Source organism: Acinetobacter sp. YH12156 (assembly GCF_013418235.1).
Lineage (GTDB): Bacteria > Pseudomonadota > Gammaproteobacteria > Pseudomonadales > Moraxellaceae > Acinetobacter > Acinetobacter pseudolwoffii.
This window is the reverse complement of sequence record NZ_VPCL01000004.1, coordinates 1-57,671: the sequence shown is the minus strand read 5'-3', so window position 1 is coordinate 57,671 and position 57,671 is coordinate 1. Positions and strand designations below refer to the sequence as shown.

53 protein-coding genes, 1 rRNA gene and 3 pseudogenes (1 of these 57 running past the window's edge) are annotated in these 57,671 nt (G+C 44.5%); 11 read left to right on the top strand and 46 right to left on the bottom strand.

Annotated elements, in window-relative coordinates; all coding sequences use genetic code 11:
* From ligA to FTU87_RS05780, 5 genes are all read right to left on the bottom strand, one after another.
* Positions 1-1,202, bottom strand: partial view of an NAD-dependent DNA ligase LigA gene (ligA, locus tag FTU87_RS05800; protein ID WP_180096804.1) — the 5' portion only. The gene continues 838 nt to the left of window position 1, outside the view; 1,202 of the gene's 2,040 nt are visible here — the first part of the coding sequence; the start codon lies at positions 1,200-1,202; its stop codon lies off the left edge, out of view.
* 108 nt (positions 1,203-1,310) lie between these two features.
* Positions 1,311-2,303, bottom strand: a complete 993-nt coding sequence (locus tag FTU87_RS05795; protein WP_180096803.1) for a cell division protein ZipA C-terminal FtsZ-binding domain-containing protein — start codon at positions 2,301-2,303, stop codon at positions 1,311-1,313.
* 1 nt (position 2,304) lies between these two features.
* Positions 2,305-5,757: a chromosome segregation protein SMC gene (gene smc, locus FTU87_RS05790; protein ID WP_180096849.1), complete on the bottom strand. Its 3,453-nt coding sequence runs from the start codon at positions 5,755-5,757 to the stop codon at positions 2,305-2,307.
* Between the two features lie 11 nt (positions 5,758-5,768).
* On the bottom strand, positions 5,769-6,464 hold the full coding sequence (locus FTU87_RS05785) for a GntR family transcriptional regulator (RefSeq protein WP_005095938.1): 696 nt from the start codon (positions 6,462-6,464) through the stop codon (positions 5,769-5,771).
* 199 nt (positions 6,465-6,663) lie between these two features.
* Positions 6,664-7,467 (bottom strand): sulfite exporter TauE/SafE family protein, encoded by an 804-nt coding sequence (locus tag FTU87_RS05780; RefSeq protein ID WP_005172427.1) that lies wholly within the window; start codon positions 7,465-7,467, stop codon positions 6,664-6,666.
* Positions 7,468-7,494: 27 nt separating this feature from the next.
* Here FTU87_RS05780 and FTU87_RS05775 point away from each other — a divergent pair, with 27 nt between their 5' ends.
* Together FTU87_RS05775 and FTU87_RS05770 are read left to right on the top strand one after the other, a co-directional pair.
* Positions 7,495-8,250 carry a biotin--[acetyl-CoA-carboxylase] ligase gene (locus tag FTU87_RS05775; RefSeq protein WP_100355526.1) on the top strand — a complete coding sequence of 252 codons (756 nt, stop codon included), beginning with the start codon at positions 7,495-7,497 and terminating at the stop codon, positions 8,248-8,250.
* Positions 8,251-8,263: 13 nt separating this feature from the next.
* Complete coding sequence (locus FTU87_RS05770) at positions 8,264-9,007, top strand: type III pantothenate kinase (RefSeq protein WP_180096802.1); 744 nt, start codon at positions 8,264-8,266, stop codon at positions 9,005-9,007.
* Here FTU87_RS05770 and FTU87_RS05765 read toward each other — a convergent pair.
* The 3 genes from FTU87_RS05765 to ffh form a co-directional block, all read right to left on the bottom strand.
* Positions 8,958-9,563 (bottom strand): alpha/beta hydrolase, encoded by a 606-nt coding sequence (locus FTU87_RS05765; RefSeq protein WP_180096801.1) that lies wholly within the window; start codon positions 9,561-9,563, stop codon positions 8,958-8,960. The two genes, FTU87_RS05770 and FTU87_RS05765, sit on opposite strands and share 50 nt — an antisense overlap.
* A 137-nt stretch (positions 9,564-9,700) precedes the next feature.
* A complete protein-coding gene (locus FTU87_RS05760) occupies positions 9,701-10,273 on the bottom strand; it encodes an alpha/beta hydrolase (protein ID WP_005095930.1) in 573 nt (190 codons plus the stop codon).
* A gap of 150 nt (positions 10,274-10,423) precedes the next feature.
* Complete coding sequence (gene ffh, locus FTU87_RS05755) at positions 10,424-11,830, bottom strand: signal recognition particle protein (protein WP_180096800.1); 1,407 nt, start codon at positions 11,828-11,830, stop codon at positions 10,424-10,426.
* A 138-nt stretch (positions 11,831-11,968) separates the two neighbouring features.
* Here ffh and FTU87_RS05750 point away from each other — a divergent pair, with 138 nt between their 5' ends.
* On the top strand, positions 11,969-12,778 hold the full coding sequence (locus FTU87_RS05750; protein ID WP_159516612.1) for an inner membrane protein YpjD: 810 nt from the start codon (positions 11,969-11,971) through the stop codon (positions 12,776-12,778).
* Between the two features lie 60 nt (positions 12,779-12,838).
* Here FTU87_RS05750 and FTU87_RS15215 read toward each other — a convergent pair.
* Positions 12,839-13,105, bottom strand: a pseudogene (locus FTU87_RS15215) (class I SAM-dependent methyltransferase); the annotation flags it as partial.
* Here FTU87_RS15215 and FTU87_RS05740 point away from each other — a divergent pair.
* Positions 13,094-13,486: pseudogene (locus tag FTU87_RS05740) on the top strand (inner membrane protein YpjD); the annotation flags it as partial. The pseudogenes FTU87_RS15215 and FTU87_RS05740 overlap by 12 nt on opposite strands.
* 102 nt (positions 13,487-13,588) lie before the next feature.
* The gene (locus FTU87_RS05735) at positions 13,589-14,065 is read left to right on the top strand and encodes a hypothetical protein (RefSeq protein WP_100355532.1); all 477 of its coding nucleotides are present in this window, start codon (positions 13,589-13,591) and stop codon (positions 14,063-14,065) included.
* A 55-nt stretch (positions 14,066-14,120) separates the two neighbouring features.
* Here FTU87_RS05735 and FTU87_RS05730 read toward each other — a convergent pair whose 3' ends face one another.
* The 12 genes from FTU87_RS05730 to paaA form a co-directional block, all read right to left on the bottom strand.
* Positions 14,121-14,720 carry a DapH/DapD/GlmU-related protein gene (locus FTU87_RS05730; protein ID WP_180096799.1) on the bottom strand — a complete coding sequence of 200 codons (600 nt, stop codon included), beginning with the start codon at positions 14,718-14,720 and terminating at the stop codon, positions 14,121-14,123.
* Between the two features lie 31 nt (positions 14,721-14,751).
* Entirely contained in the window at positions 14,752-15,690 is a 939-nt protein-coding gene (gene paaX / locus FTU87_RS05725) for a phenylacetic acid degradation operon negative regulatory protein PaaX (protein ID WP_074384109.1), read from the bottom strand.
* A 63-nt stretch (positions 15,691-15,753) separates the two neighbouring features.
* The gene (gene paaK / locus FTU87_RS05720) at positions 15,754-17,046 is read right to left on the bottom strand and encodes a phenylacetate--CoA ligase PaaK (RefSeq protein ID WP_180096798.1); all 1,293 of its coding nucleotides are present in this window, start codon (positions 17,044-17,046) and stop codon (positions 15,754-15,756) included.
* A 60-nt stretch (positions 17,047-17,106) separates the two neighbouring features.
* Entirely contained in the window at positions 17,107-18,318 is a 1,212-nt protein-coding gene (gene pcaF / locus FTU87_RS05715) for a 3-oxoadipyl-CoA thiolase (RefSeq protein ID WP_180096797.1), read from the bottom strand.
* 11 nt (positions 18,319-18,329) lie between these two features.
* Positions 18,330-19,883 (bottom strand): 3-hydroxyacyl-CoA dehydrogenase, encoded by a 1,554-nt coding sequence (locus FTU87_RS05710; protein WP_180096796.1) that lies wholly within the window; start codon positions 19,881-19,883, stop codon positions 18,330-18,332.
* Between the two features lie 3 nt (positions 19,884-19,886).
* Complete coding sequence (gene paaG / locus FTU87_RS05705) at positions 19,887-20,678, bottom strand: 2-(1,2-epoxy-1,2-dihydrophenyl)acetyl-CoA isomerase PaaG (RefSeq protein WP_180096795.1); 792 nt, start codon at positions 20,676-20,678, stop codon at positions 19,887-19,889.
* Positions 20,678-21,448, bottom strand: coding sequence for an enoyl-CoA hydratase-related protein (locus FTU87_RS05700; RefSeq protein ID WP_180096794.1), 771 nt, complete (start codon positions 21,446-21,448; stop codon positions 20,678-20,680). Before FTU87_RS05700 ends, paaG begins: the two co-directional genes overlap by 1 nt.
* A gap of 38 nt (positions 21,449-21,486) precedes the next feature.
* Positions 21,487-22,545, bottom strand: a complete 1,059-nt coding sequence (paaE, locus tag FTU87_RS05695; RefSeq protein WP_180096793.1) for a 1,2-phenylacetyl-CoA epoxidase subunit PaaE — start codon at positions 22,543-22,545, stop codon at positions 21,487-21,489.
* Between the two features lie 75 nt (positions 22,546-22,620).
* The gene (paaD, locus tag FTU87_RS05690; RefSeq protein ID WP_180096792.1) at positions 22,621-23,121 is read right to left on the bottom strand and encodes a 1,2-phenylacetyl-CoA epoxidase subunit PaaD; all 501 of its coding nucleotides are present in this window, start codon (positions 23,119-23,121) and stop codon (positions 22,621-22,623) included.
* 28 nt (positions 23,122-23,149) lie between these two features.
* Complete coding sequence (gene paaC / locus FTU87_RS05685; RefSeq protein ID WP_005095902.1) at positions 23,150-23,905, bottom strand: 1,2-phenylacetyl-CoA epoxidase subunit PaaC; 756 nt, start codon at positions 23,903-23,905, stop codon at positions 23,150-23,152.
* A gap of 17 nt (positions 23,906-23,922) precedes the next feature.
* Positions 23,923-24,213 (bottom strand): 1,2-phenylacetyl-CoA epoxidase subunit PaaB, encoded by a 291-nt coding sequence (gene paaB, locus FTU87_RS05680; protein ID WP_005095899.1) that lies wholly within the window; start codon positions 24,211-24,213, stop codon positions 23,923-23,925.
* A 32-nt stretch (positions 24,214-24,245) separates the two neighbouring features.
* Complete coding sequence (paaA, locus tag FTU87_RS05675) at positions 24,246-25,190, bottom strand: 1,2-phenylacetyl-CoA epoxidase subunit PaaA (RefSeq protein ID WP_004646055.1); 945 nt, start codon at positions 25,188-25,190, stop codon at positions 24,246-24,248.
* A 261-nt stretch (positions 25,191-25,451) separates the two neighbouring features.
* On the opposite strand from paaA, the gene paaZ reads away from it, so the two are divergent.
* From paaZ to FTU87_RS05660, 3 genes are all read left to right on the top strand, one after another.
* Positions 25,452-27,563, top strand: coding sequence for a phenylacetic acid degradation bifunctional protein PaaZ (gene paaZ, locus FTU87_RS05670; protein ID WP_180096791.1), 2,112 nt, complete (start codon positions 25,452-25,454; stop codon positions 27,561-27,563).
* Positions 27,564-27,757: 194 nt separating this feature from the next.
* Positions 27,758-29,197 (top strand): MFS transporter, encoded by a 1,440-nt coding sequence (locus FTU87_RS05665; protein WP_074384098.1) that lies wholly within the window; start codon positions 27,758-27,760, stop codon positions 29,195-29,197.
* Between the two features lie 187 nt (positions 29,198-29,384).
* Positions 29,385-30,320, top strand: coding sequence for a tRNA-dihydrouridine synthase (locus FTU87_RS05660; RefSeq protein WP_180040329.1), 936 nt, complete (start codon positions 29,385-29,387; stop codon positions 30,318-30,320).
* 52 nt (positions 30,321-30,372) lie between these two features.
* Here the strand turns inward: FTU87_RS05660 and FTU87_RS05655 are convergent.
* From FTU87_RS05655 to rpe, 4 genes and pseudogenes are all read right to left on the bottom strand, one after another.
* Positions 30,373-31,034 (bottom strand): annotated as a pseudogene (locus tag FTU87_RS05655) (nuclease-related domain-containing protein).
* A gap of 33 nt (positions 31,035-31,067) precedes the next feature.
* Positions 31,068-31,550 (bottom strand): methylated-DNA--[protein]-cysteine S-methyltransferase, encoded by a 483-nt coding sequence (locus FTU87_RS05650; protein WP_100328961.1) that lies wholly within the window; start codon positions 31,548-31,550, stop codon positions 31,068-31,070.
* A gap of 74 nt (positions 31,551-31,624) precedes the next feature.
* Positions 31,625-31,942, bottom strand: coding sequence for a quaternary ammonium compound efflux SMR transporter SugE (sugE, locus tag FTU87_RS05645; RefSeq protein ID WP_005095886.1), 318 nt, complete (start codon positions 31,940-31,942; stop codon positions 31,625-31,627).
* Positions 31,943-32,571: 629 nt separating this feature from the next.
* Positions 32,572-33,258, bottom strand: coding sequence for a ribulose-phosphate 3-epimerase (gene rpe / locus FTU87_RS05640; RefSeq protein WP_005172476.1), 687 nt, complete (start codon positions 33,256-33,258; stop codon positions 32,572-32,574).
* A gap of 171 nt (positions 33,259-33,429) precedes the next feature.
* Here rpe and FTU87_RS05635 point away from each other — a divergent pair, with 171 nt between their 5' ends.
* On the top strand, positions 33,430-33,708 hold the full coding sequence (locus FTU87_RS05635) for a DUF2218 domain-containing protein (protein ID WP_100357371.1): 279 nt from the start codon (positions 33,430-33,432) through the stop codon (positions 33,706-33,708).
* A gap of 62 nt (positions 33,709-33,770) precedes the next feature.
* On the opposite strand, the gene fghA is transcribed toward FTU87_RS05635, so the two are convergent.
* The 7 genes from fghA to FTU87_RS05600 all read right to left on the bottom strand — a co-directional run bounded on the left by fghA (position 33,771) and on the right by FTU87_RS05600 (position 39,774).
* Positions 33,771-34,607, bottom strand: coding sequence for an S-formylglutathione hydrolase (gene fghA / locus FTU87_RS05630; protein ID WP_180096790.1), 837 nt, complete (start codon positions 34,605-34,607; stop codon positions 33,771-33,773).
* A gap of 44 nt (positions 34,608-34,651) precedes the next feature.
* Positions 34,652-36,034 (bottom strand): C13 family peptidase, encoded by a 1,383-nt coding sequence (locus tag FTU87_RS05625; protein WP_100355871.1) that lies wholly within the window; start codon positions 36,032-36,034, stop codon positions 34,652-34,654.
* Between the two features lie 121 nt (positions 36,035-36,155).
* Positions 36,156-36,977 (bottom strand): class I SAM-dependent methyltransferase, encoded by an 822-nt coding sequence (locus tag FTU87_RS05620; RefSeq protein WP_074384092.1) that lies wholly within the window; start codon positions 36,975-36,977, stop codon positions 36,156-36,158.
* On the bottom strand, positions 36,971-37,795 hold the full coding sequence (locus tag FTU87_RS05615; RefSeq protein ID WP_005095875.1) for an undecaprenyl-diphosphate phosphatase: 825 nt from the start codon (positions 37,793-37,795) through the stop codon (positions 36,971-36,973). The genes FTU87_RS05620 and FTU87_RS05615 overlap by 7 nt, the downstream gene beginning before the upstream one ends.
* Positions 37,796-37,811: 16 nt before the next feature.
* Entirely contained in the window at positions 37,812-38,477 is a 666-nt protein-coding gene (tsaB, locus tag FTU87_RS05610; protein ID WP_074384091.1) for a tRNA (adenosine(37)-N6)-threonylcarbamoyltransferase complex dimerization subunit type 1 TsaB, read from the bottom strand.
* Between the two features lie 136 nt (positions 38,478-38,613).
* Positions 38,614-39,141 (bottom strand): gamma carbonic anhydrase family protein, encoded by a 528-nt coding sequence (locus tag FTU87_RS05605; protein WP_373684765.1) that lies wholly within the window; start codon positions 39,139-39,141, stop codon positions 38,614-38,616.
* A gap of 24 nt (positions 39,142-39,165) precedes the next feature.
* A complete protein-coding gene (locus FTU87_RS05600; protein ID WP_005095870.1) occupies positions 39,166-39,774 on the bottom strand; it encodes a CoA pyrophosphatase in 609 nt (202 codons plus the stop codon).
* A 123-nt stretch (positions 39,775-39,897) separates the two neighbouring features.
* Here FTU87_RS05600 and FTU87_RS05595 point away from each other — a divergent pair, with 123 nt between their 5' ends.
* A complete protein-coding gene (locus tag FTU87_RS05595; protein WP_167381261.1) occupies positions 39,898-40,446 on the top strand; it encodes an NUDIX hydrolase in 549 nt (182 codons plus the stop codon).
* A 66-nt stretch (positions 40,447-40,512) separates the two neighbouring features.
* Here FTU87_RS05595 and FTU87_RS05590 read toward each other — a convergent pair whose 3' ends face one another.
* The 6 genes from FTU87_RS05590 to FTU87_RS05565 form a co-directional block, all read right to left on the bottom strand.
* On the bottom strand, positions 40,513-42,444 hold the full coding sequence (locus tag FTU87_RS05590) for a hypothetical protein (RefSeq protein ID WP_180096788.1): 1,932 nt from the start codon (positions 42,442-42,444) through the stop codon (positions 40,513-40,515).
* A gap of 21 nt (positions 42,445-42,465) precedes the next feature.
* The gene (filE, locus tag FTU87_RS05585) at positions 42,466-43,698 is read right to left on the bottom strand and encodes a putative pilus assembly protein FilE (protein ID WP_180096787.1); all 1,233 of its coding nucleotides are present in this window, start codon (positions 43,696-43,698) and stop codon (positions 42,466-42,468) included.
* Between the two features lie 7 nt (positions 43,699-43,705).
* Positions 43,706-45,370, bottom strand: a complete 1,665-nt coding sequence (locus FTU87_RS05580) for an OmpP1/FadL family transporter (protein ID WP_005095864.1) — start codon at positions 45,368-45,370, stop codon at positions 43,706-43,708.
* Between the two features lie 12 nt (positions 45,371-45,382).
* Positions 45,383-46,510 carry a hypothetical protein gene (locus FTU87_RS05575; RefSeq protein WP_180096786.1) on the bottom strand — a complete coding sequence of 376 codons (1,128 nt, stop codon included), beginning with the start codon at positions 46,508-46,510 and terminating at the stop codon, positions 45,383-45,385.
* Between the two features lie 35 nt (positions 46,511-46,545).
* Positions 46,546-47,379, bottom strand: coding sequence for a C39 family peptidase (locus tag FTU87_RS05570; RefSeq protein WP_180096785.1), 834 nt, complete (start codon positions 47,377-47,379; stop codon positions 46,546-46,548).
* A gap of 188 nt (positions 47,380-47,567) precedes the next feature.
* Entirely contained in the window at positions 47,568-48,512 is a 945-nt protein-coding gene (locus FTU87_RS05565; protein WP_180096784.1) for a DUF6160 family protein, read from the bottom strand.
* Positions 48,513-48,772: 260 nt separating this feature from the next.
* On the opposite strand from FTU87_RS05565, the gene FTU87_RS05560 reads away from it, so the two are divergent.
* On the top strand, positions 48,773-50,104 hold the full coding sequence (locus FTU87_RS05560; RefSeq protein WP_180096783.1) for an anthranilate synthase component I family protein: 1,332 nt from the start codon (positions 48,773-48,775) through the stop codon (positions 50,102-50,104).
* Positions 50,105-50,222: 118 nt separating this feature from the next.
* Here the strand turns inward: FTU87_RS05560 and hisC are convergent, their stop codons facing one another.
* The 8 genes from hisC to rrf form a co-directional block, all read right to left on the bottom strand.
* The gene (gene hisC, locus FTU87_RS05555) at positions 50,223-51,314 is read right to left on the bottom strand and encodes a histidinol-phosphate transaminase (protein ID WP_180096782.1); all 1,092 of its coding nucleotides are present in this window, start codon (positions 51,312-51,314) and stop codon (positions 50,223-50,225) included.
* A 151-nt stretch (positions 51,315-51,465) separates the two neighbouring features.
* Positions 51,466-52,767 carry a histidinol dehydrogenase gene (gene hisD / locus FTU87_RS05550; protein ID WP_081273097.1) on the bottom strand — a complete coding sequence of 434 codons (1,302 nt, stop codon included), beginning with the start codon at positions 52,765-52,767 and terminating at the stop codon, positions 51,466-51,468.
* Positions 52,768-52,953: 186 nt separating this feature from the next.
* Positions 52,954-53,655, bottom strand: a complete 702-nt coding sequence (hisG, locus tag FTU87_RS05545; RefSeq protein WP_180096781.1) for an ATP phosphoribosyltransferase — start codon at positions 53,653-53,655, stop codon at positions 52,954-52,956.
* Entirely contained in the window at positions 53,655-54,911 is a 1,257-nt protein-coding gene (gene murA, locus FTU87_RS05540; RefSeq protein WP_180096780.1) for a UDP-N-acetylglucosamine 1-carboxyvinyltransferase, read from the bottom strand. The genes hisG and murA overlap by 1 nt, the downstream gene beginning before the upstream one ends.
* Positions 54,912-54,918: 7 nt before the next feature.
* Positions 54,919-55,170 (bottom strand): BolA family iron metabolism protein IbaG, encoded by a 252-nt coding sequence (ibaG, locus tag FTU87_RS05535; protein ID WP_004730742.1) that lies wholly within the window; start codon positions 55,168-55,170, stop codon positions 54,919-54,921.
* A gap of 132 nt (positions 55,171-55,302) precedes the next feature.
* Positions 55,303-55,635 carry a ribosome hibernation-promoting factor, HPF/YfiA family gene (gene hpf / locus FTU87_RS05530; protein ID WP_100328970.1) on the bottom strand — a complete coding sequence of 111 codons (333 nt, stop codon included), beginning with the start codon at positions 55,633-55,635 and terminating at the stop codon, positions 55,303-55,305.
* Positions 55,636-55,819: 184 nt separating this feature from the next.
* Positions 55,820-57,271 (bottom strand): RNA polymerase factor sigma-54, encoded by a 1,452-nt coding sequence (locus tag FTU87_RS05525; protein ID WP_180096779.1) that lies wholly within the window; start codon positions 57,269-57,271, stop codon positions 55,820-55,822.
* A gap of 292 nt (positions 57,272-57,563) precedes the next feature.
* A 5S ribosomal RNA gene (gene rrf / locus FTU87_RS05520) occupies positions 57,564-57,671 on the bottom strand; the annotation flags it as partial.

Genomic DNA, 57,671 nt, shown 5'->3' with positions numbered 1-57,671 from the left:
ACCGGGCGGAATTCCGGCCAGACTTTTTCCACTTTAGGAATTACATCGCCACTTCGGTAAACACTGACGGTATCGCCAATCCGTACATCGAGACGGTGAATTTCACCAATATTATGCAAGGTCACATTAGAAACAGTCACGCCGCCGACCGCGACCGGATTCAAACGTGCTACCGGCGTCAGAGTTCCGGTACGACCCACCTGCCAGTTAATATTTTCAACCGTGGTCAAGGCTGCAACTGCCGGAAATTTATAGGCGGTGGCCCAACGCGGCTCCCGGCTCAGAAAACCGAGTTGCTGCTGCTGTTTCAGGTCATTGACTTTAATCACCATGCCATCGATTTCTACACTGAGACTGGCACGTTCCTCAATGATCTGTTCATAGACTTTTTGCACGTCCTGAATACTGTCACAAATAAAGTGGCGCTCACCTACAGCAAAACCAAACTGACTCAGCCATTCCAGACTGTCCGACATGCTGCGTTGACCATGATACGGTACACACTGCGCAACTCCATAAGCATAAAAAGCCAGTGGCCGTGATGCGGCAATATTCGGATCGAGCTGGCGCAAACTTCCTGCCGCGGCATTACGCGGATTGGCAAAGGTCTTTTCACCTTTTGCTGCATTGGCGGCATTCAGTTTTTCAAAGCCCGATTTCGGCATCAATACTTCGCCGCGTACTTCCAGCAAATCGGGAACAACGCCATTTACTGCTGATAACAGCTTCGGTAGGTTGCGAATGGTTCTGACATTCTGGGTAATATCTTCACCGGTTTCCCCGTCGCCGCGAGTCACACCACGGGTCAATACGCCATGCTCATACCACAGGGAAATAGCCAGACCGTCAAATTTCAGTTCTACATCATATTCGATTTTTTGATTCGGCAAACGCTCTTCAATACGGCGAGCAAAAGCAAAAAGATCGTCCTGATTAAAGACATTGCCCAAGGACAGCATCGGAACGGCGTGAGTAATGCTCACAAATTTTGCAAGTGCCTGCCCGCCGACTTTATCGGTTGGGCTATCCGGCTGGATCAGATCGGGATATTGTTGTTCTAAAGCTTTGAGCTGATGAAAGAGCTGATCATATTCACTGTCTTCAATGCTCGGTTGATCCATCACATAATAAGCATGATTATGCTTGGCAAGCAGTTGAATCAGTTGACGCATTTGCGCAATGACAGTGGCATCTTGGGTCATAATTTCACCATAAAAAAGGGCGGAAAATCCGCCCTGTAGAATATTCAGCTTTTGGCTATTATAAAAATTGCAGTCCACAGATTCAACTTGCAGATCGAACAAAACCGCTTAAACTTCTGTAGGTTGACCCGCGCGATAATCAATCGCCTGATGGCGCCAGAATTCACGTAATTGTGGTGTAAATTCCTGCTGGTTCTGATCGTAGACCAGACCATCCACTTCACGGGCAATCAGACGTGAAATACTGTCCATGGTATCAAAGGCATTTTGTACATCGCTATGCGGCAAAGCCAGGAAGAAGGCCAGACCTTTGACTTCCTGAGTCGAGAGAGTTTCCAGATCAAAACCTTCCATGCCGGTATCCGTCATTTGCAGTACCGAAAACAGCAGTTTTGAATCATCTTCACTATAGCGGTGGAAACAGGCCAGTTCGCCATAACGCAGACCATATTTCAACAAGACTTTCAGGGTTTTATCACCTGAAAGTACCCGGCCTTGCGGATAGATATGCAATGAAATAATCGTTTCAGCATTGGATAAGGCACTTTCTTCATCCACTATTTTCTGTTCATGCAGATGAGCATCCAGAATACTGCTTTCATCATTAAATTCAGAAATTTCCGCTTTTTCAATACTGCTGTTCAGACTGAATTCAACAGCGGTATCTTTATCTTCCGTCTGGTTATTTTCCGCTTCTACTTCGGCCGGCTTTTGCTCCACTGATGTTTCGGCTGCTTCTGTGCTTGCAGAACTTGCCACGACTTCAGCTTCGGTCACTGGACTCGGCTCGACCGCTGCAGCTGTCTCAAGCACTGCTGGCTCAGCCAAGATCGGTTCAGGCTTGCGAAATGCTGAGGGCTTTTCAGGGGCCGGTTCTTCTACACGCAGGCTTGGCTCTACACGCTGTGCCGGATCTGTGTTCTGCTTTGCCAGTTGCGATCGTACATGCCGAGGAATGACAGGGGTCTGGCTATCCGGATCGATATGCAGGTTGGCATCCAGTGACGGTACAGCCTCTACAGGTTTTTTGAACAGCATTCTGATGCCGAACAGCATGATGACAATTGCTATCACAATCCCGATAATGGTGGTGATTTCCATATTATACCTCCGCAGCTAAGCCGTATTCTTTTGCCTGTTCCAAATTTACTGTCACTAATTTTGAGGTTCCCGGTTCAGGCATGGTTACACCTAGAAGATCAGTCGCCATCATCATTGCAAGTTTGTTATGGGTAATATAAATAAATTGCACGTGTTCAGAAAGCTCTTTGACTAAATTACAAAAACGTCCCACATTGGCATCATCTAGCGGTGCATCGACTTCATCGAGTACACAAAAAGGTGCCGGATTTAAGCGAAAAATCGCGAATACCAGTGCCAATGCAGTTAAAGCCTTCTCCCCACCGGAGAGTAATGCCAAGGAGCTATTACGTTTACCCGGTGGTCGGGCCATCAGTTTTACACCCGATTGCCATCCATCTTCAAGACTTAAACTCGCCTCGCCCCCTTCAAATACTTTCGGGAACAGGTTTTGCAGTTCGGCATTGACTTGATCAAAAGTGTGCATAAACAGTTTGCGGGTTTCCTGATCAATACTTTTCATCGCAGCTTGTAGCTGTTCCACAGTATTTTCCAGATCCTGCATCTGGTGGCTCAGTTCCTCATAGCGTTTCGAGACTTCTTCATATTCTTCAGAAGCCGCCAGATTCACTGCACCAAGTTTATCAAACTGCGCCTGAGCTTTTTCCAGTTTCGCCTGATGGGTTTTGACATCAATAGTTAAACCGCTGATGACTTCATGATTCAGTTCTTTTAATTGTTCTGAATAATGCTGCAAATCAGATTTGGCTGCCTGCCAGGCCAGACGTTTGGCTTCCAGTGCTGTACGCAGTTTTTCATCCTGCTGCTGGAAACTGTGACGCTGTTCAGTTAATTGCTGCTGTTTGCTCTGCACCTGATTTAATTCGATCTGCCAGTCGGCCCAGGTTTTTTGCAGCTTTTCAGTGATCTGCGCCTGTTCATTAAACTGGCTCTGTAAAGCAGGCAATTCTAGCTGTACCGGATCGACAAATTTCTTGGCTTGCTCGATTTGTAGATTAATTTGTTGATACTGTTCTATTAAAAATACCTGATCTTTTTCCAGCAATTCAATCTGCTGCTGACTCTGTACGCTTTGACGGCGCAGCAGTTCCAGTTCCTGCTGCGCTTGCTGGCTAAGCTGCTGCGAGTCATCTAACTGAGTGCTCAATGCTTCCAGCTGGAATTGCAGGGTTTTATAATTTGGTAGCGCTTGTTCCAGCTTAATATTCAGAGCATGCAGATCAATTTCCAGATCGTCTTTCTGCATGGCATCTTCTTCTAGCTGCTCATCGAGTTGTTGCAGCTGATGCTGTAATTGCTGCTTATGTAATGCGAAAGCCTGAGCACTACTTTGAACTTTGGCAATATTGACATCGAGTTGTTGCAGTTGCTTTTGTGTGTGCTTGTACTGCTCACTGATCGTTTGAATCTGGGTTTTTAACTCCTTCATCCGAAGATTCAGTTCAGGCAGTTGCTCTTCAGCCTGACTAAGTTGGGTATTCAGTGCTGATAACTGAAGCTCGATTTCCTCCAGACGGATACGATGACTCAATGCGCCCTGAGCGGCTTGGCTCGATTCATCATAATCCAGCGCAATCACCCAATCAGGCCCAACCTGATAGCCATCCAGACTGAGTAGGGTCTGACCTTGCAAAAGCCCAGTTTGAAGTTTCAAGGCTTGCGCTAATGAATCTACAACTGCAACCTGCTGCCACAGTGAATACTGTGGAGATTCAATCCAGTCGGCCAGACACACCGTATTGGCAATCTGAATTTCATCTTGCACAGTATATGGCTTTAACTGACGCGCCCGATCTTCAAGAAAGTTTTCACCCTCTGCCAGAATCTGGGCAGACAGCCATTTTGCCAGAAACTTTTCGATCAACTTTGCATGGTCTTTGCCTGCATCGTTGAGCTTAAGTACATGCATTAGCTGTAGTGCATCGGCCTTGGCATGTGGATTGGCTTTGGTCAGCAATTGACTGAGGTTGTTCTGTTCTGAATGCAGCACCTGAATTTCAGATTTTAACTGCATCAAGCACTGCTGCTGTTCTGCCTGCTCGGTCTGAACTTGAGCCAATTGATCTTGCAATACAGTGCGTTGCGCTTCACATGTGAATAGCTGCTGTTCGATCTCAGTCTTGTCTTGTTGATATTGCTCTAGCTCATCTTGTTGCGCTTGATGCTGAATCTGTATGCTCTGTTGCTGTACGGTCTGTTTTTGCTGTTCAATCCGCTCAATATTCTTGGCCAGTTGTTCACTTTGAGCCAACATTTGTAATTTACGCTGCTGCTGCTGTTCGACCTGAGTTTTGATTTGGGCAAATTGTGCCGCGACTGTTGTATGTTGTGATTTGAGATCAGCCAGATTTTGGCTCTGCGCCTGATTCTGGCCATCTTGCTGCTGCAATTGTGCTTGCTGATCTTCAGCTTGTTGCTGCAAGGTATCGAGTTGCAGTTCAATCAATTGCAAACGCTCTTTGGTCTGAGCTTTTTGCTGTTCCAGCTTGACCAGACTGGTGGAATTTTGCTCGAGCAAAGACTGTTTTTGCTGCAAGGTCATTTCCAGTTCGGCCAGTTTTTTCTCGGCCTGTTGCCATTCACTTTGCAAAGGTGTCGATTGCTGAATCAGACGCTGAAACAGTTCACTGGTACGACCTAAATCATGTTCAACCGTAGTCAGCTCGGAACGCACCAGCTTAAAATTATCTCCGAGAGTATTCATCTCCACGGTATATTCTTCTTGCAAGCGCTGGCTTTGTTCACACTGGAAAGACAGGATTTCAATCTTGATGCTGCAAATCTGTGCTTCCAGTTGCTTATATTGAATCGCGCTTTCAGCCTGACGTTTCAGGGTTTTTAACTGAGATTTCAGTTCAGAGGCAATATCTTCCAGACGCGACAGGTTTTGCGTGGTGTGATCCAGATGCAGCATGGTTTCACGGCGCCGTGCCTGATAACGCGAAACCCCGGCAGCTTCTTCAATATAGACCCGCATTTCATCCGGTTTGGCATCGACCAGACGGTTAATCATGCCCTGTTCAATAATCGCGTAAGAACGTGGCCCCAGACCGGTGCCCAGAAAAATATCGGTAATGTCACGACGCCGGCATTTACTGCCATTCAAGAAATATTCAGACTTGCCATCGCGGTTGACCTGACGGCGGACTGCCAGTTCATTATAGGCATTATAAGCGCCGCCCAGTTTGCCATAGGTATTGTCAAAGCGCAGTTCCACACTGGCCATGCCCACCGGTTTACGCTTGGCAGTTCCGGTAAAAATCACGTCCTGCATGCTGCCACCACGCAGCTGGCGCGCACTGGACTCACCCATAACCCAGCGTATGGCATCAATGACGTTAGATTTACCACACCCGTTCGGTCCCACGACTGCAGTACGATTATCTTTAAAATGTAAAGTGGTACTGTCGGCAAAAGATTTAAAGCCTGAAAGTTTTAAACTGCTTAAACGCATAATGTCCTGATTTAACGTCGTGAGCGTCTGGCCCACGCGAGTTCAATTTGTTTCATCCGTGTCAGAGATTCCAACACAAGGTTGCGTAAGTGTCGACAAAAATCTTCCATAAATAAAGCGGCCTGATGGGTTTTTCGTATCAGAATTGCTTCAGTGACCAGTTTAAATAAGTCGAAAGATTCCTGTAACTCGCGTCTGGAAATATTCAGGGTCAGGAAATAGCTACGCCGCAAGCAAGGTAACAGTTCCTGATAGTAGCGCATCAGATAGGGATTTCCGACCATCTCATGTTGCTGGGCCATGCCCTGAAAGATCAGATCATAAAACTTTTCTGTATGTCCTTGGCGAGTTTCTGCTTCTAATTGTTCTAATAATAGCTGAATGCGCTCGGCTTCATGACTCCGCCAGGTTTCAGCCATACGATGCACCATCTGCCCCAGCAATAAAGAGGTAATATCAAATAAGGCCCGCACCTGCAAGGCTGACATTTCCGAGACAATGGCACCGCGACGCGGATAAATTTCAATCAGCTGGGTGCGTTCCAGCAACAGCAGGGCTTCACGAACCGACCCTCGACTGACATCCAGCTCCGAGGCAATCCTGAGTTCCTGTATACGTTCGCCTTCGACCAATTCGCCGCGAATAATCTGTTCGCTAATGTGTTTGGCAATCTGCTCAGACAAACTGTGTGCTTGTTCTAATGGCATACCGTTCCTGTCTTTATTTTTATGGATACTGGTTCAGCCCGTGATTTGGGCTATGTTGCTATTAGACAGAATTTTTTCAATAATTACTGTGACATTGTCAGACAATCTTGTGTCTCTACAGCCAACTCAAGTTCACAAAAAAGGAGAATAGTGAACTATTCTCCTTAGGTGATACATCAGTTCAACCTAAAAACTTAAATCAGGCCATAAAACCTTGATAAATAAAATACAGGCCGACGGTGGTCAGTAAAGCCGCAAAACATTTTTTCAGTACCGCAGGTGAAAGTAAATGTGCCACTTTTGCACCGAGTTTGGCGGTAAAAAAACTCATCATACTGATGCCAATAAAGGCATAAATATGGATATAGCCAATCGTATTTGGTACTGTGACCTGGGCCTGTTGACCAAACCAGATAAAGCCTAGTGCGCCTGCCACGGCAATCGGCAATCCACAAGCCGCAGAGGTCGCCACGGCTTTTTGCATCACGATGCCACAGCGATTCAAAAACGGGACTGTCAGACTACCGCCACCAATCCCAAAGATCGCCGATGCCACACCAATCCCACCGCCCGCAGCGAGTTGTACCGGGGTTGAAGGCAATTTTTTATTCGGATCGACCTGAACATTGGCGCCTTTAAACATTCTAAACGCCACCCAGACTGCAAAGAACCCGATCAACAGCTGCAAGCCTTGACCAGATAAATAGTCAGCAATCCCTGCGCCCAGGAAGGAACCAATAATCAAGCCGGGTGCCAGATTACGAAATACCGACCACAACACGGCACCTCTTTGATGATGCGCCATGACCGAACTGATTGAGGTGACAATAATGGTAGCCAGAGAAGTCCCCACCGCCATGTGCATAATCACGCTGGGATCGTACTGGAGCTGGGTAAAAACAATGTACAGAATCGGCACAATAATCAAACCACCACCAACCCCAAACAGGCCAGCGGTAAATCCTGCAATTGCACCAATCAATAAATATATGATTAACTCCATAACGATATTTACCACGTTTAGATTCAAATGGATGTAGAAACTCGTGAACTGCAACAACGATTAAGCGATGCAGGCCAGCTTCCGGAAGTATTGCTCATCAAACCGATTACCACATCGACCAATGACGATGTGCGGGAATTGGCAACCAAGGGGGTACAGCAGGTTCTGGTCTGTAGCCATGTGCAGACCCAAGGCCGTGGACAGCGCCAGCGTCAGTGGATTTCACCTGAAGGGAATATCTATTTAAGCACATTGCTGCATACACAAAAACCCATCGATGGCCGTTTGGCTCTGGAAATTGCGTTAAATATCCTGCAAATGCCCAGTCTACAAGGGCTGGACTTGCAAGTAAAATGGCCGAATGACCTGTATAGCGTCAAAGGCAAATGGGGCGGCATTCTGGTAGAACCGATTTCACCTACGCAAGTGGTGGTCGGGGTCGGGATCAACCTCAGCCCAATGTCTGCTGAGGTTCCCGAGCAGCAAGTGACCTCATTGAATGAGTTGGGCCTGCATCCGGGTTCACGCATTCAGCTGATTGCAGAACTGTATCTGGCGATTCAGCAAGCCGGACAATGGTTTAGTTATGGCAGCCAGAATCTGTCTGGTCGTTTCAATCGACATGCCGCTTTTATCCAAGAGAGGGTTGAATTTACCGATCTGCAAGGGCAATATTCAGGAAAATTTCTGGGTATTCAGGATGATGGCGCTGTTAAAATCGCAACTGAAACAGGTGTCCACATCTTTTACCAAGGTCAATTACGGCTCAAAAATAATCCTTGAACAGGCATAATCCATGAAGAAACTATGGCTAGATATTGGCAATACCCGACTCAAATACTGGATTACCGAACAAGATCAGATCATTGAACATGCAGCGGAATTACATTTACAATCCCCTGCCGATTTGTTACTTGGCCTGATCCAGCACTTTAAAACGCTGGATCTGGATCAGGTCGGATTGTCTTCGGTTCAGGACAAAACCAATAATGAGCGCATTCTTAGTATATTAGATGGTCTGCATATTCCAGTGATTTTTGCTCAGGTGCAGGCCCAATATGCTGGCCTGATTTGTGGCTATGATGAACCCACACAACTGGGGATTGACCGCTGGCTACAGGTACTTGCTGTCGCGACCCAGCCTCATGAGAATTATTGTGTGATTAGTTGTGGTACAGCGCTGACCATTGACCTGATTCAAGGACAACAACATTTAGGCGGTTTTATTCTGCCAAATTTATATTTACAACGTGATGCACTGATTCAGAATACCAAAGGTATTAAAATTCCGGATGCCGCATTTTCTGAGCTCAATCCCGGACGCAATACCATCGATGCAGTACATCATGGCATTCTGCTCGGTCTGCTCAGCACCATTGAAAAAGTGCTGCATGATTTTCCGGCACAGCTGGTACTAACCGGTGGAGATGCTCCACTGTTTGCCCAACATCTTGAGCCGTATCAGCCGAGGATTGAACCTGATCTTCTGCTTAAAGGTTTGCAGCATTTTGCGGCTCATTTGCCAGATACAGTTTCATGATTTCGAGCAATTGAGGAAATTCGGTAAATCCATCACATTTGTTAAAATGTCCGGCTTTTTTAATCTCAAAAATTTGAGCATTTAAGCTGTGGGCCAGGCGCAAGGAAACCGGTGCAGGTACAAAAGGATCATTACTGGAGATCAGTATGACCGCGCGTTTATAGCTATACGGCAGGTTGTTCAGATCCAGTCGTGTCGCCTGCAGCATTTTATTCAGTTCCGACCAGGCCACCAGCGGTGTATCGAAAGCTGAAACCAGAATAACCCCGCCGATCTTGCGGTGCTGCTGGAGATAATGTTGCTGTAAAAAACTTAAAACACTGAGTCCACTCAGGCCATGGGCAACTAAAAACGTATGCTCATCCAGATGTGGAATATGCAGTTTCAGATTTTGCTGCCATTCTTCTAGATCAGGCTGAAAAGGATTGGCCAGCATAATCCGTTTTGAATCAACACCGACATTTTTGAGTTGGCGACTCAGCCACGGATACCAATGGTCATTTGAGGTGGCCTGATAATCAGGCACGATATAGACTTTGTTGATTATATTTTTCATCGTGTTTTACTTATTATAATTGAGCACAAAGTGCTTTGGCAAAAAATACTATTAAACAGTCTGAAGATGAAATTCAAGTAACTTTTTGCATCCCATCTCAGACTCAATTTGCAAATTGAACGAATCCAACAACCTGCTTAAGATTCAGCTTTAATCAGATAAGGCTCAATCACTTTCCAGAGTTCTGGCAGGTCGGTACAGCCTTCTGAATCGATAAAATGTCCCTGATGCTTGGCACTCACCACAATCGCATCCAGACTGTCTGCCTGTTCCAGGCTAAATTCAGGCTCCACCCGATCATCGCCTTCAGAATAAATCACCACACGTTCTGCCACCTGCTGTTTAAGCAGATCAAAATCGATCTCAGCAGCATCAATAAACGGATTGACTTCATCTAAACGACCCAAGCGGCCATTAAATCCTGCGATCAATACCAATTGCTGAATCTTTTGCTGTTTTAATTCTCTGGATAAGTAATGCAATACAGCCACAGTTCCCAGGCTATGCCCGATAAAAATACTGTCTTCATCAATCCCCTCAATCTGCTCACGCATTTGCTGGTCCCACACCTCCAGCTTGGGTGTGGTCGATGGGTCAAGTCGCAGTACTTTTAAGCTGACATTTTCCTGTTGGGCTTTTTCCTGAATCCATGGAAACCAGTTTTCTTCAGGGCTTGCAGTATAACCATGAACGATGATCACTTGAGCCATTTTAAATTTCTCTTTGTTTTGTGCTGATATTCCTGAGTCTGCCTGATTGGATTTTTATTTTGGGTAAGTAAATGTTGTTTTGTTTAAACCGGTTTTCTGATTGATACATAATAAAAAAGGCGCATTTCGCGCCTTTTTTAAATCAGAATCTTATTTCTTGTCATTGCCGCCGAACAGTGGACCCATGCCACCGCCGCCGCCAAACTGTTTCTGCAAACCACCGAGTGATTTCATCATTTTTGCCATACCTGACGGATTGGCAAATTTCTTCATCATCTTGGCCATTTGCGCATGTTGCTTGATCAGCTTGTTTACTTCAGCCACTTCCATACCGCAACCTGCCGCGATACGTTTTTTACGGCTTGGGTTCATCAAGTCTGGATTACGGCGCTCTTTGATGGTCATCGACTGGATAATCGCTTCCATTTTCTTGACCTGCTTTTCTGGATTGGCTTGAGCCAATGCATCCTGCAGACCGGCATTGCTCATGCCAGGAAGTTTGTCCAGGAAGCCCATCATGCCGCCCATCTTGTTCATCTGCTCAAATTGCATCAGCATGTCTTCAAAGTTGAAGCTGCCGCCTTTTTGCAATTTTTTCGCCATTTTTTCGGCTTTTTCTTTGTCGACCTTGCGCTCAAGTTCTTCGACCAAAGAAAGTACGTCACCCATACCCAAAATACGCTGTGCGATACGTTCAGGATGGAATGGCTCCAGGGCATCAAGCTTTTCGCCCATACCGAGGAATTTGATTGGCTTACCGGTAATGGCACGCACAGACAATGCCGCACCACCGCGCGCATCACCGTCCGTTTTGGTCAGGATCACACCGGTTAAAGGCAAGGCATCATTAAAGGCTTTGGCAGTATTAGCAGCATCCTGACCAGTCATGGCATCGACCACGAACAAGGTTTCAGTTGGCTTGATGGCTGCGTGAAGCTCTTTAATTTCGTCCATCATGTCATCGTCAATATGCAGACGACCTGCAGTATCGACAATCAACACATCTGCGAATTGAATCTTCGCCTGTTCAATCGCACGATTTACAATCGTAATCGGTTTTTCGTCTGCGCTAGATTCCAGGAAAATCGCACCGACTTCGCCTGCAACCGTTTGTAGTTGCTTGATCGCTGCGGGACGATAGACGTCGGCAGAAACCATTGCCACTTTTTTCTTTTGACGTTCTTGTAAAAAGCGTGCCAATTTTGCTGCAGTGGTGGTTTTACCTGCACCTTGCAGACCTGCCAGCAGGACAACGACCGGTGGTTTTGCGGCAAGGTCAAGGCTTTCATTGGCCGCGCCCATCATTTTGGTCAATTCGTCATGAACGATTTTGACAAAAGCCTGTCCAGGAGATAACTGAGTCATCACTTCCTGGCCCAATGCTTCTTCCTTAACTTTCGCGATGAATTCACGAGTTACAGGTAACGCAACATCGGCCTCAAGAAGCGCCATACGCACTTCACGTAACGTATCTTTAATATTGTCTTCGGTTAGCTGCCCTGAGCCAGTAACATTTCTTAAACTCTGCGTGAGTCGTTCTGTTAAGGTATCAAACATTGCAAAATCCGCTTAAAATAGCCATGAGCAAAAAATTGTTTCTTAAAATAGAAAATTTATGCATAGAATGCTATAGGATACTGTAGTTCGCAGCGAATTTATATAAATGAATATTCATCACCCTTAAAAAGGTTTGACATGGTTAGCCTCCCCTTGGTTTACACGATCTTAGCATTAGTCGCTTATACCGCTTCCTTCTGGTATCTGTTCATTCATTTAATGTCTAAACGTACTCCTAATCAATGGTTTGTTTCGCTAACTGCCCTGCTTGGACTGGGCTTACATGCGCTGGTTTTATATGGCGATATGCACACCCCGCTTGGCATCAATTATGATGTCTTTGCCCTGTTTTCCTTTACCTCTGGTCTAATGCTGTTACTCAGCATTATTTACAGTACTTATCGTCCAATTATTGCCCTAAATCTGATCGGAATTCCAGTAGCTGCCACAGGTTTGATCCTCGGTTTTGTCTTTACTCAGCCTGCAAAAATCATCGCACAAAACTCTTTGGGTCTGGATATTCATATTATCCTGTCTTTATCTGCTTATGCCGTATTGCTCATGGCGACCATTCAGGCCGTGATTTTGCGACTGCAGGATCGTGAACTCAAAAAGAAACAGAAACGCCGGGTCTGGGTCAGTTTATTACCTTCTTATCAGGACATGGAATCACTGCTGTTTGATATGCTGATGACCGGTTTTGTTTTACTTACCCTCGCTTTAGGCTTTGGCTTTTTTACCATCGACAATTTCTTTGCCCAGCATCTGGCACATAAAACAGCGTTCAGTATTATTTCCTGGCTGGTTTATGGTTCACTATTAATCGGACACTGGAAGTTTGGCTGGCGTGGCCAGAAAGCCGTGCGCTTTACCCTACTCGGTTTTGGTTTGCTGGCACTGGGTTTTATTGGTTCTAAATTCGTGCTGGAAATGATCTTGGGGCGATAATTCTGAGCCTTGAAATATTCAATTCATTGTTCAATGAAAAGGCTTTAGCTTGAGTATTCTTTAAAGGATTATACGCCCCGCACGCACTGATAATGGCCAGCGAATGACTCTAGGCAATTCTGGATCTTCCCATTCTGGCAATAAGGCATCTGCCAGTACATTCAGTGGATTATGTCCGAGTGCTTGAGTTGCTGCTTTCACGGCTGACCAGGTACTCATATAAACAATCAGCTGATAAAAATTCCACTCCACCTCAAGCATAAGTGGTGAAATTGAAATTTCCTGAAATGGAAATGGTAGATTTTTATATCCTTCATCTACATGGCGACCATTCAGGCCGTGATCTTGCGGCTTCAGGATCGCGAGATGAAAAAGAAGCAAAAACGCCGGGTTTGGGTCAGTTTGTTACCTTCTTATCAAGACATGGAATCACTCCTGTTTGATATGCTGATGACCGGTTTTGTTTTACTTACGCTCGCTTTGAGCTTTGGCTTTTTCACCATCGATAATTTCTTCGCCCAACATCTGACACATAAAACTGCGTTCAGTATTATTTCCTGGCTGGTTTATGATTCACTATTAATCGGACACTGGAAGTTTGGCTGGCGTGGCCAGAAAGCTGTGCGCTTTACCCTGTTCGGTTTTGGCTTGTTGGCACTGGGTTTTATTAGTTCTAAATTCGTGCTGGAAATGATTTTGGTACGTTAACATACGCTAACCTAAAGCCAACACTGCGTTTGAGTGCCGTCATCAAAATGTCATATTCAAAAATTATGGTTAAAGTGCATTAAAAATACACCAAGGATCATGATGATAAAATTACTTTCAGGTTTAGCACTACTTTGTTTATCAAGCGCAAGTTTCGCAGATTATCACTGTCACGGTAGCATTAAAGATCGCACGATTGATGATAATGTCAGTATCAGCCAAAACTGTCAGATTGATAATGCCAACATTAAAGGCAATGTCATGCTGTATCAGGGTGCTCAAGCAGTAATTTCAAATACTGCGATTGATGGCAATCTGGAATCGAAAGGACGTTTTAGCTCAGTTCTGGCGCAACATAACCGGATTGACGGCAATATCCAGCTAGAAGGCGGTCAGACGATTCAGCTCACTGCCAATCAGGTAGAGGGTGATATCCAGCTGAAAAAGAATACCCAAAAAATTACTGTAAATGACAATGTGGTTGACGGTAATTTGCAATGCGAATCCAACCGCATTCAACCAATCGGTGGCAATAACCGGGTCAATGGTGACAAAGAAGGTCAATGTCGCCGTTTATAATTTTTATAAATGAAATAAAAAACTTGGCTGATACAATCATCAGCCAAGTGCTAAATTAATGATCCTTTTTAATTTGATATTCCGCATCAAAGGCCTGATAGTTCAGGCGATCTGGTAAATCTTCAGACAACGGTTCAACTTCCTGCATCGAAGAAAGACAGCGTTCTGTCAGCTGAATATATTCCTGTGTCCCTTTGCTTTTCCAGGCAATTTCTTTGGCGTCCAGAGGACGAATGACCCGCGCCGGACTACCGAGCACCAGTGAATTTTCCGGAATTTGAGCTTTGGCTTTAACCGTGCTATTGGCACCGATAATGGTATTTTCACCAATTTCGGCTTCATCCAGAATCACGCTGTTCATGCCGACCAGTACATTTTTGCGAATGATACAGCCATGTAAAATCGCGCCATGTCCGATATGGCCATATTCTTCGACCAGCGTGACGCTACCGGGAAAGCCATGAATGGTACAGGAATCCTGAACATTGGCATTTTTTTGGATGTGAATCCCGCCAAAGTCGGCTCTTAAAGTAGCGAAAGGCCCGATATATACGCCCTCTTCAATCACCACATCCCCGATCAGAACGGCTTGCGGATGCACATAAGCGCGAGGGCTGACCACAGGAATCACACCATCAATGGCATAACACGGCATTATTTTATTCCTTTAAAAATGCAGAATTAGATTAGCTAACGGCTTCGAGTCGCAAACCGCCAAAACGTTTATAAAATTGTGGATGTACTGGCGGCATCGAACCTTCCGAAGTTCGGGCGATCTCCATAAAGAACTCATCCCCTGCTGCAACCACGGTTTGATATAAATTACTGCTCAGATTACGGGCATTCAGGGAAAGCCAGTTGGATGGCAATAATTCAAACGGCAGATTCGGATCCTTTAATAAAATCCGGCGGAATTGATGAATCAGCAAAATACGCAACTGAAAAGCCTGAACCGGATCCAGTTCATCTTCCTGTTCTACCATATGAAAGAATTCCCGGAAATCCGCAATGAATTTTTCATAACGCTGATGCAGTTCCTGCACCGGCCAGTTGGTGGCCACCATGCGTTTTACAGTTGGATAGGATTCCTGCCAGAGCTGCAAGGTTTCGGCCTTAAACACCACCACCTGATCGGTCATTTTCAGGTTCAGCAGCAGGTTTTGCAGTTTCTGGTGATCACAGCCCGGATAGGCCATGACATTGGTAGCGATATTGGCAAAACCCAGCCATTCCAGTTCTTTTTTCAGAACCAGTTTATTTTCCAGTTCCACCGAACTGAGCAGCACCAGATCCCATTTCTGATCCCATTCGGTGTGCTGAAAACTGTAAATTTTTTGATCCGCCATAATAAAACGCTGGCGGCTGCTTTCGGTCACACGGTAATAGCTGGTGCGGCCAATTTTTTCAGACATCAGCCAGCCGTTTTGGACCAGACGGAATACGGCAGTCCGTACCGATCGTTCATTAAATCCGAATACATCCATAAGCTGAATCAGGCTGGCCAGACTGATAATGCCACCGCGGTGAAAAATACAGTCACCGAAGATGGTCATGATTAATGAGGTTCCGCTGAGTGCTTCAGTTTGAATAAAGTCATCAATTATTTGTTTTAATTTCGGATTCATTGCGTTTAACTTTACCTTATAGAAACTGGATGATAGACCATTTGGCTATCATCCAATAGTACTTCATGCAGACTTGCGGATATCAAAAACGCGCTGTGCCTTACCTTCAGAGCGTGGCAGACTCCCTTCAGGCAACACTTCGACATTTACGGTGATTCCGACCATGGTTTTAATCTGGCCCTTAAGCTGAGTTGCCAGCTGGTGCGCCATAATGTCACTACTATCTTTACGCATTTCAGTACGGATATGCAATGTATCCAGATGTCCCTGTTTGCAAATCTGGATTTGGTAGTTCGGAATCAGTTGCTGGATCTGTAAAATCTGCTCTTCAATCTGCGATGGGAAGACATTGACACCACGGATAATCATCATGTCATCACTACGGCCCACAATCTTGTCCATACGGCGCATGGTACGTGCCGTGCCTGGCAATAAACGGGTCAGATCGCGGGTACGGTAACGGATTACCGGCATGCCTTCTTTGGTAATAGTGGTAAATACCAGTTCACCTAGCTCACCGTCTGCCAGCACTTCGCCAGTTTCAGGATGAATGATTTCAGGATAAAAATGATCTTCCCAAATGGTTGGGCCATCTTTGGATTCGAGACATTCCATTGCAACACCTGGCCCCATCACTTCAGACAGACCATAAATATCCAGCGCATCAATGCCTAGACGCTCTTCAATTTCCTTACGCATTTCATTGGTCCATGGTTCTGCACCAAATACACCGGTTTTAATCGAACAGTTTTTGGCTGTGCCAAATTTCTTCTCAAGCGCTTCAATAATATTCCGGCAGTAAGATGGTGTAACCATCAGTGCTGTCGGTTTAAAGTCATGGATTAGTTGCGCCTGTTTATCGGTTTGTCCGCCAGACATTGGGATCACGGTTGCACCCAAACGCTCAACGCCATAATGCGCACCTAGACCACCAGTAAACAGGCCATAACCATAAGACACCTGAATGATATCTTTACTGCTCAAGCCGGCTGCGCGTAATGAACGTGCCACCACGTCTGACCAGACATTAATATCATTCTGGGTATAACCGACCACGGTCGGCTGACCGGTGGTGCCAGAAGAGGCGTGCACACGTACAATCTGTTCCTGTGGTACAGCGAACATGCCAAACGGATAGTTATCGCGTAAATCCTGTTTGGTGGTAAACGGGAATTTGGCCAGGTCTTCCAGAGAATTAAAATCATCCGGATGCACACCCGCATCATCAAATTTCTTTTTATAAACCGGACTGTTCTGATAAGCATGCTGCAGGGTCTTTTTCATCCGCTGTAGCTGGACACTGCGTAACTCATCAACCGATACTTTTTCAATTTTTTCCATTGCATTGTTATTCATATTCTTACTCCTGACGCAGTCTTCCTGACCACGGTTTAATTCATTGATTGAATGATGTGTTTAATCCATATTTTCTAAAACCAGTGCAACACCTTGACCGACACCGACACACATGGTGCACAGTGCATATTTTCCTTGACGGCGTTTCAGTTCATGCATAGCGGTAATCACCAGACGGGTACCACTCATACCCAGTGGATGACCCAAAGCGATAGCACCGCCATTCGGGTTGATTCTGGAATCATCGTCTTGCAAGCCAAGTTCACGAATCACGGCCAGCGACTGTGCTGCGAATGCTTCATTCAGCTCAATCACATCCATCTGTTCCAGACTCAGGCCAGTCTGTTTCAGCACTTTATGTACTGCTGGCACCGGGCCAATACCCATATATTTAGCTTCAACACCGGCGCTGGCCATCCCGATCACTTTGGCTTTCGGGCTCAAACCATACTGCTCGGCAAACTGCTGATTGCCCAGCAATACGCAAGCTGCACCGTCATTGACACCCGAAGCATTGCCGGCAGTGACTGAACCGCCTTCTTTACGAAATGGGGTTTTTAAGGCTGCCAGATTGTCCAGCGTCGTCTCTACACGCGGGTGCTCATCTTGGGAAATAGTGAGGGTGGTTTTCTTCGGACCTTTGACCTCTACCGGCAGAATTTCTTCGGCAAAAATACCCTTCTGCTGCGCTACTGCAGTTTTCTGCTGGCTGTGATAGGCAAACAGATCCTGGTCTGCACGGCTGATCTGATATTTTTCAGTGACGTTTTCGGCCGTTTCCGGCATGCTGTCGACGCCAAACTGCGCTTTAAATTTTGGGTTGATAAAACGCCAGCCAATCGTCGTGTCATAAATTTCAGGGGTCCGGCTAAAGGCAGTCGTAGGTTTGGATTGCACAAAAGGCGCACGGCTCATGGATTCTACACCACCGGCCAAAATAAACTGTGCTTCACCCGATTTGATGGCACGTGCGGCAAGTCCAATCGCATCCAGACCTGAGGCACATAAACGGTTTACGGTGAGTGCTGGAACAGATTCAGGCAACCCTGCGAGTAAAGCAGCCATACGCGCCACGTTACGGTTATCTTCACCGGCCTGATTGGCACAGCCCAAGATCACTTCATCCAGTTCTGCCCATGGCAAGGTAGGATGCCGATCTTTCAAATATTGAATCGGTAGCGCTGCCAGATCATCGGCACGAATGCTGCTCAGTCCACCAGCATAGCGTCCGATCGGGGTGCGAATTCCATCAAAAATATAAACCTGTTCCATGATTCTTCCTTTTAGCCAGCAACACGTAATGGTTGCTGCTGAGTTTCCTGTGCATGTCCCTGCACCGCTTTCTTTGCTAAATATATACTAGTTCTATAGCGATCTTCACCATAAATACGATACATATTTTCTAAAATTTGTAAAATTGTGTAATATCCGATTCTATCTGCCCACTCAAATGGACCACAAGGATAATTCACACCATATTTCATAGCAGAATCAATATCTTGCTCTGATGCAATAGCATGCAATACTGCTTCACAGGCTTCATTCACCAACATGGCAATACTACGTATAACATAAAGACCTGGATGATCCTTAGACCAAATAGGTATCATATCCATACCTATAAGGAATAGCTCCACTGCCTGGCGCTGTTCAGCACTACACGCCGGTGATGCAACGACTGGAATAGCCTGGGCATTTTCCCAATCTGCATGCCAGTCCATCAACACCACGGGGTCATGCTGATAAGCCAGTTCAACCGACTCGCCGAGCGATAATCGCAGGGAAAGATCACCAATCAGGATTTCATTCTGTTCTGCCGCCTGAAAACTCAGCTCTACATGAGAGGCCTGTTTTAAACGTTCAATCAGGGCTAAGGAATGTAGCCATTCACCTTTTACCGTGACTTTGAGCTTATTCAGCGACTTGGCATAACACACTGGCAATTCATATACAGGTGCAGGCTTGGACTGCGTGTAATCATAAAAACCCTGACCGGACTTGCGGCCATAACAGCCGGCATCGACCAGTTCTTTTTGAATCAAGGATGGGCGGTAGCGTGGCTCATAGAAAAACTCCTGATAGACACTTTGCGTGACCGAGAAATTCACATCCTGACCAATCAGGTCCGTGAGTTCGCACGGTCCCATGGCAAAACGGCCACATTCACGCATGATGTAATCGAGCTGTTCCGGTGTAGTGGCATTTTCCTGTAAGGCGCGAAAGGCTTCGGCATAATAAGGTCGTGCGACACGATTGACGATAAAACCGGGCGTCGATTTGGCTCGTACCGGAACCTTGTTCCAGTCCTTCATCAGATCAAATACTGCATCGGCAATCCTTGCTGAAGTTTTCAGTCCGCGGATAATCTCGACCAGTTTCATCACGGGGGCCGGATTAAAGAAATGCAGCCCAATCACCCGTTCCGGATTCGGAATCGCCGAGGCAATTGCAGTAATGGAAATCGAGGAAGTATTGGAAGCAAAAATCGTCTGTTCCGGGCAAATGGCAGCCAGCTGTTGAAACAGATTTTGTTTCACTTCTTTCTTTTCGACAATGGCTTCAATAATCAAGCCCGCATCGACCAACTGTTGAATATCTTCGGCCACGATCAGATTGGCGAAGGTACTCTCCAGCAATTGCTGGGTCATTTTGCCATTCTGTACCCGCTTGCCAAGCTGCGCCTTTAAAGCAGTCAAGGCACTCTGAACTTTGCTGCGATCGAGGTCAAACACATAGGTCGGATGCCCGTGCATGGCGGCCAGTTGCGCAATACCAATTCCCATGGTTCCCGCACCGACCACAGCAACTTTGACGTATTCCAAATTGATCTGCTGCATGATTTAGCATCCTTTATATTCAGGTGTACGTTTTTGCATAAAGGCTTGTACACCTTCTTTATAATCGCTTGAACGTCCAGCCAGACGTTGCAGGTCACGCTCCAGAATGAGCTGCTGATCCAGATTATTGTCGGCTGCGGCATGAATGGCTTTTTTGATTAGTGACAGGCCATAAGTCGGCTGCTTGGCCAAATGCTCGGCCAGTTTTTTCGCTTCCACTTGCAGTTGCTCATCTTCAACCACCTGCCAGATCATGCCCAGTTGTACTGCGCGCTCAGCCGGAATTTTATCGCCGAGCATCGCTAAGCCCATCGCCTGGGCACGCCCGACCAGACGCGGCAAGAACCAGGTGCCGCCTGAATCTGGTACTAAACCTAGACGACAAAAGGCCTGAATAAAGGAAGCCGATTTTGCAGCAACTACAATGTCACAGGCCAGTGCAATATTGGCACCGGCCCCTGCGGCCACACCATTCACCGCACAAATTACCGGTTTTGGCATCTCGGTAATTAGTTTGATTAAAGGGTTGTAGTATTTTTCAATCGACAGGCCTAAGTCCGGTGCATCGGCATTCGGATCGACCACACGGTCATTCAGATCCTGACCGGCACAGAAACCACGGCCTTCAGCTGAAATCACCACGGCACGAATCTGGCTGTCTTTGGCCCAGGCCTTGATGACCTTGGAGACTTCCTGATGCATGGTTTCATTAAAGCTGTTGAGCTGTTTTGGACGGTTAAAGGTCAGGTAGCCCACTGCATTTTTTTCTTCGACAATAATTGTTTGATATTCCATTACACACCTCTAAATTCTGGTTTTCTTTTTTGTAAAAATGCATTGATGCCTTCCTGGCGATCTTGGGTTGCCGCCAACCAGACAAAATGTTGTCGTTCCAGTTTCAGCCCCTGACTTAAAGTCACTTCATGAATTGACTTTAAAGATTGCTTGATGGCACGAATGGCCAGCGGTGCCTGCTTGGCAATTTTTTCTGCCATTTCCAGTGCGTATTGCACGGTCAGTCCTGCCGGACAAACCTGGCTGCTCATGCCATGTTGCAATGCGGTCTGTGCCGAAATCATTTCACCGGTCATGGCCCAGCGCATCGTCAATTGCTGACCGACCAGACGAGCCAGACGCTGTGTTCCACCAGCACCCGGCAGCATACCTAAACCGATTTCCGGCAAGGCAAACTGGGCATTTTCTCCAGTCAGCACCATGTCACCATGCAAAGCCAACTCAAAACCTGCACCAAAAGCATAGCCATTTACGGCCATGATTAAAGGCTTGGAAAATTCATCAATTTTTTTCCACAGCAGTGGGCGCTGATCCTGCTGGATGCTGACCACATCTAACTGTGCCAGCTCATTTAAATCAGCACCGGCAGCAAAGCATTGCGTATTTCCGGTGATGACCACGGCTTTCACAGCAGCATCTGTTTCCAAGTCCTGTAGACAGGCTGCAATGTTTTGCAAGGTGGCATTGTTTAAGGCATTGCGCTTTTCCGGACGGTTTAACTCGATCAGTACCACACCTGGCTTGGGTGAGCTGGTTTTAATGTAGGTCATCCTTGAACTCCTGCTATGCTCAGCAATTGATTCCGTACTTATTCATCAAAACTCAGACGTACATTGGCTGTGGTCGGACGTGCCTGACAGCTCAGCACATAACCTTTCTGGATTTCGTCTTCTTCCAGGCTGTAGTTGACTGCCATTTCGACCTGACCTTCAAGCACCTTACATTTACAGGTTGCACAAACGCCGCCCTTACAGGCATATGGCAGGTCCGCTCCGGCACGTAGCGCAGCATCTAAAATACTGTCATCCTGTTTGGAGACTTCCACAATCAGCTCGCGACCATCGAGGATGATATTGACGCGTTCTTCACTGCGGCTTTCCATCTGCTGGGCGGTTGCTTTCGGTGCAGTACCGGTATTAAAACGTTCAGTGTGAATCTTGCTGCGTTGAATGCCCCAAGTTGGTAATACCGTTTCCACCGCTGCCATCATTTCTTCCGGACCGCAAGCGAAACAGTGATCTGCTTCGGCTGAAATCAGATTGGCCTGGAACAGCTGCTGTAATTTTTCCGCATCAATCCGACCATTGAAAATGTCACTGTCATTCAATTCACGGGAAAAAATATTCACCAATTGCAAACGTTCTTTAAAACGGTCTTTCAGGTCCATGATCTGTTCAGAGAACATGGTCTGTTTCCAGGAACGGTTGCCATACACCAGGGTGAATGTTGCGTCCGCTTGACGGTTTAGCACCGACTTTACAATCGATAAAATTGGCGTAATGCCACTGCCTGCTGCAAACCCTAGATAATTCTGGCCACCGGCCTTGGCTGCTTTCTGAAAGAACACCCCTTGCGGTGGCATGACTTCCAGTACATCGCCCGCTTTGAGATGCGCATTGGCCCAGGTCGAGAACTGACCTTGATCAATTTTTTTAATCGCAATACTCATGTCTTCCTGAGTATCACTACAAATCGAATAGCAACGGCGCAGCTCGCCGTCATCGGTTAAATGACGAATGGTGAGGTGCTGACCCGGCTGATATTGAAAAGCATCCAACTGCTCAGGCGCGAGATCAAAGGCAATACAGATTGCCTGCTCGGTTTGTGGCTGAATTGATTTAATGGTTAATGGTATAAATTGGCTCATGGCAAAATCCTTCTTTTAGGTGGCGGTGTTCAGGCTTGTTATTGGTTTACCCTGCCCACCGCGCAATCGTTACAATTAAATACATTTGAAATAGTCAAAAGTTTCTAAGCAGTCCCGACATTGATATAAAGCTTTACAGGCGGTCGAACCGAATTCACTTAATAATTTGCTGTTGTTACTTAAGCACTGTGGACAGGTGATGCCATCGGTCAATGCCACATGCGTACCACAGCTATGTGACTGGCCTTGCGGCGGGGCAATACCATATTGCTGTAATTTGTGTTTGCCCGATTCACTCATCCAGTCCGTGGTCCAGGCTTCAGACAGATCCACAATGACTTTAACTGGCGTCAAACCGTTCGCCTCAAAAGCCTGGGTAATTTCTGCTTTTAATAAATCCGTGGCCGGACAACCGCTATAGGTCGGCGTGAGTCGCACCACAATTTCATCCTGCTGATTCAGCTCGATGCCACGAATCATGCCCAGATCAATCACTGACAATACTGGAATCTCTGGATCAGAAACCTGCTGTAAAACGTCCCAACATTGATCTTCTACGTGTCGAATCAGATTCATGCGACTCACTCCCTGTGATTGTGCCGAATTACCAGTTCATGTTTGGATATGAGCGCTGCATGTATTGCAGTTCAGCCAAAACGAAACCGAGATGTTCTGTATGTAAACCTTGTTTAGCACCACTACGATAAGCACCCAGCTCTGGCAAGCTTAATTCAAATCGAGCTAACTCGGCTGTAATGGTATCCAGCCACTGTGCTTTTAAACCTTCAATATTTGGAATTAAGCCGGTGTCTTCCAACTGTTTTTCATCAGCAGTCAGGACAAAAAGCTCTTCGGTAAAACGCCATAACTGGTTTAAACCTTGCTGGGTTTTTTCATGCGCTTCTGCTGTACCTAAACTTAAGCGTTCCATCCAGGTGGTGGAAAAACGCTGGTGATATTTCACTTCTTTGAGGGATTTCACTGCAAAGGCAGCTAGTTCTGCATGCTGACTTGCACTTAAGGCGCTAAACAATAAAGCGTGGTAGTGATCCATCAACCACTGGCGTACCAGGGTCTGGGCAAAGTCACCATTCGGCTGTTCACACAGCAGCAAATTACGGTATTCACGCTCGGTGCGGAAATAAGCCAGCTTGTCTTCATCACGGCCCTGTCCTTCCACTTCACCTGCCAAACTAAGAGCAGTACGTGCCTGACCGAGCAAATCCAGCCCAATATTAGCCAAGGCAATATCCAGCTCCAGTTCAGGAGCATGGCCACACCACTCTGCCAAACGATGTGACAGGATCAGTTGACTGTCACCCACATGTAAAAGAAATTCTGCCAATACTTGATTTGTCATACTCTTCACCTTTTCCTTTACATGTGCTCAATGCCAGCTGGAATGTTATAAAAGGTTGGATGGCGATAAACCTTGTCCAAAGCCGGTTCAAAAAATTCTGCTTTTTCATCTGGCTGTGAAGAGGTAATCAGTTCAGATTTCACCACCCAGATACTGATCCCTTCATTGCGGCGGGTATATACATCGCGGGCATTTTGTAGTGCGATTTCCTCATCCGGTGCACGCAGGCTGCCGACATGACGGTGACTCAGACCCTGTTTACTACGCACAAACACTTCATAAAGTGACCAGTTATTTTTGTTATTCATGAGCAAATTTCCTTATATTGATCAAACTATTTTTAAGCAACTTTTTGTGCTGCTGACTGTTGCTGCTGTTTTTGAGCATAGACGGCTGCGGAATCACGTACCCACTTGCCGCCTTCCCAGGCTTTTCGGCGTGCTTCGATACGCTCATGGTTACAAGGTCCCTTGCCTGCAAGAATCGCAAAGAACTCATCCCAATTGATTTCACCAAATTCGTAATGTCCGGTAGCTTCATTGAATTTGAGGTCTGGATCTGGAACGGTTAAACCTAGCTGTAAGACTTGCGACACGGTGTTATCGACAAATTTCTGACGTAGCTCATCGTTGCTGAATAATTTAATTTTCCACTGCATACTTTGTGCACTGTTCGGTGAATTATCGTCACTTGGACCAAACATCATCAGTGCCGGCCACCAGAAACGGTTCACTGCATCCTGTGCCATCTGCTTTTGTTCCGGCGTACCATTGGCCAATTCCATCATAGCTTCAAAGCCCTGACGCTGATGGAAACTTTCTTCTTTACACACACGCACCATAGCGCGGGCATAAGGACCATAAGACGTACGGCACAGCGCAACCTGATTGACAATTGCCGCACCATCCACCAGCCAGCCAATCGCGGCAACATCGGCCCAGCTCAGGGTTGGATAGTTAAAAATTGAAGAATATTTCATGCGACCGGCAATCAGTTTATCCATCATGTCGTCACGATCCGCACCCAAGGTTTCTGCAGCGCTGTACAGATACAAAGCATGACCGGCTTCATCCTGGACTTTTGCCATCAGCACGGCTTTACGTTTCAAGGTCGGTGCACGGGTAATCCAGTTGCCTTCCGGTAACATGCCCACCACTTCAGAGTGCGCGTGCTGACCGATCTGACGAATCAAAGTCTTACGATAAGCATCTGGCATCCAGTCCTTCGGCTCTATGGAAATATCCTTTTCAATCTTTTGATCAAAGATTTGTTGTTGATTATTCATTGTTCCCTCACTTATCCCAAGTGTTGATACATTCAAATTAAAACGATACGTAATTAAAATCAATATATATTTATTTGTATCATTTAATTTTTATGGCTTATTTTAAATAAATAATTGTTTTATATGATTAATTACTTTTAATTTTATTGTTAACTATTTTTAAACACAGATTTATGATTGACTTTTTTGCTTTTTAACGACAAATTATGAAACATCAAAATTAAAATACTTCTCAAAACGTATCATAAATGGAGTTTTACAATGTTAGAGTTAGATAGCGGCTCAAGCACAATGGATTATCAAGATGCTGAATTGACCCATAATCCTATTGTCATCAAAAGCTTAGCTTCATTGGTTTATGGTCAGGAATACACAGCGCAAGCCGGTTTACGTACGGTTTACCATGCCATAACCGGTGAAGCCGTTTATCAGGTCGGCAGTCAGGGCATCGATACCCAAGCCGTGGTGAATTATGCCAAACAGAAAGGCTCAACCATTGCCACCTGGACTTTCCATCAACGTGCCAATGCACTGAAGCAAGTGGCACAGTATTTATTAGAACGTAAAGAAGAGTTTTACCAGCTTGCCAAGTCAACGGGCTGTACCCGTAAGGATGCCTGGATTGATATTGAAGGTGGGATTGGAACCTTATATGCCTATTCGAGTTTGGTACGCCGTGAACTGAGTGATGAAACCGCATGGGTTGAAGACGCATGGATTCCGCTATCCAAGCAAGGCAACTTTGGCGCCAAACATATACTGAGTCCTAAAGCCGGTGTTGCCGTGCATATCAATGCCTTTAACTTTCCAATCTGGGGCATGCTGGAGAAAATCGCTCCTACGCTACTGGCAGGCGTACCCTGTATTGTCAAACCGGCGACCGAAGGTGCCGAGCTGACCCATGCCGTGGTCAAAGCCATTCATGAAAGCGGTTTCTTGCCAGAAGGTTCATTGCAGCTCATTTGCGGACAGGTTTATGATTTGTTTGATTATTTAAATCCTCAGGATACGGTCACCTTTACCGGTTCTGCATCAACCGGGCAAAAACTGCGTTCGCATCCACACTTAAATGCCTACTCGATTCCATTCACTATGGAAGCAGATTCGGTCAATAGTGCGATTTTGACGGCGCAAGCCAATGATGAAACGATTGATTTATTTGTTCGTGAAGTTTTCCGTGAAATGACCACTAAAGCCGGACAAAAATGCACCGCCATTCGTCGTGCCTTTGTTCCAGCCGAGCTGCTGGATACCGTGCAAAGTCGTCTGATTGAAAAACTGAAAAAAGTGGTTGTCGGTGATCCGGCTCAGGAAGGCGTGACAATGGGTGCTTTGGCCAGCGTCAAACAGAAACATGATGTCGCGGCAAAAGTTGAACAGCTGAGTCAAGATGCAGAGATTATATTCGGTAGTCACTTGCGTCAGGACTTTAAGATTCAAGTACAAAATACGGAGAAGTCTGCATGTTATCCACCAACAGTCTTGGTCTGCAAAGCACCGGCTCAGGCAGAAAATATTCATAAAATTGAAGCCTTTGGACCTGTAGTCACTTTAATGCCATATACTGACCTGGCTCAGCTGGCTGACCTGGTGGCACGTGGCGAAGGTAGTCTGGTAGCATCCATCGTACGCAATACCGATGAAAATATTGAACAACTGCTCAGCAAAATTGCGCCATGGCATGGCCGTGTCCATATTCTGGATGCTGAAAGTGCCAAAGAAAGTACCGGACATGGCTCGCCACTACCTTTGCTGGTGCATGGCGGACCGGGACGTGCCGGTGGCGGTGAGGAGCTCGGTGGCTTACGTGCAGTGAAACATTATATGCAACGGACTGCAATTCAAGGTTCCCCGAATGCCATGACCCAAGTCGGTCATAGCTGGACGGCTGGTGCTCAGGTCTTTGAAGACCGTGTGCATCCATTCAAAAAATCATTTGATGAATTGCGTATCGGTGAGCGTTTACTGACTGCACGACGTAGCGTGACCGAAGCCGATCTGGTGAATTTCGGCTGCCTGAGCGGTGATCACTTTTATGCGCATATGGACAAAATTGCTGCGGCAGAATCACTGTTTGGTGAGCGCGTGGCCCATGGTTACTTTGTGGTATCTGCCGCGGCCGGTTTATTCGTCGAGGCTGCTCCAGGCCCGGTCATTGCCAACTATGGCATGGACAACTTGCGCTTTGTAGAGCCGGTGAAAATTGGCGATACCATTCAGGTAGAACTGACCTGTAAGCAGAAAACTCCAAAAGCACTGCGCGATCCGACACAGAAACCACATGGTGTCGTGGTCTGGGATATTAAAGTCAAAAATCAGCGCAATGAACTGGTCGCAACCTATGATATTTTGACCCTGGTTGAGCGCGGCTAAACATTTAAACTCAAAAAAGGAATCATTATGATTCCTTTTTTTTCAATTCAAATACTATTTGTATCTATTCTTAAAAAACAGATTGACGTCAATCCAATTAAACTTTAGATTGATCAAACGCGATACAAAATAAAAATAATATATAAATTAAAAGTATCAAATAAATATCTCAAACGATCAGCACAGGATGTTGCATGATGAATGATAAATCGCTAGACATAGACATGGTTGAAAGGACGATTCAACCGCCCAATCAAAGTTTTGAGCCTACACCGACAGAAACGGCCGTGCCGCTGTCTGAACAGATTGAACCACCACCGGAAAGCAGCACCTACCAATGGTATGTGGTCGTCATTTGTATGGTGGCTTACATTCTGTCATTTGTAGACCGTCAAATTTTATCGCTCATGATTGAACCGATTAAAGCCGATTTAATGCTAAGCGATACCCAGTTCAGCCTGTTACAAGGCCTGGCCTTCTCTCTGTTTTATGCGATTATGGGTCTGCCCATTGCCGCGCTGGCGGATCGAAAGTCCCGGATTAAAATTATTGCGACCGGGATTGCATTCTGGAGCCTCGCTACAGCGGCCTGTGGTCTCAGTAAAAACTTTATTCAAATGTTTATTGCACGTTTGAGTGTGGGTGCCGGTGAAGCTGCGCTTTCCCCTGCCTTTTATTCAATCGTTGCCGATTTATTTCCCAAAGATAAATTAGGCCGTGCACTCGGGGTATATGCGATTGGTGCCTTTATTGGTTCGGGTTTAGCTTTCCTGATTGGCGGCTATGTGATTGGCCTGCTAAAAGATGTCAGCTTCGTGGCTTTACCGCTCATTGGTGAAGTAAAAACCTGGCAACTTACCTTTATGATTGTGGGTCTACCAGGTGTATTGCTGGCCCTGCTGATGGTTTTGACGGTGCGTGAGCCTGCACGTAAGGGCATGAAAGTCGGTCAGGATGGTCAGGTCATTAAAGCCTCTTTCAAAAATTCGATCGGTTTTATCAAGACACATAAAAAGACCTTTTTCTGTCATTTTATCGGCTTTTCTTTTTACACCATGATGCTGTATTCGCTGCTGGGCTGGGCACCTGCCTATTACATGCGTAATTTCGGTCTGGATGCGAGTCAAACCGGTTATATCCTTGGGACGATTATTTTAGTGGCAAATACCTCTGGTGCCCTGTTCTGTGGCTGGCTGATCGACTTCTTTTCAAAGCGTGGCTATAGCGATGCTGCAATTCGTACCGGTGCCATTGGCTGTGCGGCGCTGATTATTCCGAGTGTGCTGTTTACTCAGGTCGATAATATGCAGCTTTCATTTGCGCTGATTTTTGTGGCGATGTTCTTCTCCACTTTCCCGATTCCTGCATCCGCTGCTGCTACGCAAATGCTGACACCAAACCAGTTACGAGCCCAGGTCTCTGCCAAGTTTCTGCTAATTTCAAATCTGATTGCCTTAGGCATCGGAACGACCGCAGTGGCGTTGATCACGGATAAATATTTTCAGAACACGATGATGGTTGGTAATTCTATTTCGATCGTCAATGCCATTGCCGGAGTGATTGGCTGCTTCCTGTTGTACAAGGGCTGTCAGTATTATCGTGAGAGTATGAAAGTCGAAAAACTGGCTGACTAAAATAGCTGGATATGAATCAGCCATCTTAAGCTTCACTGTGAAAGGCCTTTAATCCACATTAAAGGCCTTTTTTATATCCATTTCATAAGCTCAATTTTCAAGTTCTTAAATTTCAATTCCCCCTCCAACCTAGACAGGCTGGCTAAAAAAACGTATAACACCGTTTTAAATTTACAGGTGTGCACCGTTGAAACTTGTGCTTGCTCCCATGGAAGGCTTAACCGATCCGATTATGCGTGATGTGCTGACATCCGTAGGTAGCTTTGACTGGTGCGTGACCGAGTTTATCCGTGTCACCGACTCTATCCTGCCCGATCATGTTTATCACAGTTACTGCCCGGAACTGTTAAATGATGGCAAGACGGCGGCGGGTACGCCGGTACATGTGCAGTTTCTGGGAAATAATCCGGAAATGCTGGCAGCAAATGCAGCCAAAGTTGCCGCAATGGGCGCACCGGCGATTGACCTGAATTTTGGTTGTCCTGCGAAAACCGTGAACCGTCATCGCGGCGGTTCCGTTTTACTGGATGAACCCGAAGTGGTGCATGAGTTAGTCAAAGCCGTGCGTGATGCAGTACCGGCGCATATTCCGGTATCTGCGAAAATGCGTCTGGGTTATATGGATCGCAACTTTATGCTGGACAATGCCCATGCTATTGAAGATGCAGGAGCATCTTGGGTGACGGTGCATGCGCGCACCAAAGCCGATGGCTATACCCCGCCTGCATTTTGGGACCAGTTACAACCGATCCGTGAAGCATTGAAAATTAATGTGATTGCCAATGGTGAAATCTGGAACAATGCCGATGCCAAACAGTGCCGTCTGGAATCCGGTTGCGAAGACCTGATGATTGGCCGTGGTGCCGTGACCACACCCGACCTGACCCAATGTATCCGTCAAAACTCGGATGCACCTTTGATGAACTGGAATGAACTGCTGGAACTGCAAATTCGTTTTATCAATGGCCCCGCCAAAACTGAAATTGGCATGGTCGGTCGTTACAAACAATGGCTGGGCATGATGTCGAAACATTATCCTGAAGCCAAAGCCTTATGGGATGAAGTAAAGCGGATTAAAGTTCTTGCCGAGATTACCGAAAAACTGAAAGCTTCAACTATGTAAATGCAAAATCCTTTGAATGATTCAAAGGATTTTTTTGATTCTATAAATCATTTTAAGGCTGCTTATGCTGTTTTAAGCTTTCTACATGTTTCCGATTGGTTTTCCAGGATTTTTCTAAAAGCTCTTTTTCTAAAGGCAGTTGTATCCGTTTTAATTTTGTTTCAGAAATCATCTGTTGATCAAAACTTTTCACATAATCGGTCCAGCCTGCACCGCGAAATACCTCATTCGGCATTGGTGTTTTAAATACCGCATCCGGCATAAATACAATCACGGAATGCAAAAGATCTGGCTCCACAATATCAGTCAGTAATTGTTCCAGAACTTTGATGTGTTTATAGTTTTGATGAATCGGATTTTGAAATGTATAACTGTTTTTATAAATTTTCTGAGTCCATTGTTTCTGACGCGCGCTTGCAAAAATCCAGCCCTTATAGTTTTTGGTTTCAATCACAAAGATGCCATAAGGACTTAATAGCAGATGATCGATTTGTGTGGTGGCACCTGCTTCATCTGGAAGGGTCAAATCATTCAGTAGAATGTAATTCAGGGTCTTTTAAAGACCGTTTGACATGGGTACTGACCGTGAACTCACCTAACTTTTCTTAAAAATGGCTTAAATAATTTAAAAACAATCACGCCAAAGAACAGCAGAAAAATCCACCATACACTGGACCAGAGCGAACTTAATATCTGTAATGTAGAATGTTCAATATTCTAATTTTCATTTATTTTAAGACTTCGATCTTAATGCGTTCGCTCAATATTTAACAGAATTTCTTTTTTATCCAAACCACCGGCGAAGCCCACCAGCTTGCCGCTACTGCCAATCACCCGGTGACAGGGTGCAATAATCGAAATCGGGTTTTTCCCGTTGGCTGCCCCCACGGCACGCACTGCTTTAACATTACCTACCTGCTCGGCAATATCGCGATAGCTTCGGGTCTGGCCATAAGGAATATTCAGCAGAGCCTGCCAGACTTTTTTCTGAAAATCGGTTCCGGCAAAGTCCAAAGGCAAGTCAAAAACATTGCGCTGACCAGCAAAATACTCCTGAAGCTGGCGTCTGGTTTCAATCAATAGCGGATGCTGCAGATCTTCCACCAAGGTCGCCAGTTTCACCCGATTCGGCTGTTCACAATCCCAAAGCACAGCTACCAGTGCGGTGTCATTCGCGACCAGTCGTAACTGACCGACTGGAGAATCCATATAGAGATAACTTAAGTTCATGCTTACACCCTGTCCCGGATCAGCGGAGTTTATTTTCTATTTTAACTCAGTTCACCGAGACAGGCTGAAACAAATTATGAAGAAGATACTTTCATCAGCACCAGACCGGAAATAATCAATACTGCAGCCAGCATACGCATGGCCGATGTCGGCTCACCCAGAACTAAAATCCCGATCAGAAATGAACCCACAGCCCCGATTCCGGTCCAGATCACGTAAGCTGTGCCTAATGGCAAAGTACGCATGGCATAGGCCAGTAAGGCAAAGCTGAGAATCATAAAGAAAATGGTGATGATACTTGGCGTTAATCGGGTAAATCCTTCGGACAATTTCATGGAATATGCCCAAACGATTTCAAAAACACCTGCGAATATAAGTGCAATCCAGGCCATGCAGCCCTCCTCTTTTATCTAAGAATCAGGCCGTCCTGACGATTTTTCCTGTGCATTTCAGCATGAAATAGACAAGGGAGGTCGTTCCTCCTACCTATAAAAAATTTTATAAAACCAGATTACGCACACCTGATTATTTTTACAAAACATGACTCTTAGAGATGCAACTTAACCTGATCTTACTCAAATCTTCAAGACATTTGTCGCTGCTGTTATTATGGTAGATATTCAAAATGATCATTCAGAAATAGCCCCTATGATCAGGCAAATTCAGCAACAACAATTTCACAAAAATAAGTGCAGCATATCAAGTTATACACATCCATTAAATTTAAATAACGAGCAAAGAGATTACACAATGAAATACAATTTCAAGACCTATTGATCACTTTTTATTTAACATGATTATGAACCTGTGATGAATAAACAACCCCTAAACAAGAGGGGTTGGAAGGTATAAAAAGAACCAAATTTGAGCTCTTTTTATACAAATTTCGTCTAAGGCATAATCAATCTGGCTACAAACGATTACATTTTACACAACATATCCATATGGTTACCCACATGGATATCTACACACTTATCCATAAAGTTATCCACATATTTATGTGCATACTACTTTTTAGCGATTAGAGTTGAACCTGACCGACTTTGGCTAATTCTGCACGCATTTCATCAATTACAGCTTTATAATCCGGCTTGCCAAAAATAGCAGATCCGGCGACAAACATATCCGCACCCGCTTCGGCAATTGCACGAATATTGCTTGGGGTAACACCGCCATCGACTTCCAGCTGAATATCACGCCCTGAAGCATCGATCAGTTTACGGGCCTGACGCAGTTTATCCAAAGTCATCGGAATGAATTTCTGTCCACCAAAACCCGGGTTCACACTCATCAACAGAATTTGATCTACTTTATCTAATACATAATCCAGATAATGCAGCGGTGTGGCCGGGTTAAAGACTAAACCGGCTTTTGCACCACCCGATTTGATCAACTGTAAAGAACGGTCAATATGGTCAGATGCTTCCGGGTGGAAGGTAATGATATCGGCACCTGCTTCAAGGAAATCCCCGATCATACGATCTACCGGTTTCACCATCAAATGCACATCAATCGGGGCTTTGATCCCATAGTTTTTCAATGCCTTACAAACGCCTGCACCAAAAGTCAGATTCGGTACATAATGATTATCCATCACATCAAAATGAACAACATCTGCCCCTGCTGCCAAGACGTTCTCGACTTCTTCACCTAATCGGGCGAAATCGGCAGATAAAATTGAAGGTGCAATTAAATATGGCTTGGACATGGGAGAACCTGGCTAGCTAAAATTGGATTTTTCTCATTATATCAAATCCAGTCCGGCTACTGTGACCTTGATGTTGCAAGAATAAAACGCTGTGTAACGCTTTAAGGCTTATGAATGCCTTTCAATTTGGTTTAAAGTCCTGACAAGGATAAAAAGTTTAGAGGAGTAAGAATGCAAAGTACCGCCCAGATCCAGACTCAACAGGCGCAGCGCCTTGCCAAACGCCTGGCCAATCACTGGAAGCATAAGTTTACCATCGAAGAAACAGACCAGCAGTTCCTGATTCATTTTCCGAGTGCAGAGCTGATGTTAGTTCCTCAGACTGAGCACTTGCTGGTGACCATCCAAAGTAGCGATGAATCTACCGATTTCGATAAACTGGAAAATGTGGTTCTGGATCATCTCATTCGCATGGGACAGGAAGATTTAACAGCAGACTGGCAAAGATAAGCGATAAAAAGCCCTGATGATCTTATATCTAGTAGGGCTTTTTTGTGCCAGCAGTTTTGAGTTTAAGGCTGAAGCTGTACCGCATGAAACTGTAGATGGTCATCCATAAAACTTTGAATAAAGTAATAGCCATGATCATAACCCTGATGTTCACGCAAGGTCAGCGACTGGTTCACGGCATCACAGGCCTGCTGGAACAGCGCCGGATTCAGCTGGCTATAGAACTGGTCTGAAAAACCCTGATCAATCAGGATGTCAACAAATAAGGCCCCTTTCTCTTTAACCAGTGCAGTCGCATCATGCTTGAGCCATTCTTCACGGTTTTCACCCAGATAATTCGAGAAAGCTTTGTCTCCCCAAGGACATTGGCTTGGTGCACAGATCGGTGCAAAAGCCGAAACTGAACTAAATTTTTCTGGATATTTAAAAGCCAGAGTTAATGCACCATGTCCGCCCATACTGTGACCGAATATGCCAATCTTACCCGGCTGAATCACAAACTCTTCAATGACCAGCGCATAGAGTTCATCGACGATGAAGCTTTCCATCTGATAATGTTCAGCCCACGGCGCTTCGGTGGCATTGATATAAAAACCTGCTCCCTGACCGATATCCCAGTGATCGCCTTCTGCCACAGCTTCACCGCGTGGCGATGTATCCGGTGTGATTAAAATCAGGCCCAATTGTGCTGCCAGACGCTGCGCATGTGCCTTAATCGCAAAGGTTTCCTCGGTACAGGTCAAGCCTGCCAGATAAAACAATGCCGGACAGCTATGACCTTCTAGGGCTTGAGGCGGCAGATAAATACCAAATTTGGTGGATGTTTTCAGTACTTTCGAATCAAAGCGATAAATCCGCTGTTCACCTTCAAAGCTTCTATTGTTCTGTACGAGTTCCATGGCATATTCCTTATGATTGCAGCATATCTGCTGATGACATTGATCTAAGGTGATTGTGTCATTGTACTGGTTTGCGGAAATAAACGTTGTTCCAGCTGTGGCAACATCAATTGCATATTCTTGCCAATCACCCATTGCGGCTCTGAAGGCTCGAAGCCTTGCGCTGATTCCCATTTTGCTACGGTATCTCTGGCCTGTTCGAACGCGGCTTGCAGACTGCTATTTTCACGCATCGCTTCATCAAAGAATGCACGGCCAAAATAGGTATAATCCGCTTCATTGGAGCAGCCAAAAGACTGACGGTCGGCTGCCGAAGCCGTAATCACCAGGGTATTGTCATTCTGCAGGGCCGAAGCAAAGCTGCCGGAAAAACAGGCCGAGATCACAATCACACGCCAGCGAATGCCTGCTGCATCCAGTGTTTCACGTAACCATTTTGGATCGACCTGGGCCAAATCTAGCGGCGCATTTTCCATTTCAAACACATTTGGCAGACCATGAGAGGTCATATATAAAAATAACACATCACTTTCACGGTTCATCTGCTGGCCCATACGGCGCAATGCCAGTTCCATACTGGTCTTGGAGGCAATCGGCAGGGTGGTACGTGTCGCCGGATGATTGACCAAAGCAATAGAACGGCCATAAGTGCCAAAACGGGTATCAAACTGCTCTTTAATCCGCTCGATTTCAGAATGAAATACATCCTGATAACTTGCGCCAGCCACGCCCATAAAATACCAGTGCGATTGGGCAAATTCACCGTATTCGATATTTTCCAGGGCTTTATTCAGCAAAATTGGCTGCGCATAAAATGCATCTTCGGCAAAGCTCGGTGGAATTTCTTCGACTTTCCAGATCGGTTGATCTTTGACTGAAATTTGCCAGACCACCAGCGTAAACAGGGTCGCCAGCATAATCAGCGCACGCTCCCACCAAGGCCATTTTAATTCACGTGAAATTACCCAGACCACAGCCAGACTTTGCCAGACAAATAACATGACAAACAGGGTCGGAATATAGTCATAGAGGATATAAGGCAGATAGTCCAGATCGCCCAGATATTGAATCAGGCACTGGAACAGCATGATATGGGTATCTAAAACCAACCATAACAATGCCGGCACCAGCATCAAACGCAGGTTATTGATCCGTTGCGACAGAAAGATACCCACAATCAGCGCAATAAAAGGCCAAAGTGCATAACTAATCAAACCTTGAGAGTTAAAATCTCCCATACGGCCTGAACTGAGCCAGCTAAATAGGCTGTTGGCACAACCACCCAGAATCCCCCAGAACACCAATTGCATGATCGATGGACGAACCAGTTGCAATGAACGCCGAGATCCCAGAAATAACCACATCCCGGCAATTTGGTTGCTCTTAAAATCGTGCCAAAAATTAATGGAGGGTTTAAAGTCGATCATAGAATTTCAAGGAGATCAGTGGCTCGCTAAGGTGCTGAATAAGTTTATGCTTGATAACGGTTTTATCAATGCCAATTGTTAAATATACAACAAATCCTTGCTTAATATTGAAACAATTATCTTATTCAGCCACAAGTTCATGCTGAAAATATGCATCAAAACGGCAGGCATCACCCTGCCATTGATGATGAGGTTCTTTTTCTGCCAAAAACACCGCCAGACGTGGACGTTTGACCACCACACGTTTGGCAATTTTTTGCGCCAATTCCAACAGGTTATCACCCAGATCCATTTCGCCATCTTCAGGCAAAAGCATGTGCAAGAGCTGCATCTGTTTTTTGACTTGCGCCTGTTTCTTAACCGCCTGCTGGTTCTGATCCCGCTGCGGGAACATCGGATCCAGATAGACCACATCTACAGTTCGATGCTGCTCGGCTTGCTGCTTCAGATAATCGGCTGAATCAGAAAAGACCAGTTGAATCCGTGATACGACTTGACTCAGAAATACATCAGATTGTGCACGGGTATGGGTATCTTCAAGTAAAGTAAATAATATGGGATGTCGTTCGACCAGCGTGACTTGGGCACCTAAATGCGCCATCAATAAACTGTCATGTCCCAGACCCGCGGTGGCATCGATCAAGCTCGGTTTCTCGGCTAAATGACAGGCACGTGCAATCATTTCAGATTTTAAAGATGCACGTTTTAAACGTCCGGTCTCGGCTTGCCAGTCCGGTTGCATTTTCATGCCATGGGCACAAAGCCAAAGTCCATTCTCATCCACACATAAGGCCAGTTCAGGATTCAGACGAAAGAAACGTGCATTGAGTTTTTCAACCGTTTCAATTTCGACCTGCACCCCACGAGAAGAAAGCACAGCCCCGAAGTGCTGTGCTTTCTGTTGATCGTCAGATTCGGCATATAAGCGAATCGCGCTTACCATAATTTCCAACCTGTATAGGCAAATAATAAAATCAGCAGACCCGAAGCAATACGATACCAGGCAAAGATCATAAAGTCGCGTTTAGCGACATAAGCCACCAGCGCGCGGATGAGTAACAGTGCCGAAATAAAAGAAACCAGAAGCCCGACCCCGATCACGGCCCAGTCTTCAGTAGTATTTAGCACATCATAACTTTGATAAAGATCCAGCAGGCCGGCACCAATAATGACCGGAATACCCAGAAAGAATGAAAATTCAGTCGCGGCCTTACGTGATACACCTAAAAACATCGCACCGATAATGGTCGCACCTGAACGAGAGGTTCCCGGAATCAAGGACAAGACCTGAATCAGACCAATCCAGATGGCATCTTTAATACTGAGATCTTCAACTTCATGTGCACGAACTTGAGGCGGATGTTTTTCAATCCAGATAATGATCAGGCCACCCACAATCAAACCAATGGCAATGGCAATATCATTAAACAGAAACTGTTTGACCGTTTGCCCCAAGGTCAGTCCAATCAATATAATTGGAATCGAGGCCAAAATCAGGCCAATGCCTAAGCGACGACCCTGTGGCTCACCGCTGACAATTCCGGTTGCTGCTCCCCAAAGACGGGCCCAATATTCATAAATTACCGCTGCAATGGCACCCATTTGAATGGCAATGACGAATACATCACTCTTTTCCTTGGTCCAGAAATTCATTAATTCTGATGCCAAAATTAAATGGCCAGTACTGGAAATCGGCAAAAATTCGGTAATACCTTCGATAATACCCATGATTGCCGCTTTGAGTAGCAGTAAAAGATCCATGCTTTATCCTAATTAATTATGCTTTGCCTTGTTCAGGAATTTTTTTCCACGCGTTATCACGTAAATACACCGGCAGCGCCAATTCTGCACTGACCCAGTTTTCTGTGTGTGCTGCTGCACGTGCGATGCTGGCAATATCCTGTGCGGTCGCATGCACATTTTTATACATTGAAGCTTCAGTTTGTACCAGCTCAGCACCAGAGCCCACCGGCGTAAACCGAACAGCTTGACTGCCTTCGGCATAACTTAATAATTGTTCTTCATCGACCGGCTGCATGATCCCCTCTGCATCCAGTTGATAGCTCGCGATATAAACTTCGCTCATGCGTGCATCTAACACGGCAGAAACTTCAGTCAGACCATGTACACGGTAAGCTGCCTGCGCCAAGGCCTGTAAAGTCGACACCGGAATCACCGGCACATCATTTGACCAGGCCAGCGCCTGCGTGACTGCGGCATTAATCCGCACGCCGCTAAAAGAACCCGGACCACGACTAAAAGCAATCGCGGTTAAATCACCAATCGCCAGCCCAAGATCTTGCAGACCTTGTTCAATCATTGGGAGAATCGTTTGCGTTTGTGCCTTGGCGCGCGCATCAAGCTGAAAAAATAGTTCTTGAGTATCATCGATCACAGAGACGGAACACTGCTCATTGGCAGTCTCCAATGCCAGCACTTTCATGCACAACCTTAATTCAGAGAATATAAAAAACGCGGATATAATACTCCACTCATATCCGCTACGCGAGATTTTCCCGAAACAGATACAAAAATGCCTAGAAAATTCTAGGCTTATCATGATTTTCTAGAACATCGTATTAAAGCTGAACTTGTTCCAGATCCTGAAATTTCTGAAAATGCCCGGCATAGTGCAGGGCACTCATTTTCAGCTTTTGAATACTGTCTTTATCCAGCGTTTTTACCACTTTGCCCGGTGAACCCATCACCACCGAATTATCCGGAATGATCTTGCCTTCAGGAATCAGGGCATTGGCACCAATAATACAATTCTTGCCAATCACCGCATGATTCAGAATCACCGCCTGAATCCCGATCAGGCTGTTATCACCAATGGTACAGCCATGTAACATGGCCTGATGTCCGATGGTGACATAATTTCCAATTTGCATCTCAATACCGGCATCGGTATGCAGCACGGCATTTTCCTGCACATTGCTGAAATCACCCAGTTTGATTTTACTGTTATCTGCCCGTACCACGGCACCAAACCAGATGCTGACCTGCTGCCCGAGTTCGACTTGTCCAATTACTGTTGCCGTTGGTGCGACCCAGCCATCCCATGGCTGCTGTGTAGCAGTCGGTGTGTGTCCCTGAAATTTATACAACATTGATAAAATCCTGTTCAATGGTTAAAAAAATTTGGAGCGTTTAAAACTTGGTGAATTGAGCAGGAATGGCCAGTCTTTTTTATAATCCAATCCATACTGGAACAAAGAAATCAGCATACGTGCCGTCAATCCCCAGACCACTTCATTTTCTACCCGCATACTTGGAAAATATAAAGATTGCTGGGCAAAGCGGACTTCATAAGGTGTGGGCGTGGCTTCAAGCAAATGTTGCAATGAGGCAAAGAAAATCCGGTCGATTTCCGTTGGTTGCGGAATCAGCTGCACTTGCGGCGGAATCAGCCCCACAATCGGCTTAACCAGCATGCCATTACGGGCTTTCTGCATGGGCAAGTCCCCCATCAGCTGCACATCAAAGGGATTTAATGCCGTTTCCTCATAGGCTTCTCTTAAAGCCACGACAATATTGCTGGTATCTTGTGGATCGCGCTTGCCACCCGGAAACGAAACCTCTCCGGCATGATTATTCAAATAGGCCGAACGGCGGGTCAGCAATACTTTGGGATCAGCTTCATCGGTGATCGCAATCAACACGGCAGCATGCGCAGATCGAATACGCCTGGAAAAGCGTAATCGTTGCTGCAACTTTTGTGTCAACTCACGCGCATCCATTCTTTCAGCCCTAGCCATGATCATAATTTCATCATAGCTGATTTTTGATTCAGCGGGATAGAAATGATGCCAAATTTTGATTTTTCAGTTATCCTGAGCTTACTTTTATCATTGATGATGAATATGAACTTCTGTGTGAATTGTGGACATAAAACGACCGAAAAAATTCCTTTGGGCGACCAACAAATCCGCAGCGTGTGTAATTCATGTGGCTCTATTCATTATATTAATCCAAAAGTCATTTGTGGCGCGCTGGTACTCTGGGACAATAAAGTCCTGCTGTGCCGCCGCGCCATTGAACCGCGTTACGGTTTATGGACTTTACCTGCTGGCTATATGGAACTGTTTGAAACCATGGAGCAAGGTGCTGCACGGGAAACCCGTGAAGAAGCTGAAGCCGAAGTGGAGATTGAGCAGTTGTACTGTATGTATAACATTCCGCGTATTGGCCAGATTTATGTGCTGTTCAAAGCCAATCTGATTGATGGAAAATTTGGTGCTGGTGAGGAAACCATCGAAGCACGTTTATTCGATGAAGCAGATATTCCATGGACCGAGCTGGCTTTCCCAAGTGTAGAACATACACTAAGACATTATTTTGCAGACCGTAAAAATAATATTTTCCCGATGCATTTAGAAACCTTAGGTTCGCGTCTGGATCATACCGGTTAAATCCAATAGATTGAGCGCGCATAAAAAAATCCCATACGCAGATGGGATTTTTTTATTTATGGGACATTACGCTTTAGCTTTGACGCGATAACAATCTGCAAGTTTAAACTCAACAGACCCACCGCTTCGTTTGGCCAGACCAATATCGTCAGGCGTTTCATCCTCATTATTATTGTTATAAATTTTCTGGAAACTGGCATAGGTATTGGCCCATTGCACGCCGTCTCCGACCGAATTCAGGAAGGTGACCCGCCCATTCTGACCGGCAGCAGTATCCAGTACATTGGACAAATTCAGCAGAGCACCGCCAATCACAATCGAATCATTTGAATTTGGTGAAGACTGGATGCGTGAGTCGACCCCAACCAATGCACCATTCAAATCCCCTAATTTTACATTGGCCAAAATCAGACGCATCGAAACCGATTTATCACGAACAAATGCACGGCCTAAAGTTCCAAGCCGGTATTGCTGTACGCCATTCAATAATAAATTGTTATCAAGCACATCGCCCTCACAGCCTGTTATTGGGTCGGTCGCAAGATTATTCTCAGATTGCATATTGGTTCGCACATCACCATTACTATCAATCACAATCCCCAAAGTGACTGGACTGACCGTTGTGTCACTAAACTTAAACTCCAGATTGGCATACATCGGGAAGATATACTTCTCCCCACTAGCTACATTCTGCTCTGTTTTAAATACCGCGCGATCCAGATAGCTGATTGGGAAAATTTTATATAAATCAATACTTCCATTATATTGATCACCATCCGCATCCAGACGCCATGCCCCTAAACTGGCTTGATCAGATGCATCCAGCTGTGTTTTTCCAGTGACCATCTTATAAAAAGCTTCTTTACCCGCAATCACATAATCATTCAGCAAACTGCCCCGATACAGTTCAAGTGGCGTAGCGTTATTTGCGACATTTAAACGATAAGGTGCAGTAATCGTTTTGCTGGTAGGATGAATCCATGAACTTTGCGGATCGGCCGTCATTTGTGCAGGTTTCACATTACGAATGAGTTCAGCATTAATTCCACCCAGTGAAGATAGATTTTTTGCGGGCAGTTTTAACTGGCTATCACGCCATTGCAGGCCACTGCCAAAGGTATAACCCTGACGGTCTGTGATTAGCATAAAATGACCAAATAGATGTTTGGTAGTCTGATCTTTAATATCACAAGGTGTTTTATTGCATCCCACCAGTCCATCTGAACCCGACTGGATGCTACCAATCACACCAGAGGTTGAAAATAGTGAAAATTCCGGCTGATAAACCGCGGCATTGGCAATGGTTACCAGTTTTTTCACTGTAGCAAAAGCAGCTTCATCAGAAATCTGGTCAACATCGATAAAATCCTTAATTTTTGTGGCGAAGCTAGCATCCGTCAGACTGATATTTCCACTCACTTTAGCCAAGTCTTTACGCATTTCTTCGGTAATATACAAGGGCTGCACATCCGTTGGATTCACAATACGGCCTTCTTGTATCGCCAGAGCTTGCAGAATTTTCACCAGACGCATGGCAACCTGAACTGTAGGATCATTCTGATCTAAGTTATTTACCTGACGTCCAGTAATTCCTTTTGCAATATCGACCACACTTAAACGTGGCAGCTGGGTCTGGGCACTAAAACTGGCATAATCACTGAGTTTTATTTGACCTAAATTAATCTTATTCGAACCAAAACTTTGAATAGAAAACTCAATATTATCGGTCTTTTGGCAGGTTCCAGAAGCTACCCCATTTTTACTGTCAAATAAGGTAATAAACGTATTTTCTGTATCGCCACTACAGTTGAAATTTAAACCATCAAGCGGATATTCCAGCCCCCATTCCACACAGTTAGTTTCACCGGGGGTACAAGCACCATTTTCCGTAGCTTCATCACCTGGTTCTTTTATAACATTGGCACTTTCCCCACCACATCCGCTCAGGGCCATTAAAAGTGTACTTATAGCAAATGGAAATAATATTTTATTTTTCATATTCTTATACTCGAATAGTCCTTATCGAATGGCGACTAATTTTAGTTGTCCATGATTTGTCAGCATCTTGTCTTCAACATCTATCGCGGAGGCCAAAGGCGTCAATAATACATATTCAGTTTGTGCAGGAATCTGGAGAACCCCTTCGATACGCTCATGTTGAATAATATTCGCCTGTCCTTCCTGATTTTTAAAACCGCCCGCTCCTTCAAGCACACAGCCACGACTGTCTAAAAATACAACAAAAGGCCAATAATACGTTGGATTTTTCTGGCTAGAGGCATAAGAGTTGATCTGAATATTCTGGATATCGGATTGAAGCTTGACCACTTCAAAATCAAATTCGTCTGCTTTAAGAGGCGCACGAGGCCACAGGTTAACTGCTTTTTTAAGGCTGATTTCTTTCGCTTTTTTAATTTTCTTATCAGTAAAACACTGCATGCCCAAGCTATCGATAGTCTCCGACTGTGAAATACGATAATAACTTTGAGCCAGTACCACAGGACCGGAATCTACTTCTGGAGTTTGAAACAAGGATTTTAATACGGATTGTCCCACCCCTTTTTCACGTTCAATTGTCTGGATCCGGGTAGTTCCGATATTTTTATCTACCACGCCCTCGGGCATACTGTAGAAACGTTTCCTGCCTTCTAGATTAAATTCTTTATTTTCCAGATATTCACTGTCCACATAGTCCACGCCTTCAATCTGACTGAATCCGGTTTTCTGTAGCATCGGGCTTGAAGCGGGTGTCATGGCCTGAGGCATTTGAGTCAATTGGGTTTCAGATCTTATTAATGGCTTAGATTCTGTCAGTTCTTTCACAATCTGCGGTTGTACTGGTTGTACTGGTTGTACTGGTTGTACTGGTTGTACTGGTTGTACTGGTTGTACTGGTTGTACTGGTTGTACTGGTTGTACTGGTTGTACTGGTTGTACTGGTTGTACTGGTTGTACTGGTTGTACAACCAGATTATGGTCTGACTTAAGTTCTGCTGGTCTATTTTCTAGGGCTGATACTGTTTCTAAGTTTTGCTTTACAGGAGGTGACTGAACCACTGCAACTGCTATTTTTTTCGATGCTAGAGATTTTTCTTCTGTTTTTTTCTGTGGGTTATGATTACGTGGCACGACTAATGGTCGCCCATCTGGACCGATAATAGTAATAAATTCTCTGGCGCTTGTATAAAAAGATAAGGGTACCAGACTTAATGCCAGTACCACTTTCAATCCAATTTTCTCTGTCTTGATCATTTCTTCCTTACCAACGAGTGCGATAGTTCAAACCTAAAATGGTAATCTTGGTATCTGTTTTCACGTTTAAACCTGCATATGGGTTTAATAACAGGTTATTCACGCCGGTCTGGTTAGCTAAACTACTGGTATTTGCTGGAATTTGATCTTTACTGCGCAAGAAACCAATCGAGAGATCCAAATCAGTATCTGCATCAAAACGATAACCCACACCTAATCCAAATAGCTGTGCACCATTAATAGGAACCATCGTATTGCGCTTATTTTTTGGAATAGCGCTGGTTCGTGGCTCATAACCTGCGCGAAGTTTTAAACGGTCGGTGGCGGAATACTCCATCCCGATTCCGAAATTCCACGGCGATTCGAATCCCATCGGCAAAGCCAACGTGGAATCAGTGACATTAGCAGACAAGATTTTGGCAATTTTTAAGGCTGAAATGGTACGGTCAAACTCGAACTTAAACTCATCCCAAACCTTGTAGTCTGTCCAGCCAATATCAAAATTTACCTGCAAATCTGGCATGACTTTATATTTGATACCTGCCTGAAAATGCGCCGGATATTCAAAATCCATCGACACCAAACCAGACTCACTGGATGGAATATAATTAGGAAACCCAAGAATTGCTGCCAGAATCTGACCCGTCGGTGAAGTCATTAAACCCTTGATCATTTCCTGTGGTGCTTTGGCATTATCAATATGATATTTACCTTTTAAGCGCATTTTTGCCGCACTTTGGTAGACCATACCAAAACTGAAATCTTCGCGTGGCTCCCACAATATCCCGAGGTTATAGCTTGGGCTTAAGTTTTGCTCAAGCTCCAGTTGCATCTGACCAAACTTGCCAAATGGGTTCATTCCCTCATCCGCATTACAGATCCCCAGCAACAGAATATCGGTAATAATGTCGGAGTTTTCTTTAAATGGTGTACAGACAACTTCATCGATCATACGCAACATCCCGATCAGCTCATTCGGGAAACGTAAATCTGTTTTCATCCCAATGGCTTGATAGGACATTCCGACAGAAGCACCAATGGACAGTTGGTCATTGACCTCATAACCAATCGATGGAGACAGGTAAGTAATCCGCTCCAAAGCAACTTGCTGGCCCATAAAGTTTGCCGGATTACCATCTTCATGACCGAAACCAGCGACTAAAGGCGCATATACCGCTGTTGCATAGGTTGCTTTAGAACCAGGCGGGTTATAAGCAATCCCCATGGTGGGCGCAGCCAAAGGGAGACCTTCGCCTAAATCCACCATCTTTTTCAGAAAAGGGACATACAGGCTGACATATTCCACATCACCACTGACCGGCCCTTTAAAATCAGTACATAAATCAGATGAAACTTCCGGTCCATCATTACAGACGATAGGGTCATCAGAATAGCCAAATACGTTATATCCAGCCGGCACTGTAAACTCCCGCTGGATATCAAAATTCGCCACAATAATCTGCTGTTCGGTTTGCAAACCATCAATTTTAGTTAGAGCAGCCGGGTTAAAGTGAATGGCATTGACTCCCGGGGGATCCGCCGTAACTGCATTCCCCATGGACAATGCACGTAAATCAACCGAAAGGTTGGTTCCCAATTGTGCAAAGGTATAACTTGAACAGCCCGCAAGAATAATTCCTGTTAATAACGGGCTAAGTCGAATGTTTTTCATACGACACCCCTATTAACTGATTTTTTTACCAAAACCTAAAATATCAAGCGGGAATGACAATCCCAACGAAACATCAGGCGCATCTTCGGTCAGCCCTAAGCCGACGGTACCATTCACAATCGTTTCTGGAGAGACTCGCACCCCTAATGAAATTGCCAAGGTGGAACTGGTCTGATCCGCGGCAGAGTAGCTTTCACCCGTGTCATATTTAAATTCAGCACCGGTGTTAAAGCTTTGCTGATAAGACATGGTCATTGAAACATCATAGTTAAATGAGTAAGCGAAACCAAATGCAAATCCACCACTAATGCCTGGGTCAAACTCTTCGATAATGCGATAACCGCGACGCTGGTTTAGACCTGACTCATTGAATCCATAGTTTGCAGAAACCGAGGCAAACAGTACCACCGGATCGATGTATTTACGCGTACTGGCACCCACACCAGCAGAGTAATAGCCTTTACCTACAGCCAAATCTGTTGCTGCATTAATTTCATAAGGACTGTCACCGGTTTTGGTTGACACATTCGCAAATAAAATCAGCGGCAGACGGCCAGCTTTTAATGGAAAGGGCTCCCAGCGCGCGCCCAGGCTAATATCTCCCAAGCCAGCAGTAGATGTATCTTTTAACAGATCAGTCTTGGCCACCAAAGGCAAGGATGCAGTTAAGGTCAGGTTATCTTTCACCCCATATTGGAATGTGAAAGTATTGGTCAAACTATGCGTGGCGTTTTCTTGCACACGTAGCTGATAGAGCTGACCTTGTGCCATTTCTAGATCAAGCTGAGTATCTCGATAATAGGTATAGTCAATATCGTAATAAGATGAAATCTCACCCTTTTTGATCAGTGAGTACTGACGTTCATTCGAAGTAAATACTTTTTCCAGATTCGTGGCCTGAGTGGCATCACCTGCTTGCTGTTGTAGGGCTTGAGTGGCATCTGTGGCTGGCTCTGGCTGTATATCCGCGGGCTCAGCTTGAGCCTCAACAGGTGCATCAACTTCGGCAACCACCTCTTCTTGCTCAACAGTTTCATACTCACCCAGTCCAGGCTCTTCTGCAGCAAATGCAACGCCCATTACCATTTGAATGCTCAGTGCCAAGAACGTCTTGTTCATCCATTTACTGTTCATATCCATTTCACCATTTTAATTTTTATTACTATTTTTTCGTTTTATTTATTTTTGTAATACAGTCTCAGGAAATTATATTGATATTCCCCCAATTTTTCTGATTCGGCATTACGGTTACGGTCCAAACGGATCGTCGAGGCTTTATCGGCAATTTTGTCCATATAAAATTGCGGATACTGCATATCCACCAAGGCATAACGATTAATCGTGGCATCCTCTACATGGCGCATGTCTGCTTCTTTTAATGCCAGGAAGTTCTTGCGATATTGTTCAGGCACATTAATCAAAAATAAGGTATTATTTTCCCAAATATCCTGAAAACGTTGTTCATCAAAACTGATATTACCGAGTGCGGGGTCTGCGACATACACCCGGCCATTTTTATATCCCTTATACACCACAAAATGCTTAAATCCTGCATAGGAAATAGGAACAATCGCAGGCTGATCTTGATTAACTAAATCTTTGAATTCCCCGCGATAACCTCCACTTTCCAGCCCCAAAGCGGAAACAAAACGCTTCATATCAAGTAAAGAGAAACTGCGGCGTTCAATAATTTTATCGGTTTCGCCGAATTTCATCAGTCCATTCATGACTTGCTGTTCGTCTAGCTGTGTACCAACATACCCATTGAGTAAAGTCGTCAGCGCAGCAGAACCGCAACTATAATCATAAGCTTGGCGGACAATGCCCTGAAACTGATCCAGAAGTGCCGGTTTGACTTCCACAGCTTCACGGTGCATACGCACAAAAGAATCATTTCTTGAATCAAGGACTTCAGTATAGTGAACAGCGCCCGGTGGCTGTTTTTTGATATCTAGAGCTTCTTTGGCAGCGTAATACATCAATGCCGAGCCCAACGCGATCTCTAACATAATTATTAACTTTTCTTATGATTGGCATAATATGCCTATTTTTCTTTTTATAGAGTATTCACTCTACTTCCCTGTAACTAGAAAGATACCTTCTTTTTCAAAAAAATACAGCATTTTTTTTATTTTTTGGATAAATGATTCAGTCATAAAAAAAGCGCGTGTAAACACGCGCTTTTTTTAAATGAAGATTAGTGACCAGCAATCGTAATAATCGCACCTGGGGCGTATTGACCTAGCGCAGGGCTGAAATAAGTTTGTAAACCTTGGATTTCCATATCGCCGATTGATGCAGCAGTACGGCTACCTAAATGAATACCTTTCACATAATTATCATGTGCACCGCTCGTGCTAACAATACGGATATAACCTTTAGATGCCGCTTCCTCACCAAATATGCTAATAGACTGATTTAACGCAAGATCTCTAGAGTTTGCATCTGTTAGTTTGATACTTTCAATGAAGATTTCACCTGCAGCACGAGTATCAGTTTTCGTTGAATTATCCAAGATGCCTAGGTCTTTAATTTCCAGACCACCGATCATATTTGCATTTAATTTAATCATTGCGCCTTGAGGTGCTGCACCCAATTGAATGTTTGCAGACATTGGACCTGTTTTAATTGACAAACCAGATAAAATTGCATTTGTCGTACCTTGACCACCACGACGAATAGACGTTGCATCTGCAGCTGGTTCATCACCAGATGCCACAACACCAATTTGACCAATATGAATATCTAAACCAGATACTGCTGCTGCAATATTAATGAATGGATTCCCACCACCAGCATCAGAGTCAATTTTCAAGTCAGCGAGGTTACGTGTAGGCAATAAATATGCACCATTATTGTCATAGTTAGCGCCAACTACTACACCGTGAGCAGCTGTTGCACCTTTACCATTTGCTTCAATAACAATCGCACCTGCTGCACCTGTACCACCAGCTCCAGAATAACCATCATTATCATGAATATAGAGTTTTTCAATTTCAATTTTTGAAATACCGATACCAATCGAGATACCTTCCTGACCCGTTGTTTCGCTTAGAGATGCCTCATCCATTGCTTGCATCGCCATCGCATTGGCACTAAATGCAACTGAAGTCGCTAAAACTAATTTTGTAAATTTTTTCATTGTTTACTCTCCCAAGAGTACTATTTTTTTTGGTTGTGAATTACTCAGTGTTTAGGCTGTATTTTTTATTTTCTGACAGCTTAAGCATCTTTCCTTGAGTAATTTGCTAGCCCACTTAAATTAGCCTTGAGTCAGTTTTTGATCAACTGTTGTTGGTCGCAATCTGTCGCTTACCGATAAACGGTATTTCATGATTTAAAAATATTTCCCCTGACTTCTTGATATAAAATAGTGAGTCATATCGAACTCTCTATAACTGAATGACCGAAGCTCTCTATCATCGTCCCTTAAAGTTTGAATCACGTCTGGTTGCAGATCTATTGTCCGCATTGAAGACATTGGATCATCTGGTGTATTTAAATAATAATGGTCAGCCTTTTATTGCCTGCTGCGCTCAAGAATATTTTGTTGCGCCAACATCACAAATTCAGTCTTTTAAAAGAACAGGGATTGAACAATACCAGCCCACCCCATCTGAATTTAATTTAGCAATCGATGCATTAAAAAATCTTCAAAAGAATGGATTTCATGGAGGTTATGTCGGTTTTGTTGGCTATGATTATGCGGCTCAGCAATATATTCAGTATCCGGACCGCTCTCAACCTGGTTTATTTATCGGTCAATTTTCTTCCTATATTAAACCAAGCTCTGAGGGATGGATGTTCTATAGTGATGATCCACAGGCAGAGCAGATCTTCGATTATATTCAGAACTTACTTAATCAAAATAAAATTCGTCCGACGTTTCAGTTAATAAGCCCTTGTACTTCACGCTGGACCAAAACGGTCTACAGCAAGGCATTTCAGAAAATTCAGGATTATATTATTGCAGGTGACTGCTATCAGATTAATCTGACACAAGAATTTAATGGTCGCGCACAAGGTTCCCTCTTAGCAACCGCCCAAGCCTTCTGGACATTAACCGAAGCGCCTTATGCGGGTTATTTGCGTATTGGTGATTTTGAATTATTAAGCTGCTCACCCGAGTTGTTCATTGATTTTGAAACGAAGCGAAAAATTATTACCAAACCGATTAAAGGTACAATGCCCCGTTTTACTGATCCAGTGCTCGATGAACAATCCAGACAGACCCTAAAAGCCTCAGAAAAAGATCAGGCAGAAAATGTCATGATTGTGGATTTATTACGTAATGATTTAAGTGTTTATGCCGAAACAGGCTCGGTCAAAACACCGAAATTATTTAGTATTGAAAGCTTCAATCAAGTTCATCATATGGTCAGTGAAGTTGAAGCGACTTTAAAAGCAAATATCAATCCTTTTGAAGTACTCATGTCTGCTCTTCCAGGTGGCTCAATTACAGGCGCACCCAAAATTCGGGCCATGCAGATTATTGAAGAACTTGAGGGTGCACCACGTGGTGCTTACTGTGGTTCTATGGGCTATTTCAATTTCGATGGCACTGGCTCCTGGAATATTCTGATTCGCTCGATTCAAAAGTATCAGGAAGATATTTCTTTATGGGCCGGTGGTGGTATTACCATTTCTTCAGATTGTGATGCGGAATATCAAGAATGCTTTGATAAGGTTTCAGCGATGCTGGATCTGTTAAATACCTGGTATCAGCCTGAATAAATAAAAAGTGAATTTTAAGGTTCGCTTTTTACTACAAATCCCCCCTTGCGCAGCAATGCTTCTCACCTTTAATAAAGGTGAGAATGCCTCCCTTTAAAACGGGAGGCTAGAAAGGATTTTAATTACACAAAATCTCATTTTTTAGCGTATCTACTAAACGCTGATTTTGCTCATCTGTACCAATCGTAATACGCAAGTACTGGTTAATACGAGGTTTGTTGAAATAACGCACAATAATACCACGCTCACGTAACTCACTCGCGAGTTCACCTGCATCTTTAGATACGAATCTGGCAAAAATAAAGTTTGCACTCGAAGGTAATACCTTAAAACCAAGCTCATTCAACTGGGCTACCAACTTTTCACGACTGGCAATGACTTTCTGATTTTGTGCCTCAAAGTATTCCTGATCTTCAAAAGAAGCCACCGCTGCCGCAATCGCAAAACGATCCATCGGATAAGAGTTGAAACTGTTTTTGACTGCTTCAAGTGCTGCAATTAAATGTGGCTGAGCAATGGCAAAACCCACACGTAATCCTGCAAGAGAACGCGACTTCGATGTAGTTTGACATACCACTAGGTTTTCGTATTTCTCAACCAGCTTGACTGCCGATTCAGCGCCAAAGTCGACATAGGCTTCATCAATCACCACCACTGAATCTGGATTGGCTTGCAGAATTTCTTCAATCGCAACCAAACCAAGATCAATACTGGTTGGCGCATTCGGATTAGTGATGATAATGCCGCCATTGGCTTGTTTATAATCATCTACCACAATTTCAAAGTCATCATTGAGTGGTAAAATTTTGGTTTTTACCCCAAAGAACTGACTATATACCGGATAGAAACTATAGGTGATGTCTGGATAAAGCAATGGCTGTTCTTGAACAAAGAATGCTTTAAAAATGTGCGCTAAAACTTCATCCGAACCATTCCCGACAAAAACCGTCTCTACAGGCACATGTTGCTGTTTCGCAATGGCCTGTTTAAGTTCAGATGCATCAGGGTCAGGATAAAGACGCAGCACATCAGCTGAATTGGCCAATACCTGCTGCACTGCCGCAACCACTTTAGGCGATGGCGGATACGGATTTTCATTGGTATTCAGTTTTAAAATATTCTGGATTTTTGGCTGTTCACCCGGCGTATACGGTTCTAATTCACGTACGTCAGGACTCCAAAAACGCATTTGTTCTGTGGTGATATTCATTTTTAAATTCTCAAAGTTCCCTCTCCTAACCTCTCTTACATTCACTTTAAAACAATGCTTAAAGCTCATTCAGAGAGAGGAATATTCATTCTTTATAATATTTCCCCTCTCCTTAGTAGGAGAGAGTTAGGGAGAGGTTTTATATTTTTAATTACTGATAACGATAACGCGCCGATCTCGCATGCGCATCCAGATTTTCCTGCTGTGCCAAAATATCTGCTGTTTTCGCCAAGGTTTTAACACCCTCTTGTGAACACATGATCAGGCTTGATCGCTTCTGGAAATCATAAACCCCCAGCGGTGATGAAAAACGTGCTGTACCTGAAGTTGGCAAGACATGGTTTGGCCCGGCACAATAATCACCAATCGCTTCAGGGGTGTAACGACCCATGAAAATCGCGCCTGCATGGCGAATATCTTCTGCCATCTCTTGTGCTTCATCTAAACATAGCATGAGATGTTCTGGCGCCACTTGGTTAATCAGCTCAGCACCTTCAGCACGGTCTTTTACCAATACCAAAGCACCGCGGTTCTCAATTGAAGTACGTGCAATATCTGCTTTCGGTAATGCTTCTAAGTGTTTTTCAATCCACTTTTCAACAGCATCTAAAAGTGCTTCATCAGGTGTAATGAAAACGGCTTGTGCCACAGTGTCATGTTCAGCCTGTGACAATAAGTCCATCGCCAACCATTCAGCGTTATTCTCGCCTTCGGCATAGACCAGAATCTCAGAAGGGCCTGCAATCATATCGATACCGACCTGACCAAACACCGCACGTTTTGCTGCAGCCACAAACCGGTTACCTGGACCAGTAATTTTATCGACAGGTGGTACGGTTTCTGTACCATATGCGAGTGCTGCAACGGCTTGTGCACCACCAATCGTAAAGACACGTGTTACGCCAGCCAAATATGCAGCAGCCAATACCAATGGATTGAGTTCACCATTCGGGGCAGGCACCACCATAATAATTTCAGGGACACCCGCCACATGTGCAGGCACTGCATTCATCAGTACTGAGGATGGATAAGATGCCAGACCACCCGGCACATAAATCCCGACACGATCCAGTGGAGTCACTTTCTGACCGAGCGTATTCCCCAAAGCATCGACATAAGTCCAGCCATCTTGTTTTTGGGCCTGGTGAAACTCACGCACACGCGCTGCAGCTAATTCCAGTGCTTCACGAACTTCAGTCGTTAAACCTTCAAAGGCAGCTTTGAGCTGCTCTTGTGTCAGTTCTAGCTCTGAAAATTGATGCGCCGGATGTCGATCGAACTGTTGAGTGAGTTTAAGAACATGTGCATCACCATGCTGACGAACATCAGCAATAATTTGATCTACAGTTTTTAAAAGTTCAGGATCATTCACAGTCTCAAAAGCCAACAAGTCAGCAAATGCTTGCTTGAAGTTTTGATCTTGGGTCGATAAACGTCGCATCAATTTACCCATCAGGTTTGAATTCGAAGGCTTTAGTTTACCTGTTTTCTAGGCTTTTGTCGGCAGACATAGTGCTCTAGCTCTATGAGTTTTATTGAAAATAGCTTTGGGTAAAATTGATGAAAGGATTTAAATAGAATCTGATATATAGAGAAATAAGAAACCGCCCGGATTGGGCGGTTTCTTAAGCAATCAATTTTAAGCCTGTTTTACCTTTTCGCGTTCTTCGACTGCTTTTTCAAGCTGAGCCAGAATCGGATTTAACAAGGCTTGCTTACGTTTGAAGCTGGCTTTATTGACGATTAAACGTGAAGAGACTTTACAGATTTCTTCAAGTGGCTCTAAACCATTGGCACGTAAGGTATTACCAGTATCGACCACATCGACAATGTAATCGCCCAGACCGACCAATGGTGCAAGTTCCATTGAACCATACAACTTGATCACATCGACTTGCTCACCCAAGCTGGCATAGTATTGCCGGGTTAAATTCACGTACTTGGTCGCAATTTTCAAACGACCTTTAGGACGCTGCATCCCGACTTTACCAGCTGTCATCAATTTACAAACCGCAATTTTCAGGTCTAATGGTTCATAGACATTTTGCGCACCATGTTCCATCAATACATCTTTACCCGCTACACCAATATCGGCTGCACCATTTTCTACATAAGTCGGCACATCAGAAGCACGTAAAATTAAAATACGAACCTGTTTATGCGTAGTGGGGAAAATCAGTTTACGTGATTTATCCGGATCTTCCAGTAAATTAATCCCTGCTGTTTCAAGCAGTGGCAATGTTTCTTTTAAGATACGACCCTTACTTAATGCCAAAGTTAAACCATGATCAAAATTGCCCATTACGTCAAAGTTTGGATCATCGTTTCTCATATCGCTCATTAATTTACTCGCTTAATTTGGGCACCTAAACTTTGTAACTTTGCTTCTACATTTTCATAACCGCGGTCAATGTGATAAATACGGTCAATCAGTGTTTCACCTTCAGCGGCAAGTGCTGCCAGTACCAAAGAGAAAGAAGCACGTAAATCTGTTGCCATTACGGGTGCGGCAGAAAGTTTTTCTACCCCAGTTACGACAGCATCATTACCTTCGACCTGAATGTTTGCCCCCATACGGGCCAACTCAGGAACATGCATAAAACGGTTTTCAAAAATCGTTTCTGAAATTGTCGCAAAGCCTGCAGCAATGGCATTTACAGCCATGATCTGGGCTTGCATATCAGTTGGAAATTCTGGATGTGGCAAGGTCTGGAAGCTCACGGCTTTCGGACGTTTACCCAGCATATCTAACTCAATCCAGTCGTCGCCACGAGTGACTTCTGCGCCCATTTCTTCAAATTTATCCAGCACAGCTTCCATGAGGGATGGATCTGTGTGTGTGGTTTTGATACGACCACCTGTGATTGCAGCCGCCGCCAGATATGAACCCGTTTCAATCCGGTCAGCCACCACTGCATATTCACAGCCATGCAGACTTTCAACACCAGTCACGATTAACGTATCGGTATCCAAACCTTCAATTTTGGCCCCCATCTTGATCAGCATTTGCGCAAGATCAGTGATTTCAGGCTCACGTGCTGCATTGCGAATTGTGGTCACACCATCGGCCAAGACTGCAGCCATCAGAATATTTTCTGTACCACCGACAGTCACCATATCGAAAACGACTTCGCCACCTTTAAGACGGCCATCGACTTTGGCATGCACATAGCCTGCTTCAACTTCAATTTCTGCACCCAAAGCTTCCAACGCTTTTAAATGCTGATCAACAGGACGTGAACCAATTGCACAACCACCCGGCAAAGACACTTTTGCACTGCCATAGCGCGCCAATAAAGGGCCAAGCACTAAAATAGAAGCACGCATGGTTTTCACGAGCTCATATGGTGCAAACTGGTTATCTAATGTCGAGGTATCCGCAGTAACGGTATCACTTTCATAAGTCATGGTGATCCCAAGACCGGCAATCAGCTTCACCAATGTATTCACATCTTTCAGATCAGGAACATTTTTGAGCGTAATTGGCGTATCGGCAAGAATCATTGCTGCTAATAATGGAAGCGCAGCATTCTTAGCACCAGAAATACGCACTTCACCTTCGAGCTTGATACCGCCCTGAATTAAAAATTTATCCATTAATTTATTAAGCTCCAAATAAGCTTGCTTTGCGCCATTCTTCTTTTGTCATTGCTCGAATTGTCACTGCGTGAACTGCACCACTGGCAATATGGGCATTGAGAGGAGCATAAACAGCTTGTTGACGTGCAACTGGACGCTTACCTTCAAATTGATCATCCACAATACGGAGATCAAATTTTCCGCCCTGACCACTCACAGCAACATCCGCCTCGGGAAAAGCGGCTTCTAAAATTTCAGCGAGCTGTTCATTATTCATCACAAGACCTCTTATAGGACTAAGGGTGTAAAACGAGCCATTTTACTATAAATAGCAAAAATAATTCATGGATCCATACATTATATATATAAAAAAAGAGGCTTTTAAAACCTCTTTTTCATCATTTGTCCTTTACAAAGCCAAAGCATGCTGCTGTAAATGCATTTCCCGATATCGATCGATCTGGCGTTTTAATTTTTCTGTCAGAAGTTTAATGGAAGTATACATATCATCTGCTGTGGCATGGGCAAAAAACTCGATGCCCGGCAATCGGATAATCGCTTCTGCGATATGATTACTACTGCCTTTTCTGGAGCGTTTATCAATTTGATGATCTTTAGAGAGCTTCACTTGCATACTATTCACCTGATCAAGATGCTTGGTCATCTGTGAAAACTTGGTTTTTATACGTTCTTCAATTGCTGGCGTAATAGATAAATGATGTCCACGAATTGTTATTTGCATAGTTCTATCCCTCACCTTCGTTAGGATTAGAAGAGTCACAATATAAAACAATTTAAATACAGAAACTTATAACTAAAAAAAATGTATTTTAAGCACTGATTCAAATCATTTTCACTGTTCCTCAAAAGAAAAAAGATTCATTATGCTGTCATAATGAATCTTTAGAATAGCCAGATTTTAAATTTTAGATCAAGACCTTTCGCTCAGAAGATGAAGGAATATGTAACGATTCACGATATTTCGCCACCGTCCGTCGTGCCACATCAATCCCTTCATCTTTCAATATATTGGCGATTGCATTATCAGACAAAGGCTTACGGGCATTTTCTTCAGAAACCAGTTTTTTGATCTTGGCACGAATGGCTGTAGATGAAGCCTCTCCACCTGAAGTCGTACCCACATGACTCGAGAAGAAATATTTTAATTCAAATAAGCCGCGCGGCGTCAGCATATATTTATTGGTGGTCACACGAGATACGGTCGATTCATGCAATTCTACTTCTTCGGCAATATCTCTTAAAACCAAAGGTTTCATCCCTTCAGCGCCAATTTCCAAGAACATTTTCTGATGTTCGACAATACAGGTTGCCACTTTTAATAATGTTTTATGCCGCTCATCAACGCTTTTAATGAAATTTTTTGCTTCTAGCATCTGGTTACGTAAATATTGATTATCGTCACTTTGATCTGCACGACGAATCATTTTGGCATAGAAAGGATTGACGCGTAATTTTGGCAGTACATCCGGATTTAAATTGACATGCCAAGCGTTATTCTTTTTCATGACCACAACATCTGGCACCTGATAATCCGATTCTTTATTTTCAAATTCCAAGCCCGGGTGAGGTTTCAGAGTTTTTAATAAATCTACCGCATAGCGTAACTGCTCTGGATTTAGCCCGGTTTGTTTAATTAATTTTGGCAGTTCATTACTAATCAGTAATTCATAATGTTGTAGAAGCTTGATTGCATCATTTCGGCAAGGCGTTGAGGCAGGTAAATGATCAAGCTGAACCAACAGACATTCTGCCAAACTTCTAGACCCTACACCCACCGGATCTAAACGCTGAATATGCTTTAATACGACCGCAACTTCATCATCTTCAATTTCCTCCTCACTCCCCATCAAGGATAGAAGATGTTGTACCGATGCAGTAATTTCAGTCAGCTCAGCATCTAAAAAGCCTTTGTCATCCAGGGAATCGACAATGCAATAAGCGATTAATTTATCAAGCTGTGAAAAATTTAACAGGTTAATTTGCTCAAGCATATATTCCTGTAAGCTCTGATGCCCTTGACGATTGTCTTCGCGCTCTTCGAATTCAGCCGCACCTAAGCTGGTAGGTTGATGAGTATAGACATCATCCCAATCGGTATCTATAGGTAGGTCATCGGGAAGGTGATCCGCATTGAGTTCATTAGTTAGGTCTTTGTGTTCATTATTTGATTCAAGTGTCGATAAGCGTTCAAGGGTAATCTGTTCTTCAACTTTTTCTAATAGAGGGTTACTATCAAGTTGCAGTTGAACTTCTTGTTCCAGTTCCAGACTCGATAATTGTAATAGCCGAATTGCTTGCTGCAATTGTGGAGTTAATGACAGCGAGTTCGCAATTTTTAAGCCCACTGATAATCTCATTATAACCCCCTTAATTAAAAATCTTGTTCTATAAGCAATTTTTATGCCGTTTTAATTTTTATAACACAGTTTTACCAAAAAACATACGAACTGGCTTTCAAATTCTTATATTTCCCAAATTAATAATTCTCAAATATTTGATTTACAAGAACAAAAAATACCCATTAACGATTTCGCTAAGGGGTGTTTTGAGTAAATTCAGAATATTATTTTTACTATATTTAATTTTACTATAAATCCCGCGCACAAAAAAACACCCCCAACTGTTAAGTTGGGGGTGTTTCGAATAATGAGCTGGCGATGACTTACTCTCACATGGGTAACCCCACACTACCATCAGCGCAAAGAGGTTTCACTTCTGAGTTCGGGAAGGGATCAGGTGGTTCACTCTTGCTATTGT

Bases quoted from the DNA above. Each gene is read 5' to 3' on its own strand.
- FTU87_RS05795 (WP_180096803.1), bottom strand. From the start codon at position 2,303: ATGGAAATCACCACCATTATCGGGATTGTGATAGCAATTGTCATCATG.
- smc (WP_180096849.1), bottom strand. From the start codon at position 5,757: ATGCGTTTAAGCAGTTTAAAACTTTCAGGCTTTAAATCTTTTGCCGAC.
- FTU87_RS05785 (WP_005095938.1), bottom strand. From the start codon at position 6,464: ATGCCATTAGAACAAGCACACAGTTTGTCTGAGCAGATTGCCAAACAC.
- FTU87_RS05780 (WP_005172427.1), bottom strand. From the start codon at position 7,467: ATGGAGTTAATCATATATTTATTGATTGGTGCAATTGCAGGATTTACC.
- FTU87_RS05775 (WP_100355526.1), top strand. From the start codon at position 7,495: ATGGATGTAGAAACTCGTGAACTGCAACAACGATTAAGCGATGCAGGC.
- FTU87_RS05770 (WP_180096802.1), top strand. From the start codon at position 8,264: ATGAAGAAACTATGGCTAGATATTGGCAATACCCGACTCAAATACTGG.
- FTU87_RS05765 (WP_180096801.1), bottom strand. From the start codon at position 9,563: ATGAAAAATATAATCAACAAAGTCTATATCGTGCCTGATTATCAGGCC.
- FTU87_RS05760 (WP_005095930.1), bottom strand. From the start codon at position 10,273: ATGGCTCAAGTGATCATCGTTCATGGTTATACTGCAAGCCCTGAAGAA.
- ffh (WP_180096800.1), bottom strand. From the start codon at position 11,830: ATGTTTGATACCTTAACAGAACGACTCACGCAGAGTTTAAGAAATGTT.
- FTU87_RS05750 (WP_159516612.1), top strand. From the start codon at position 11,969: ATGGTTAGCCTCCCCTTGGTTTACACGATCTTAGCATTAGTCGCTTAT.
- FTU87_RS05735 (WP_100355532.1), top strand. From the start codon at position 13,589: ATGATAAAATTACTTTCAGGTTTAGCACTACTTTGTTTATCAAGCGCA.
- FTU87_RS05730 (WP_180096799.1), bottom strand. From the start codon at position 14,720: ATGCCGTGTTATGCCATTGATGGTGTGATTCCTGTGGTCAGCCCTCGC.
- paaX (WP_074384109.1), bottom strand. From the start codon at position 15,690: ATGAATCCGAAATTAAAACAAATAATTGATGACTTTATTCAAACTGAA.
- paaK (WP_180096798.1), bottom strand. From the start codon at position 17,046: ATGAATAACAATGCAATGGAAAAAATTGAAAAAGTATCGGTTGATGAG.
- pcaF (WP_180096797.1), bottom strand. From the start codon at position 18,318: ATGGAACAGGTTTATATTTTTGATGGAATTCGCACCCCGATCGGACGC.
- FTU87_RS05710 (WP_180096796.1), bottom strand. From the start codon at position 19,883: ATGCAGCAGATCAATTTGGAATACGTCAAAGTTGCTGTGGTCGGTGCG.
- paaG (WP_180096795.1), bottom strand. From the start codon at position 20,678: ATGGAATATCAAACAATTATTGTCGAAGAAAAAAATGCAGTGGGCTAC.
- FTU87_RS05700 (WP_180096794.1), bottom strand. From the start codon at position 21,448: ATGACCTACATTAAAACCAGCTCACCCAAGCCAGGTGTGGTACTGATC.
- paaE (WP_180096793.1), bottom strand. From the start codon at position 22,545: ATGAGCCAATTTATACCATTAACCATTAAATCAATTCAGCCACAAACC.
- paaD (WP_180096792.1), bottom strand. From the start codon at position 23,121: ATGAATCTGATTCGACACGTAGAAGATCAATGTTGGGACGTTTTACAG.
- paaC (WP_005095902.1), bottom strand. From the start codon at position 23,905: ATGACAAATCAAGTATTGGCAGAATTTCTTTTACATGTGGGTGACAGT.
- paaB (WP_005095899.1), bottom strand. From the start codon at position 24,213: ATGAATAACAAAAATAACTGGTCACTTTATGAAGTGTTTGTGCGTAGT.
- paaA (WP_004646055.1), bottom strand. From the start codon at position 25,190: ATGAATAATCAACAACAAATCTTTGATCAAAAGATTGAAAAGGATATT.
- paaZ (WP_180096791.1), top strand. From the start codon at position 25,452: ATGTTAGAGTTAGATAGCGGCTCAAGCACAATGGATTATCAAGATGCT.
- FTU87_RS05665 (WP_074384098.1), top strand. From the start codon at position 27,758: ATGATGAATGATAAATCGCTAGACATAGACATGGTTGAAAGGACGATT.
- FTU87_RS05650 (WP_100328961.1), bottom strand. From the start codon at position 31,550: ATGAACTTAAGTTATCTCTATATGGATTCTCCAGTCGGTCAGTTACGA.
- sugE (WP_005095886.1), bottom strand. From the start codon at position 31,942: ATGGCCTGGATTGCACTTATATTCGCAGGTGTTTTTGAAATCGTTTGG.
- rpe (WP_005172476.1), bottom strand. From the start codon at position 33,258: ATGTCCAAGCCATATTTAATTGCACCTTCAATTTTATCTGCCGATTTC.
- FTU87_RS05635 (WP_100357371.1), top strand. From the start codon at position 33,430: ATGCAAAGTACCGCCCAGATCCAGACTCAACAGGCGCAGCGCCTTGCC.
- fghA (WP_180096790.1), bottom strand. From the start codon at position 34,607: ATGGAACTCGTACAGAACAATAGAAGCTTTGAAGGTGAACAGCGGATT.
- FTU87_RS05625 (WP_100355871.1), bottom strand. From the start codon at position 36,034: ATGATCGACTTTAAACCCTCCATTAATTTTTGGCACGATTTTAAGAGC.
- FTU87_RS05620 (WP_074384092.1), bottom strand. From the start codon at position 36,977: ATGGTAAGCGCGATTCGCTTATATGCCGAATCTGACGATCAACAGAAA.
- FTU87_RS05615 (WP_005095875.1), bottom strand. From the start codon at position 37,795: ATGGATCTTTTACTGCTACTCAAAGCGGCAATCATGGGTATTATCGAA.
- tsaB (WP_074384091.1), bottom strand. From the start codon at position 38,477: ATGAAAGTGCTGGCATTGGAGACTGCCAATGAGCAGTGTTCCGTCTCT.
- FTU87_RS05600 (WP_005095870.1), bottom strand. From the start codon at position 39,774: ATGGATGCGCGTGAGTTGACACAAAAGTTGCAGCAACGATTACGCTTT.
- FTU87_RS05595 (WP_167381261.1), top strand. From the start codon at position 39,898: ATGAACTTCTGTGTGAATTGTGGACATAAAACGACCGAAAAAATTCCT.
- FTU87_RS05590 (WP_180096788.1), bottom strand. From the start codon at position 42,444: ATGAAAAATAAAATATTATTTCCATTTGCTATAAGTACACTTTTAATG.
- filE (WP_180096787.1), bottom strand. From the start codon at position 43,698: ATGATCAAGACAGAGAAAATTGGATTGAAAGTGGTACTGGCATTAAGT.
- FTU87_RS05580 (WP_005095864.1), bottom strand. From the start codon at position 45,370: ATGAAAAACATTCGACTTAGCCCGTTATTAACAGGAATTATTCTTGCG.
- FTU87_RS05575 (WP_180096786.1), bottom strand. From the start codon at position 46,510: ATGGATATGAACAGTAAATGGATGAACAAGACGTTCTTGGCACTGAGC.
- FTU87_RS05570 (WP_180096785.1), bottom strand. From the start codon at position 47,379: ATGTTAGAGATCGCGTTGGGCTCGGCATTGATGTATTACGCTGCCAAA.
- FTU87_RS05565 (WP_180096784.1), bottom strand. From the start codon at position 48,512: ATGAAAAAATTTACAAAATTAGTTTTAGCGACTTCAGTTGCATTTAGT.
- FTU87_RS05560 (WP_180096783.1), top strand. From the start codon at position 48,773: ATGACCGAAGCTCTCTATCATCGTCCCTTAAAGTTTGAATCACGTCTG.
- hisC (WP_180096782.1), bottom strand. From the start codon at position 51,314: ATGAATATCACCACAGAACAAATGCGTTTTTGGAGTCCTGACGTACGT.
- hisD (WP_081273097.1), bottom strand. From the start codon at position 52,767: ATGGGTAAATTGATGCGACGTTTATCGACCCAAGATCAAAACTTCAAG.
- hisG (WP_180096781.1), bottom strand. From the start codon at position 53,655: ATGAGCGATATGAGAAACGATGATCCAAACTTTGACGTAATGGGCAAT.
- murA (WP_180096780.1), bottom strand. From the start codon at position 54,911: ATGGATAAATTTTTAATTCAGGGCGGTATCAAGCTCGAAGGTGAAGTG.
- ibaG (WP_004730742.1), bottom strand. From the start codon at position 55,170: ATGAATAATGAACAGCTCGCTGAAATTTTAGAAGCCGCTTTTCCCGAG.
- hpf (WP_100328970.1), bottom strand. From the start codon at position 55,635: ATGCAAATAACAATTCGTGGACATCATTTATCTATTACGCCAGCAATT.
- FTU87_RS05525 (WP_180096779.1), bottom strand. From the start codon at position 57,271: ATGAGATTATCAGTGGGCTTAAAAATTGCGAACTCGCTGTCATTAACT.